The sequence below is a fragment of the Collinsella sp. AM13-34 genome (assembly GCF_003473055.1).
GTDB lineage: Bacteria > Actinomycetota > Coriobacteriia > Coriobacteriales > Coriobacteriaceae > Collinsella.
This window is the reverse complement of record NZ_QRLE01000001.1, coordinates 56,927-114,597: the sequence shown is the minus strand read 5'-3', so window position 1 is coordinate 114,597 and position 57,671 is coordinate 56,927. Positions and strand designations below refer to the sequence as shown.

48 protein-coding genes and 1 riboswitch (1 of these 49 cut by a window edge) are annotated in these 57,671 nt (G+C 58.6%); of the genes, 28 read left to right on the top strand and 20 right to left on the bottom strand.

Features of this window, described 5'->3' with window-relative positions; translation table 11 throughout:
• The 7 genes from DW151_RS00500 to DW151_RS00470 all read left to right on the top strand — a co-directional run.
• Positions 1–1,107: the 3' portion of a translation factor GTPase family protein gene (locus DW151_RS00500; RefSeq protein ID WP_118333960.1), read on the top strand. It extends 897 nt beyond the left edge of the window; 1,107 of the gene's 2,004 nt are visible here — the last part of the coding sequence; the start codon falls outside the window, past its left edge; the stop codon is at positions 1,105–1,107.
• Between the two features lie 93 nt (positions 1,108–1,200).
• A complete protein-coding gene (locus tag DW151_RS00495; protein WP_089572898.1) occupies positions 1,201–2,319 on the top strand; it encodes an AAA family ATPase in 1,119 nt (372 codons plus the stop codon).
• Between the two features lie 10 nt (positions 2,320–2,329).
• Positions 2,330–4,825, top strand: coding sequence for an excinuclease ABC subunit UvrA (locus DW151_RS00490; RefSeq protein ID WP_233543263.1), 2,496 nt, complete (start codon positions 2,330–2,332; stop codon positions 4,823–4,825).
• A gap of 262 nt (positions 4,826–5,087) precedes the next feature.
• Entirely contained in the window at positions 5,088–5,690 is a 603-nt protein-coding gene (locus DW151_RS00485; RefSeq protein ID WP_118333957.1) for a recombinase family protein, read from the top strand.
• 200 nt (positions 5,691–5,890) lie between these two features.
• A complete protein-coding gene (locus DW151_RS00480) occupies positions 5,891–6,703 on the top strand; it encodes an FxLYD domain-containing protein (protein WP_118333956.1) in 813 nt (270 codons plus the stop codon).
• Between the two features lie 144 nt (positions 6,704–6,847).
• Complete coding sequence (locus tag DW151_RS00475) at positions 6,848–7,492, top strand: DUF4230 domain-containing protein (protein WP_158563787.1); 645 nt, start codon at positions 6,848–6,850, stop codon at positions 7,490–7,492.
• A gap of 11 nt (positions 7,493–7,503) precedes the next feature.
• The gene (locus tag DW151_RS00470) at positions 7,504–8,892 is read left to right on the top strand and encodes an EcsC family protein (RefSeq protein ID WP_118333954.1); all 1,389 of its coding nucleotides are present in this window, start codon (positions 7,504–7,506) and stop codon (positions 8,890–8,892) included.
• 103 nt (positions 8,893–8,995) lie between these two features.
• Here the strand turns inward: DW151_RS00470 and DW151_RS00465 are convergent, their stop codons facing one another.
• The 4 genes from DW151_RS00465 to DW151_RS00450 all read right to left on the bottom strand — a co-directional run bounded on the left by DW151_RS00465 (position 8,996) and on the right by DW151_RS00450 (position 11,893).
• Positions 8,996–9,595, bottom strand: coding sequence for a tRNA (cytidine(34)-2'-O)-methyltransferase (locus tag DW151_RS00465; RefSeq protein ID WP_118333953.1), 600 nt, complete (start codon positions 9,593–9,595; stop codon positions 8,996–8,998).
• A 99-nt stretch (positions 9,596–9,694) separates the two neighbouring features.
• Positions 9,695–10,825: a GTP-binding protein gene (locus DW151_RS00460; protein ID WP_118333951.1), complete on the bottom strand. Its 1,131-nt coding sequence runs from the start codon at positions 10,823–10,825 to the stop codon at positions 9,695–9,697.
• Positions 10,826–10,911: 86 nt separating this feature from the next.
• Positions 10,912–11,253, bottom strand: a complete 342-nt coding sequence (locus DW151_RS00455) for an arsenate reductase family protein (RefSeq protein ID WP_118333950.1) — start codon at positions 11,251–11,253, stop codon at positions 10,912–10,914.
• A 16-nt stretch (positions 11,254–11,269) separates the two neighbouring features.
• Positions 11,270–11,893, bottom strand: a complete 624-nt coding sequence (locus DW151_RS00450; RefSeq protein WP_118333948.1) for a flavodoxin family protein — start codon at positions 11,891–11,893, stop codon at positions 11,270–11,272.
• Between the two features lie 334 nt (positions 11,894–12,227).
• Here DW151_RS00450 and DW151_RS00445 point away from each other — a divergent pair, with 334 nt between their 5' ends.
• Complete coding sequence (locus tag DW151_RS00445; RefSeq protein WP_117635527.1) at positions 12,228–12,548, top strand: DUF3784 domain-containing protein; 321 nt, start codon at positions 12,228–12,230, stop codon at positions 12,546–12,548.
• A gap of 284 nt (positions 12,549–12,832) precedes the next feature.
• On the opposite strand, the gene DW151_RS00440 is transcribed toward DW151_RS00445, so the two are convergent.
• Together DW151_RS00440 and DW151_RS00435 are read right to left on the bottom strand one after the other, a co-directional pair.
• Positions 12,833–14,362, bottom strand: a complete 1,530-nt coding sequence (locus DW151_RS00440) for a diguanylate cyclase domain-containing protein (RefSeq protein WP_118333947.1) — start codon at positions 14,360–14,362, stop codon at positions 12,833–12,835.
• Between the two features lie 127 nt (positions 14,363–14,489).
• Complete coding sequence (locus DW151_RS00435) at positions 14,490–16,727, bottom strand: EAL domain-containing protein (RefSeq protein WP_118333945.1); 2,238 nt, start codon at positions 16,725–16,727, stop codon at positions 14,490–14,492.
• A gap of 710 nt (positions 16,728–17,437) precedes the next feature.
• Here DW151_RS00435 and tet(W) point away from each other — a divergent pair.
• Positions 17,438–19,357, top strand: a complete 1,920-nt coding sequence (gene tet(W), locus DW151_RS00425; RefSeq protein ID WP_118333944.1) for a tetracycline resistance ribosomal protection protein Tet(W) — start codon at positions 17,438–17,440, stop codon at positions 19,355–19,357.
• A gap of 71 nt (positions 19,358–19,428) precedes the next feature.
• Here tet(W) and DW151_RS00420 read toward each other — a convergent pair whose 3' ends face one another.
• The gene (locus tag DW151_RS00420; protein WP_118333942.1) at positions 19,429–19,875 is read right to left on the bottom strand and encodes a GGDEF domain-containing protein; all 447 of its coding nucleotides are present in this window, start codon (positions 19,873–19,875) and stop codon (positions 19,429–19,431) included.
• A 324-nt stretch (positions 19,876–20,199) separates the two neighbouring features.
• Between DW151_RS00420 and DW151_RS00415 the strand changes: the two genes are divergently transcribed.
• Positions 20,200–21,069, top strand: a complete 870-nt coding sequence (locus DW151_RS00415) for a patatin family protein (RefSeq protein ID WP_199579863.1) — start codon at positions 20,200–20,202, stop codon at positions 21,067–21,069.
• A 101-nt stretch (positions 21,070–21,170) separates the two neighbouring features.
• Here the strand turns inward: DW151_RS00415 and DW151_RS00410 are convergent, their stop codons facing one another.
• From DW151_RS00410 to thiM, 3 genes are read right to left on the bottom strand one after another with little or no spacing between them, the layout of a single operon-like run.
• Positions 21,171–21,866 (bottom strand): thiamine phosphate synthase, encoded by a 696-nt coding sequence (locus tag DW151_RS00410; RefSeq protein ID WP_022093951.1) that lies wholly within the window; start codon positions 21,864–21,866, stop codon positions 21,171–21,173.
• A complete protein-coding gene (locus DW151_RS00405) occupies positions 21,863–22,204 on the bottom strand; it encodes a thiamine-binding protein (protein WP_225093307.1) in 342 nt (113 codons plus the stop codon). Before DW151_RS00405 ends, DW151_RS00410 begins: the two co-directional genes overlap by 4 nt.
• Positions 22,205–22,207: 3 nt before the next feature.
• Positions 22,208–23,047 (bottom strand): hydroxyethylthiazole kinase, encoded by an 840-nt coding sequence (gene thiM, locus DW151_RS00400; protein WP_233543262.1) that lies wholly within the window; start codon positions 23,045–23,047, stop codon positions 22,208–22,210.
• A 51-nt stretch (positions 23,048–23,098) separates the two neighbouring features.
• Positions 23,099–23,209, bottom strand: a riboswitch (TPP riboswitch).
• Positions 23,210–23,372: 163 nt separating this feature from the next.
• On the opposite strand from thiM, the gene DW151_RS00395 reads away from it, so the two are divergent.
• The 4 genes from DW151_RS00395 (at position 23,373) to DW151_RS00380 (ending at position 27,934) form a co-directional block, all read left to right on the top strand.
• Entirely contained in the window at positions 23,373–24,281 is a 909-nt protein-coding gene (locus tag DW151_RS00395) for an HAD-IIB family hydrolase (RefSeq protein WP_158558692.1), read from the top strand.
• 10 nt (positions 24,282–24,291) lie between these two features.
• A complete protein-coding gene (locus tag DW151_RS00390) occupies positions 24,292–25,188 on the top strand; it encodes a LysR family transcriptional regulator (RefSeq protein ID WP_117563541.1) in 897 nt (298 codons plus the stop codon).
• Positions 25,189–25,343: 155 nt separating this feature from the next.
• A complete protein-coding gene (locus DW151_RS00385; protein WP_233539875.1) occupies positions 25,344–26,477 on the top strand; it encodes a 5-methyltetrahydropteroyltriglutamate--homocysteine S-methyltransferase in 1,134 nt (377 codons plus the stop codon).
• 122 nt (positions 26,478–26,599) lie between these two features.
• Complete coding sequence (locus DW151_RS00380) at positions 26,600–27,934, top strand: uracil-xanthine permease family protein (protein ID WP_118333939.1); 1,335 nt, start codon at positions 26,600–26,602, stop codon at positions 27,932–27,934.
• A 60-nt stretch (positions 27,935–27,994) separates the two neighbouring features.
• Here the strand turns inward: DW151_RS00380 and DW151_RS00375 are convergent, their stop codons facing one another.
• The 4 genes from DW151_RS00375 to DW151_RS00360 all read right to left on the bottom strand — a co-directional run bounded on the left by DW151_RS00375 (position 27,995) and on the right by DW151_RS00360 (position 34,223).
• Positions 27,995–28,660: an alpha/beta hydrolase gene (locus DW151_RS00375; RefSeq protein ID WP_118333938.1), complete on the bottom strand. Its 666-nt coding sequence runs from the start codon at positions 28,658–28,660 to the stop codon at positions 27,995–27,997.
• 207 nt (positions 28,661–28,867) lie between these two features.
• Entirely contained in the window at positions 28,868–30,658 is a 1,791-nt protein-coding gene (locus DW151_RS00370; protein ID WP_158571630.1) for a carbohydrate-binding domain-containing protein, read from the bottom strand.
• A gap of 271 nt (positions 30,659–30,929) precedes the next feature.
• Positions 30,930–32,702 carry a carbohydrate-binding domain-containing protein gene (locus DW151_RS00365; protein ID WP_158571629.1) on the bottom strand — a complete coding sequence of 591 codons (1,773 nt, stop codon included), beginning with the start codon at positions 32,700–32,702 and terminating at the stop codon, positions 30,930–30,932.
• A 207-nt stretch (positions 32,703–32,909) separates the two neighbouring features.
• Complete coding sequence (locus DW151_RS00360) at positions 32,910–34,223, bottom strand: NCS2 family permease (protein ID WP_117582871.1); 1,314 nt, start codon at positions 34,221–34,223, stop codon at positions 32,910–32,912.
• 193 nt (positions 34,224–34,416) lie between these two features.
• Between DW151_RS00360 and DW151_RS00355 the strand changes: the two genes are divergently transcribed.
• Together DW151_RS00355 and bsh are read left to right on the top strand one after the other, a co-directional pair.
• Positions 34,417–34,836, top strand: a complete 420-nt coding sequence (locus DW151_RS00355) for a peptide deformylase (protein ID WP_118333933.1) — start codon at positions 34,417–34,419, stop codon at positions 34,834–34,836.
• A gap of 131 nt (positions 34,837–34,967) precedes the next feature.
• Entirely contained in the window at positions 34,968–35,933 is a 966-nt protein-coding gene (gene bsh, locus DW151_RS00350) for a choloylglycine hydrolase (RefSeq protein ID WP_117636874.1), read from the top strand.
• Positions 35,934–36,035: 102 nt separating this feature from the next.
• Here bsh and DW151_RS00345 read toward each other — a convergent pair whose 3' ends face one another.
• A complete protein-coding gene (locus DW151_RS00345; protein ID WP_118333932.1) occupies positions 36,036–36,947 on the bottom strand; it encodes a DMT family transporter in 912 nt (303 codons plus the stop codon).
• A gap of 118 nt (positions 36,948–37,065) precedes the next feature.
• Here DW151_RS00345 and DW151_RS00340 point away from each other — a divergent pair, with 118 nt between their 5' ends.
• The gene (locus tag DW151_RS00340; protein WP_233543261.1) at positions 37,066–37,923 is read left to right on the top strand and encodes a LysR family transcriptional regulator; all 858 of its coding nucleotides are present in this window, start codon (positions 37,066–37,068) and stop codon (positions 37,921–37,923) included.
• A 201-nt stretch (positions 37,924–38,124) separates the two neighbouring features.
• Positions 38,125–39,606: an aminotransferase class I/II-fold pyridoxal phosphate-dependent enzyme gene (locus DW151_RS00335; RefSeq protein WP_118333995.1), complete on the top strand. Its 1,482-nt coding sequence runs from the start codon at positions 38,125–38,127 to the stop codon at positions 39,604–39,606.
• 199 nt (positions 39,607–39,805) lie between these two features.
• On the opposite strand, the gene DW151_RS00330 is transcribed toward DW151_RS00335, so the two are convergent.
• Positions 39,806–40,216, bottom strand: a complete 411-nt coding sequence (locus DW151_RS00330; protein ID WP_118333928.1) for a peptide deformylase — start codon at positions 40,214–40,216, stop codon at positions 39,806–39,808.
• Between the two features lie 205 nt (positions 40,217–40,421).
• On the opposite strand from DW151_RS00330, the gene DW151_RS00325 reads away from it, so the two are divergent.
• Together DW151_RS00325 and DW151_RS00320 are read left to right on the top strand one after the other, a co-directional pair.
• Positions 40,422–41,837 (top strand): MFS transporter, encoded by a 1,416-nt coding sequence (locus DW151_RS00325; protein ID WP_118333927.1) that lies wholly within the window; start codon positions 40,422–40,424, stop codon positions 41,835–41,837.
• Between the two features lie 152 nt (positions 41,838–41,989).
• Positions 41,990–42,841, top strand: a complete 852-nt coding sequence (locus tag DW151_RS00320; RefSeq protein WP_118333925.1) for a hypothetical protein — start codon at positions 41,990–41,992, stop codon at positions 42,839–42,841.
• 284 nt (positions 42,842–43,125) lie between these two features.
• Here the strand turns inward: DW151_RS00320 and pdxT are convergent, their stop codons facing one another.
• On the bottom strand, positions 43,126–43,713 hold the full coding sequence (pdxT, locus tag DW151_RS00315; RefSeq protein WP_118333924.1) for a pyridoxal 5'-phosphate synthase glutaminase subunit PdxT: 588 nt from the start codon (positions 43,711–43,713) through the stop codon (positions 43,126–43,128).
• Positions 43,714–43,733: 20 nt separating this feature from the next.
• Positions 43,734–44,624 (bottom strand): pyridoxal 5'-phosphate synthase lyase subunit PdxS, encoded by an 891-nt coding sequence (gene pdxS / locus DW151_RS00310; protein WP_022094325.1) that lies wholly within the window; start codon positions 44,622–44,624, stop codon positions 43,734–43,736.
• Positions 44,625–44,769: 145 nt separating this feature from the next.
• Here pdxS and DW151_RS00305 point away from each other — a divergent pair, with 145 nt between their 5' ends.
• Together DW151_RS00305 and DW151_RS00300 are read left to right on the top strand one after the other, a co-directional pair.
• On the top strand, positions 44,770–46,209 hold the full coding sequence (locus tag DW151_RS00305; RefSeq protein WP_118333922.1) for a PLP-dependent aminotransferase family protein: 1,440 nt from the start codon (positions 44,770–44,772) through the stop codon (positions 46,207–46,209).
• Between the two features lie 538 nt (positions 46,210–46,747).
• The gene (locus DW151_RS00300) at positions 46,748–47,629 is read left to right on the top strand and encodes a hypothetical protein (RefSeq protein WP_118333921.1); all 882 of its coding nucleotides are present in this window, start codon (positions 46,748–46,750) and stop codon (positions 47,627–47,629) included.
• 241 nt (positions 47,630–47,870) lie between these two features.
• On the opposite strand, the gene DW151_RS00295 is transcribed toward DW151_RS00300, so the two are convergent.
• Positions 47,871–48,434, bottom strand: coding sequence for a ferritin family protein (locus DW151_RS00295; protein WP_070097113.1), 564 nt, complete (start codon positions 48,432–48,434; stop codon positions 47,871–47,873).
• A gap of 254 nt (positions 48,435–48,688) precedes the next feature.
• On the opposite strand from DW151_RS00295, the gene DW151_RS00290 reads away from it, so the two are divergent.
• The 6 genes from DW151_RS00290 to DW151_RS00265 all read left to right on the top strand — a co-directional run bounded on the left by DW151_RS00290 (position 48,689) and on the right by DW151_RS00265 (position 54,754).
• Positions 48,689–49,909: an iron-containing alcohol dehydrogenase gene (locus tag DW151_RS00290; RefSeq protein ID WP_118094212.1), complete on the top strand. Its 1,221-nt coding sequence runs from the start codon at positions 48,689–48,691 to the stop codon at positions 49,907–49,909.
• Positions 49,910–49,917: 8 nt separating this feature from the next.
• On the top strand, positions 49,918–51,297 hold the full coding sequence (locus tag DW151_RS00285) for an aldehyde dehydrogenase (RefSeq protein ID WP_117842926.1): 1,380 nt from the start codon (positions 49,918–49,920) through the stop codon (positions 51,295–51,297).
• A 422-nt stretch (positions 51,298–51,719) separates the two neighbouring features.
• Complete coding sequence (locus DW151_RS00280; RefSeq protein ID WP_117655201.1) at positions 51,720–52,046, top strand: HIRAN domain-containing protein; 327 nt, start codon at positions 51,720–51,722, stop codon at positions 52,044–52,046.
• Positions 52,047–52,064: 18 nt separating this feature from the next.
• Entirely contained in the window at positions 52,065–52,244 is a 180-nt protein-coding gene (locus DW151_RS00275) for a hypothetical protein (RefSeq protein ID WP_117655200.1), read from the top strand.
• Between the two features lie 66 nt (positions 52,245–52,310).
• A complete protein-coding gene (locus tag DW151_RS00270) occupies positions 52,311–52,856 on the top strand; it encodes a metallophosphoesterase (RefSeq protein WP_233502598.1) in 546 nt (181 codons plus the stop codon).
• A gap of 140 nt (positions 52,857–52,996) precedes the next feature.
• Entirely contained in the window at positions 52,997–54,754 is a 1,758-nt protein-coding gene (locus DW151_RS00265; protein ID WP_118333919.1) for a DUF2130 domain-containing protein, read from the top strand.
• A gap of 79 nt (positions 54,755–54,833) precedes the next feature.
• Here DW151_RS00265 and DW151_RS00260 read toward each other — a convergent pair whose 3' ends face one another.
• On the bottom strand, positions 54,834–57,515 hold the full coding sequence (locus tag DW151_RS00260; RefSeq protein ID WP_118333918.1) for an RNA helicase: 2,682 nt from the start codon (positions 57,513–57,515) through the stop codon (positions 54,834–54,836).
• Positions 57,516–57,671: the final 156 nt, after the last annotated feature.

The following is a 57,671-nucleotide window of genomic DNA, read 5'->3' as shown; positions in this document are numbered from 1 at the left end:
GGCATCTGCGCCGTGACGGGCCTCGCGCACGTTCGCCCAGGGGACGCCCTGGGCGCGGAGCCCGCGGGCGATGCGCCCGTCATCGCTCCGGTCCTCACCTATACGGTGCTGCCGGGCGAACACGACGTTCATGCGGTGTTTAAAGCGCTGAGTGAGTTGGCGGACGAAGATCCCATGCTCGGCGTAAGCTGGAATACGCATCTTGAGCAGATCCATTTGCAGTTGATGGGCGCCGTGCAGCTCGAGGTCGTGCAGCGGGTGTTGGCCGATCGCTTTGGCCTTTCGGTTGCGTTTGAGCCCGGCGGCATTCTCTATAAGGAGACTATTTCGCGGCCGGTCGAGGGCGTGGGCCACTTTGAGCCGCTGCGCCACTATGCCGAGGTGCATCTGCGCCTGGAGCCGTTGCCGGCGGGTTCGGGTGTGCAGTTTGGCACCGTGACCTCGACCGACGAGCTCGATCTTAACTGGCAGCGTTTGGCACTCACCAACGCTATGGAGCGCGACCACCTGGGCGTGCTGACGGGCTCGCCCATCACCGATGTGCGCATTACGCTCACGGGCGGCCGCGCGCATGCCAAACACACCGAGGGCGGCGATTTTCGCCAGGCCACGTATCGCGCGATTCGCCAGGGTTTGATGCAGGCGCGCGAGGTCGGCGCAGACGTGTTGCTGGAGCCGTGGTACCACTTTGAGCTCGAGGTGCCGGGGGAGTGCGTGGGCCGGGCGTTGTCAGATGCCACACGCATGGGTGCCGAGTACGAGCCGCCGACGATGGCGGGAGACCGAGCGAAGCTTGTGGGTCGCGTGCCGGCATCCGAGGTGCAGGATTACGCGCTGGAGGTGGCTGCCTACACGAGCGGGCGCGGTCATCTGTACCTGGAGTTCGCCGGTTATGCGGCTTGCCATGATGCCGAGCGCGTAATCGAGACGGCCGCCTATGAGCCCGAGGCCGATCTGCCCAACACGCCCGACTCGGTCTTTTGCTCTCACGGCGCCGGCTACACGGTCAAATGGTACGACGTACCCGCCGCGGCGCACGTAAAGATCGATCCCACCACCTTCCGCCCCTGGCGAGCAGCAGACGCCGAGTTTTTCGGCCACATGTGACAAAGGGACAGCCCCTTTGTCACATGCTATTGGTATAACTCAGTATAAGTTGGTATAACTGTTACCAGGGTTTGCCAATCCGAGGAGGCCGATATGAATCCAAATCCCTTTAAGCCCACAGCTGGTAAGCGGCCTCCGATACTCATCGGTCGCGAGTCGGTCATCGAAGATTTTGAGGAAGGGCTCGACAACGGCGCCGGAGCGCCGGGCAGGCTCATGCTCATTACGGGAAACCGCGGCTGTGGCAAAACGGTTCTCCTGCGGGAGCTGCAACGTCTAGCCAGCGAGCGCGGATGGGCGGTTGTCTCCGATTCCGCTTCGCTTGGTTTGTGCGACCGCTTGGCCGACGCGCTTCGCTCGAATAAACCCGTTGTGACGTCAATGGAGTTTGGGCCGTCGTTTGGCCGGATGTCGGTCGAGGCGGCGCGGGCAAAAGGCGAGACATTGCGAGGGCTGGTCAACGAGCGTCTCAAGAAGCTCGGTCCGGGCAAGGGCGTCTTGTTTGCGATTGACGAGGCACAATCGGTGTCTATCGAGGAACTGGCGGCTCTTGCCGTCCTCTATCAGCAGGTGCTCGGAGACCAGGATGCCACGGGCTTGCCCGATAGCGACCAGCGCGGTCTTGCGCTGGCGTTCGCCGGCTTGCCCAGTATGGTTGACGATCTGCTCGAAGAGCCGAGCGTGACGTTTTTGCGGCGTGCCCAGCAGCGTACGTTGGGGGCAATATCTTTGCCCAAAGTGCGCGATTCGTATATCCAGACGGTCAAAGACGCTGGTCTTTACGTTGACGCGGAGACGGCGGACCTTGCGGCGCGCAAGAGCATGGGGCATCCCTATATGGTTCAGCTGGTGGGCTATTACATGTGGCGGTCTGCTGTCCGGCGTGGCTCGCAGGTCATCGAAAGGCGCGATGTCGAGAATGGCCATGCGGATGCCGTCTCCGAGTTCTACGAAGCGGTTGACGCACCTCTGTATTACGGTCTGCGCAGCCCTCAGCGCCTCTTTATCGAGGCTATGGCGGTTGACGAGGACAAGCCGACGCGCACGGCGGATATCATTGAGCGCTGCGACCGTACCCAGAGCTGGGCGAGTAAATATCGCGCAAGCCTGATTCGCGAGCGCGTCATCGAGGCCGCCGGATACGGCCTTGTGCGGTTTACCGTGCCCATGCTGGGCGAGTATATCCGCGACCGCGTTTTATGGCATGAGTAGGGTGATAAAGGTGACGGAACAGAAGATGAGCCCGCAGGCTATCGAGGTGCGCGGTGCACGTGTCCACAATCTCAAGGACATCGATATCGATATTCCGCTGGGGAGGCTCGTGGGCATTGCCGGCGTGTCGGGCTCGGGCAAGAGCTCGCTGGCGCTGGGAGTTCTTTATGCCGAGGGCTCGCGCCGTTACCTGGAGGCGCTCAGCGCCTATACTCGACGTCGCCTGACGCAGGCCGAGCACGCCCAGGTGGACGAGGTATTGCACGTACCGGCGGCACTCGCGTTGCATCAGCGTCCCAGTGTGCCAGGCGTGCGCTCGACCTTTGGTACCATGACCGAGCTCAACAACAGTCTGCGTTTGCTCTTTAGCCGCTGTGCCCATCACGTGTGCCCACATTGCGGGGCGCGTGTGGAGCCGAGCCTTAACGTGGCTGCGGGCCTGTCGCTCACGTGCCCCGCATGCGGCCGCGAGTTCTACGCGCCGAGTGCCGAGGACCTTGCCTTTAACAGCGGCGGTGCGTGCCCTACCTGCGGCGGCACCGGTGTCATGCGCGAGGTGGACGAAGCGAGCCTGGTGCCCGACGAGTCAAAGACCATCAACGAAGGCGCGGTGCTTCCCTGGGGTACGCTCATGTGGGATCTGATGAAGCAGGTAGCCGGCGAGATGGGCGTGCGCACCGACGTGCCGTTTAACCAGCTCACGCCTCAAGAGCGCGGCATCGTGTTCCACGGTCCGGCGGTTAAAAAGCACATTCTCTACGTTCCCAAAAACGGCGAGGGCGCCACGCCGCTCGATTTTACCTATTACAACGCTGTCTATACCGTCGAGAATGCGCTCGCCAAGGTTAAGGACGACAAGGGCCTCAAGCGCGTGGCGCGCTTTTTGCGCGAGGGGCCATGCCGTGACTGTGGCGGCACGCGTCTCTCCGAGGCCGCACGCCATCCCCAGGTGCGCGGTATCAATCTGGCGCAGGCCGCGGCCATGACATTGGGCGAGGCGATTGAGTGGGTGCGCGGGGTGCCCGCATCCTTGCCGGCCGAGATGCAGCCCATGGCAGCGGATATCTGCGATTCGTTTTTGAGCACGGCCCGTCGCCTGGTCGACCTGGGGCTCGATTACCTCTCGCTCGACCGCGCCGGTGCTACGCTCTCCACGGGCGAGCGCCAGCGTGTACAGCTCGCCCGCGTGGTGCGCAACCGATCGACGGGCGTGCTTTATGTGTTGGACGAGCCCTCGATTGGCTTGCATCCTGCCAATGTCGACGGCTTGGTGGGCGTAATGCGCGATCTGGTGGATGACGGCAACACCGTGATTGTTGTTGATCACGATACGCGCGTTCTAGCGGAAGCTGACTATCTGGTCGAGATGGGCCCCGTTGCCGGAGCAGGCGGCGGTAATGTTATCGCTGCAGGTACGGTGGACGAGGTCGAACAATCGCAGGGCAGCCGCATCGCCCCGTTTTTGCGCTCAGAGCCCAAGCGCTTGCGGCCGCAGGTGGCTGACGACGAAATGTTCGACCAGGGCCATATCCGCATGGCGACCGATGCCATCCATACCGTCAAGCCGCTCGAAGTCGATATCCCGCGCGGTCGCTTGGTCGCGGTGACGGGCGTTTCGGGTTCGGGTAAGACGACGTTGGTGCTCGAGACGCTCATTCCGGCGCTCAAGGCGCAGGCGGCCGGCGAGCGCCTGCCAAAACATGTGCGTTGGGTCGATGCCGAAGGCATTGCCCGCGCAAACCTGATTGACGCTACGCCTATCGGCGCCAACGTGCGCTCGACGGTGGCGACTTATGCCGACATCCATGATGAGCTGCGTCGCGCCTTCGCCCGTACGCCCGAGGCCAAGGCAGCCGGCTACAAGGCGGGCGCCTTTAGCTACAACACTGGCGCTTTGCGCTGCCCTACGTGCGATGGCACGGGCTCGATATCGCTCGACGTGCAGTTTTTGCCCGACGTCGAGATCGTCTGTCCGGCATGTCGCGGCTCACGTTATGCAGACGCGGCTTTGCATATCCATCGCGAGGGCAAGGACGGGAGCTTACTGACGTTGCCGCAGCTCATGGACATGAGTGTGGACGAGGCCCTCGACGCTACGGTGGGGCTCAAGAAAGTTCAGGCGCGCTTACAGACCCTGCACGACCTGGGCTTGGGTTATCTCACGCTCGGCGAGCCCACGCCGGCGCTCTCGGGCGGCGAGGCGCAGCGTCTTAAGCTCGCGAGTGAGATGGGCCGCGTGCAGGATGATGCCGTATTCGTGTTCGACGAACCCACAATTGGCCTGCACCCGCTCGATGTTCAGGTGCTGCTGAGTGTGTTCGACGGCCTCGTCGCCAAGGGCGCCACAGTTGTCGTGATCGAACACGACCTCGACCTTATCCGCAACGCCGACTATGTGATCGACATGGGCCCGGGCGGCGGTGACGCGGGCGGGCAAATCGTCTGCGCCGGCACGCCGGGCGACATCGTGGCCTGCCCCGCAAGCATCACCGGCCGCTACCTATAACCGAATGTGACAAAGGGGCAGCCCCTTTGTCACATTGCCACATGCCGGCAAAGCCTGTCGGCATCACGGTTTTCTTTTCTAGCAATTCTAGTTAAAGGCAGCTGATTACCGTTAAAAGTCAGCATGTTGTCGGCATAGCGCTTGAACAGCTTGTGCCTGAGGACCAAAATGACCTCATCCCATTCGCGAAATTTGCACGCCCTATAGTGAGTGGGCTCTCGCTTGAGCTGATGCTGCCAAGAGGCGGCCGATAGGGGCAATTATGGACAATCGAATCTTTGGGTATGCGCGTGTCTCTTCCGCGGATCAGAACTTGGACCGCCAGTTAGACGCACTGGGAAGGTTTCCCGTTCAACAGGGTCAGATTTACGCTGACAAGGCAAGTGGTAAGAACTTTAGACGTCCCCAGTACCAGCGTCTTCTTCGCAGGTTGCGCGAGGGTGACGTTCTCGTGATCAAAAGTATCGACCGTTTGGGTCGCGATTATCGTGAAGTCCTCGATGAATGGAGACGCATCACGGTGGATAGACGCGCTGCCATCGTGGTGCTTGATATGCCGTTACTCGATACGCGCGAACAGCCCGATGGCATCACGGGAACGTTCATGGCGGACCTAGTCCTTCAAATCTTGAGTTACGTGGCGCAGCTAGAGCGTGAAAACATCAAGCAGCGCCAGGCGGAGGGCATCGCGTCGGCGCGCCTGCGTGGCGTGAGATTTGGGAGGCCGGCGCTCGAACGCCCGGATAGCTATAACGATGTCATTAAAGCATTCGAAGGAGGTGAAGTTACGAGGCGAGAGGCCGCAATGCTCCTGAACGTCAGCGCATCGACGTTCGATCGTTGGAGACGGGCGGGCACGAACTGATAAGACCGTTCGCCGTCTGTCCGTCCTCTTTAACTAGACATTTTGACGAGGGGAGTTTATTGCACAGAGCCCACTCCTTCCCTCGATGTTTATCCAGTTCACGCCCTGGAACCAAATAGTGCCACCGCGTTGCCAATTCGTCTGCTTTTTGACGAGGTGGCTAGATATCGTGTTTTGTTTTGTATTTAAAGGAGGACGAAATGAAAAGGCGTTATGGGATAGCTGCGGCGATCGCGCTATTTGCGACGGTGTTTTGTGGGGCTCTTCTGCTGAGCGGCTGCTCGCAGGCCGAGAAGAAAAACGATGAGCCTGATTATGCCGACGACCGTGCAATGGCCGTGATTGCTCAAGGCTATCAAAAGCGGTCTGATTACCTTGATTCACTGGGAGAGGATGCTGATCTAGGCTCGAATAAAGTGCGAAAAGAGGCAATTAAAACCGAGGTCGATAACGACAAAGAACTCAAAAAGGCGTCATTTAAAGACACTAAGATGCAAGAAGACGTCATCGCCTATCTCAACCTGCTTGATAATCAGCTTGATGTTGTCAAGAAGTACGCGGAATCGGATCCCAAGTACTACGACGAATGGGAAAGGGCCTACGACGCACGATCAGCACAGCTTAAGAAACTGGTTGATCGGTATGACTTGACGGTCGATGACGAGTATCGTGATGCGTTTGACGAGCTGATCAAGAACGGTAGGACCGTAGAGGAGAAGACGCATAATGATGAGGCCATCAACGGTCTGCTCTCATCGGCGACCTTTGAGAAAAGTGACGATGGCTACGGCCTCTATACGTACACCGCAATCGTCGAAAACACCTCCGACATATCGTTCGAAAACGTTTTTCTAAATGTTGCCCTTTACGATGCCGATGGTGTAAGGGCGGAAGAATGCTACGCAGATACATCCGCCTGGGCGCCTGGCGAGAAGGTGAAGTTTGAGGTAATGAGCGAGGTTGACGCTTCGAGGGTTGCACCGACAGTATCGAGTTACAGTGTCAAGGAATAATTCGCGGGAATAGGAAAGAGAGCGCGACCGTTTTCTCCGAACGGTCGCGTTTTGCATTAAGCCGTCGACAGAATGATTCGTGCAGCCATGCGCACGATGGAAGATGATGGAAAAGTCGAGCTAATAAAAGAAAGGCGAAACAGGATGGCAAAAACTAACTTGTTTACAACAATAACGCAAAAGCTTGTCTTTGGCGGTTTGCTGGCCGTTACAGCCGTGGCGACTGCCGGGTGCATCTGGATGTATTTGACGCGTAATCCCACAACGATCACCGATGATTCGATTCGTGAGGAGATTACTCCGGTCGTAAAGCTCGTGACGTACGAATATAACTTCACGCAGCTGCTCTCAATTGACGAAGCGGGGAATCCGCTTGGGTGGGAAAACCCCTTTACGTCTAAGCGATATGTCGCAACGATTGACGGCAAGGCTGACATCGGGATCAATGCCGATAAAGTGAAGACTGAAATCAAGCGGGTTGATATGAACGACAAGAGCTCAGAGGTCAAGAGCGTAAAGGTTACATTGCCTCACTCGGAAATTACCTCTTTCTCAACAGACCCCAATACACTGAAGAAATATGTTGAGGACAATGGTTTTCTGAACTGGAATCAAGTGAGTACAGACGATCTGAACGGTTTGTTGAAACAGGCTAAGAAAGAGCAGACCAAGAAGGTCAAAGAGAGCAATATGCTCAAAGAATCTGATGACAGAGCCCGTGGTCTGATCGAAAAACAGGTCAAAGCCCTATGCGGCGACGATGTCGATGTTAACGTTACGTTTAAGTAAGGGTGATTGGCGTGTCGGACAAACAGCAGCAGTTTGTTGAGGCGAAGCTCGAAAAACAGAAGAAGTCCGGTATTGGTTTTTCTTCGCTGGAGAACATAATGACTGGAGCATTTAATGGCGCTGGAAACGCCATTATGGATGTGGTCAAGGAGGCTCAAAAGAAATCGGGTGAATTGGCGGAAGCCGCTAGCCCGTTGGCGGATAATGCGCTTAAAGGTGTTTCGGACTTTGCAAACGGGATTGCTTCTGCAACCGCAGCCGCGGCGAACGAACGCTACAACGCAAAGCGACAAGAGCAACTCGGTCTGTCGTCGACGTTCATCGACGGTAATGGTAATTGGGTGTTGCCCGACCCGTTACTGACCAATCGAGAGCTTGCCGAGCTCGAGGCATTGACTGAGCAATACGAAAAGATGGTGGCGCCTTCAAAACTCAAACAGCTGACCGATAAGGCTGGGTCAAAGATACCGGAAAATCTTCGTGCTACCGTTGGAGATGCGCTCGACGGGCTTACAAGTGAGATTCAGCAACAAGAGCTGTATGCACAGGTTATGAAGCAGGTTGTCGATGGTTTCAAGGTTATCGAGGAGCAAGCTGCCAAGTACAGCGTTACTGAGGCGCAGATTGTTGAGGCCGCAAACACCACTCTTGAAAACGTTACTATCCGTTCGATTGATGAGCTATTCATGCTTCGGAGTTTTGACGTTGCGAAGATTGCGGCAGGTGAGAACGGTAAGCACCTGCTGCTTGCGGCGACCGAGGGCGCGGTGACGGGTGCTCCTGGTTTTGCCGGTCTGCCTTTCAATATCGTATTCAGCATGTTCCTCTATTATCGTGCGGTGCAGTCAGTGGCCATGATGTACGGATTTAACGTTAAAGAAGATCCGGCTGAAATGGTCATTGCGGGCGATGTGTTTTCAAACGCGATGGCTCCGTCTGCAGGTTCTGCTGATGGCATGGCTCTCGCAATCGGTAAGGTGATGCTTGTGGCCGAGATGGAGGGCGTGAAACAGACAGTCAAGAAGGGCTGGACGGCCATGGCGGCACGGGGCGGCGCGGCTATGCTTGTCACGCAGATTCGCGCTCTTGCTAATGTCGCTGCGCGTAAGGCGCTCGAGAATGCCGGTAAGAAGTCGATCGAGAGCAGTGTTTTCAAAAACGTACTCGAGCAAATTGGCAGGAATATCACTCAAAAATCCCTCGGCAAGGCTATTCCCGTATTTGGCGGCGCTGTCGGCGCCTTGTTTGATGTCTCGCAGATGAATCGTGTTTTGCAATATGCCAACATCTTCTACCACAAGCGATTCATCATTGAAAAACAGGAGCGTGTTGCAATACTAGTGGGTATGGAAACGGCCGCTGTGAACGGTGAGGTTGAGGCTTGCGATGCAGAAGGATAGCCGGCCGTGTTCTTCGATGGCGGAGAACTTTGGCGGCGTTTGGTGTAAATCGGTATAGGTAGGGGTGCGGACCTAATTGTGTGACAAAGGTACAGTCCCTTTGTCACATTCCCGGAAAGTCTGTTTGACGCAGGGCTTCGTAGAGGACGATGGCGGCGCTGTTGGAGAGGTTGAGGGCGCTGATGCGGTAGTCGTCCGGGTTGACGAAGTTGCCGCAGATGTCCTGTTGAAGGATAGCCTCGTGGCTGTCCTCGGTATGCCCGAGCGCCTCCTCGTGGGCTTCCCAGACTTCGGCATTATCGAGTGAGTCGCAATCGCGCAGCATAGGAATGCGCTCGCAGCATGTGGGCGCCGCGGCGAGCAGCTCTTCGGGAATCCCCGAGCTTTCGCTGCCAAAGACCAGATAGTCGCCGTCGCGGTAGGTGCTTTGCGCATAGGTGCGGCGCGCCTTTTTGGTCAGCAGGTGCAGGCGCTCGTCGGCGGGGGAGAGACCGTTGCGCGCAAGGAAATCCTTCCAACTGGCATATGTCGTCACGTCCAAGTTTTGCCAGTAGCCCAGGCCGGCGCGACGCACCGTCTTGTCGTCGAGCGAAAAGCCCAGCGGCTCCACCAGATGCAAGCGGGCACCGGTGACCACGCAGGTACGGCCGATGTTGCCCGTATTGGCCGGAATCTCGGGCGCATACAGCACGATATTGAACATGAATCTCCTTGGCTCAGAATGAAAAACCACCACGAAGGGGACAGGCACCTTCGTGGTGGTTTGGCGGTTACGTGGGCAGAAAACGCCCGCTTCGATAGCCTAGGCGCGGTGCCAGTCGGTCAGGCAGGCATCGAGGGCGGCGATGAGCGCATCCTTGTCCATGTGACGGCCGATGATGCACAGACTCGTCATGCGGTCGCCCGTCTCGTCGTCCCAAATCTGCATGATCTCGGGGTTCTCGTCGATGATCTTCTGCTTTTCGCCCTCGGGCGCAGAATCGACAAACAGACCGTTCTCCATCAGGCGCATCTGGTGGCCGGCCTGCTCAAACATGTAGCACATGTCCGGATCGCCGGTCTGCCACAGCGGACCTTTGACGCGAATGACTTCGTCGGGCCACTCCTGCTCAACAAAATCGGTGAACTTCTGCAGGTCAAACGGCTTGCGGCGCGAGTACACAAAGGTCTCGATGTCGTACTCGAGCACCTCGGGGTCGTCGTGCTCCTCGGGATGCTCCATGGCCTCGATCCAAGCGGCGGAGTTGTAGGCGCGCATAAAGTCGAAGCGGCCGGTGTCGAGCAGCTCCTCCATGGGGACCTCGCCGTTTTGGGCCTCGACAATCACGGCGTCCTTCTGTAGGCTACGCACGATGGCCTTGAGCTCGGCGATCTGCTCAGGGCTCACGGTATCGGTCTTGTTGAGGATCAGCGTGGAGCAAAACTCGATCTGCTGAATGAGCAGGCTCTCGATGTCGTCCTCGTCGATATCCTCGGCCAGCAGGTCGCGGCCGCCGTTGAACTCGTCGTACATGCGGGCGCAGTCGACCACGGCCACGATGTTGTCGAGCGCGAGCTTGGGCTCGCCGCCCACCTTGGCCTCGTCGCAGAAGCTCGAGATGGTGTAGGCGATGGGGATAGGCTCGCAAATGCCCGAGGCCTCGATGATGATGTAGTCGAACTTGCCCGAATCGGCGATGCCCTGCAGCTGGTTGGCAAGGTCATCCGAAAGCGTGCAGCAGATGCAGCCGTTGGTGAGCGGGATGAGGTCGTCGGTCTCGGAAAGGCCGCCATCGGCGATGAGGCTGGCGTCGACGTTGATCTCGCCGATATCGTTGACGATCACGGCGGCGCGGATGCCGCCATCGTTAGCGAGGATGTGGTTGAGCAGCGTAGTCTTGCCGGCACCGAGGTATCCGGTAAGCATGATGATCTTCACGGGTTTGTTGGGCATGTGCCCTCCTTTGTTAGACATGGCTTACAGTTGAATCATATGCCAAACGCCTGCTCTTATACCCAAGCGCTGGCAAATAACACAGGCTACTCCCAGGCTCCCCACACATCGGGGCAATAACCGACGGTGGCCTTTTTGCCGTTGCGCACGATGGGCTCGGCCAGAACCTGCTGGTTTTCGAACAACTTGTCGAAGCGCTGGCTAGGGGTGAGGTGCTGGATGAGCGCGAGCGTCTCCTCGTCCTTGGCCTTGGGGTTGAGCAGCTTGTCGATGCCGCCGACCGCCTGCATCACGCTCGTGAGCTCGCCTTTGCTCATCTCCTTTTCCTTAAGGTCAATAAACTGCACCTTAATGCGACGCTCCTTGAAATAGCGCTGTGCTTTCTTGGTATCGAACGACTTCTTAGTCCCGAAGATTTGCACGTTCATAGTATGTTCCGCCGCTCTAACGAATGAAGTTGGTCCTGGCGCGATCGGCCTTGGGGGCCTCGATGCCGGCGGCCTTTCCCGCCTCGATGCAATGCAGCAGCCAGGCCATGTTTTTGCCGATGTTTCGCATGGTGGCCAAGCCCTCGGCATCTTGGGCGGCCTCGCCCGGCATGGCGCCAAATACATTGTTCCAGTAGGTGGATGCCACCACGGGCATCTGGTTGATGGTGAAGTACTTGTTGAGCACGTCGAAGGTGGTCGACGTGCCACCGCGACGGGCAACGGCGACAGCGGCGCCCGGCTTGTGCGCAAAGGCCTTGCTGCCAGCATAGAATGCACGGTCGAGGGCAGAGAGGATACGTCCGCTGGGGTGCGCGTAGTAGACGGGCGAACCAAAGACAAAGCCGTCTGCCTGCTCGGCGACGGCAATCAACTCGTTGACCATGTCGTCGTCAAAGGTGCAGCGGCAATCGAGTTTGCCGCACTGGCCGCAACCGATGCAATCGCGAATGGGCTTAGCGCCTAGCTGAAACACCTCGGTATCGATACCCTCGGCGTTGAGCTGCTCGGCGACCTCGGCGAGTGCGCGGGCGGTGTTGCCGTTTGCCTTGGGGCTGCCATTGACCAAAAGAACCTTCATCACAAACTCCCTCTGCTGTCGGTGACTTCTGCGGAGGATTATCGCACGAGCGGGCAGATGGCGTGGGGCACGATGCCGGCCCCGAGGGCCCACGGCAGGCACGCTCACCAGGTACGAGCGGGATACGGTCCAGAGGATGTTGGAGTGCGGGGCCTCGTGCGAGCAGATTGTAAGGGGTCTGGGCGGGTCGCCCTCGATGGCGAGCTTTGAGGCCTTGGAAGGCGGGCTGCTGCGGCGGCTATGGTTTATACTAAGGCGGTTGCTATCGAGTAATTCATACTTGGTTTGATTCGATTGTGAATGCGTAACTAGGATGGAAAGCAAAGGAAACTCTATGGAAACAGAGGATGCTGTTTGCTTGATGACTTCGATTGCCTTGATTGTCCTTTCAATCCAATACCGAAGAGGAAGATGGCTCTGCTCAATTGCTGGATATGATGTCACAAAAAGGGAGAGCGAGATTGATATACGCCCTTACGCAAAGCTGATTTCTTCTGTGACGTTATGGATGGGGCTGCTGTTTTTCTTGTGGGCGGTAGAGGGCTGGGTACGCGATTGGAATACCAGCGTTTTTGAAGTTTTGGTTCTACTTCTGTTCAGCTTGGCCTCTTTGTCGTTCGTGCGGCTCGTTAGGTTTGTGTTTATGAGGCGATAGCCAGCGGAAGTGGCTGGACGACAAAATGGACCAATGCAGCCAATTGTCAATAGAATTTGATAGGCTTGGCTTAACAGATTTACTCGAGGGCATATCCGTGGCGGGGGATAGGTTCTATCTTGTTGAGCACTTATTTGCATCAGGCAAAGTAAACCAAGAGTATCGAAACGGTGCCCCCAGGCCCCGGGAGGGACTGCGGGGACGTTCGGCTAACTGCGGGTACGACCTATTTGCCCGATGTGTTCGCCCGGGATCGGAAATTAACCATCATGCGCCCCATAACGCTAGTCCAGCTTGGTGCCCGGTACCTGCGGCGCCTCTTTAATCAGCGCATTGAGCTCGTTCAAAATGGAAACGGGCTGTCGGTCGACGGCATCCAGATGAAGTGTCGCCACGCGAAGGGGCGGCTGATATTCAAATGAGCCAAGGAGCACGGGCGATCCCAAGAACCGTTCGATTTCGTCTGCAACCGCGTCGGTCTCTTCGGGATCAAGCTCGTCAAAGAGCGCCACGAACATCGGTCCGGTCGAGCGGAACAGACGACCCTTGCCGCGCGAGCAATCCATGAGGCAGGCGGCGCTTTCTGCCAAAACGCGGTCGCCTGCATCAAAGCCAAAGCGGGCATTGACCTTGGCGATGTCGTCGATTTTAATGGCGACCAAGCCCGCGTTTCGTGCCACGCGACGCATCTCGCCAATGGCGTTGACCAGGGCGTGGATGTCGCCCAGGCCGGTCACGGAATCGGTCGTATCTGCCAAGCTGCGGTTGATAATCATGCCCACGTACATGTTGGGCTCGGTATCGGTGCCGTCCAAGCGGTAGCCCGTGCAGTCGCAAAGCACGTATGCTTCGGTGGCATCCATCACGCGATACTGCATGTAGTGGAAGTGCCACGTACCGTTTATCACCATGTCGAGCTCGGCGCGTACGTTGTCGCGGTCCTCGGGGTGAACGCGGGCAAGCCACAAGTCGAGTGAGTTGTAGGGATGCTGGGAGGGCAGGTCAAAATCGCGTACGGCATTAACCGACCATTGTGATTCGCCCGTATCGAGATTGAGGATAAACGGATAGCGCGTCTCGGAGCTCATAGAGATCGCTTGGAATACGCGGTCGTTGCACGGAAGCTGCTCGGCAATTGGGTGTGGCGGCGCGTCATTGTCTTTCGGTTGCTGCACACGATGCATAAGCTTATAGCGATACATCTTGCGATCGGCATCCATCGTCATCTGGCGACGCGTGTCGCCGGCAAGTGGATTGACGCGCGAGCAGCCAAAGCTAAAGCTAGCGATCATGGGCGCCTTGCCACCTGAGCTCGCCTCGATCAGCCCGGCACGTACCTGCTCCAAGCGCTGCTCGAGTTCAGTCTCGTTTGCAGAGAGCGAGATAAGCACAAACTCGTCTCCACCGATACGGAACAGCATCTCATCGTGCTCCATGGTTTCGGAGAGCGTGCGACAGATGCTCAGAATATAGCGATTGCCTTCGGCGTGGCCAAACCTATCATTGCAATGCTTGAGATGGTCGATGTCAATATAGGCGCAGGTGAAGGGGGCGCCTTTGCGCCAGAGCTGCTCGACGTGACGGTCGAGTCCGCCACGGTTGTCCAAGTTGGTGAGCGGATCGATATAGGCGTTGCACTCAAGCAGCTGGCGCTCTTGTTGCAGGATGGCATGCGTCTTTTGCAGTTGCTCACCAACGGCGCGTAGCTCAGCAGGCAGCACGGAAACATCGAGTTCGGCGGTCGAGACACCATTCGCAAGTCGCTGAAGATAGGCAATAATCGATTGCTCGCCCAAGCGATATGACTCGTTCATGATGAATAACCTCCTTGGGCAGAACAACGGTTTGTATCATATCCCCAATTCGGTTTGAATTGGGGATATAAGTTAGCTAATGGAGACAAATGTCCCCTTCGGCGGTGGTGTTTTGCGCGCGAGCGTATCAGTTGTTTTTGCCACCATCGAGCAATGCCTCAAAATCATTCGCCGGCATGGGGCGGTAGTAGAGGAAGCCCTGAGCGTAGCGGGCGCCCATGTGGCGTAGTATGTTTGCCTGCTCATTTGTCTCGACGCCTTCGACCACGACGGGCAGATGGAGCGACTGCGCCATCTCGAGCATCGATGACACGATCTGCGCGCTGCGGCCTTGATCGCGGTCGGTGGGCACAAAGGTGCGGTCGAGCTTGATGACGTCGACGTTGACGTTCTTGAGCATCGCGAGCGTGGACTGGCCGGTGCCAAAATCGTCCATATAGGTCGAGAAGCCGCGGGTGTGCAGGTCGGCTGTCAGCCTATCCACGGCCTCGGACTCTCCCGTATAGGCTGTCTCGGTGATCTCGATGCGCATGAGCTCGGGCGGTAGGTTGTATTGGGCGGCGAGCGCCCCCATATGTTCGGCAACGTCGCAGGCAAGGATATCCACGCGCGACACATTAAGCGAGACCGGAACCACGCGAAGTCCTCGATCGATGCGCCCGCGCAGCCACGAGGCGACACCCTGCCAAATGTACTTGTCGAGCGTCACCACAAAGCCGCTTTCCTCGAGTGCGGGGATAAACGTTGCGGGCGAAATGAGAGAGCCGTCCTTGTCAATCCAGCGGGTGAGTGCTTCGGCGCCAATGATCTCGCCGGTTTCCATATCAACCTGGGGCTGCAGGTAGTAGGTGATGCGGTCGTTTGAGAGCGCATACTGGAACTCGGTGAGGGTGCGGTGAAACGCCACCTCGCGCTTGTATTCCTCGGGGCGAAAGACGGCGATGCGATCCTTAAAATCGTTTTTGGCGCGCCGATTGGTAAACATGGCCTTGGCCTGCGCGTCGATGGTGATTTCCTCGTTGGGGTCGATGGGGCAAACGCCCATGGACGGCCAGAAACCCACGCCGTCATCATGCTTGGCCACGGCGGCACGAACGCGGTTATAGATTTGATGGACGGTGTTGTGCTCAAAGGGGATGAGAATGCAAAAGTCGTCTTGGCCCCAGTATCCTGCGACGCCCATCTCGGCATTCTCGATGTCTTTGAGGACCGTGCCCACATCGGCGAGCACGCGGTCGCCCTCGGCCTGTCCGTGCCATTCGTTGAACAGTCGCATATGACCCATGTCGACGGTGGCGATACACCAAGCGCCGCCGTGCCTTGTCTTAAGAAATGCGTTGGCACGCCGCATAAACTCGCTGGGTCGATAGAGGCCCGTGAGCGAGTCGATACGTTCGGCTATGGCGCTTTTGCGCTCCGCCTCGGGTATGGGGAGGCTGTCGTTGGGAACAAGCCCGCCGGCCGTGCGAAGGCGACGGTCGAGTTCGCCTAAAACGGCGGTCGCTTGATGGGTTAAGTGCTCGTAAAAGGTCGGGACGACAAGGCAGACGGGAGTAATGGTGTCGCCTGCGATTCGAACAGGAGCGAAAACGGCCTCTTTAAGGTGGCGGGTCAGTTGCTCGAATGCCTTGTGGTCTAGGTCGTTGCTGAGCACGACGAACTGGACGCTTCGTGAACGGTAGACCCGGCTCCTGCCGCGGGTGATCGACAGCATGCGGCCTGCGTATTCGGCAAGCATGTTGTCGACAGCCTCGGCCCCGTAGAGCTCGTTGAGCTTTGTCGTGCCACGAACGCGCACCGCTATAAGCCCTGTCTCGCAACGATCGCGGCGGCAGGCGTCGATGGCGTTGGCCAGCATGCGCTGCGTTCCGAGGCCTGTGGCGGCGTCGACGGTTTCGGCAAGTGAGTGGTTGACGAGCTCACCGACATAGAGCGAGGGGACATTTCCGTCGCCGTCGATACGAAACCCGCGAGCACGGCAAAGGACGTAGTCGCCGACGGCGTTGCGCACACGATACTGCATGACGCGACGGTGCTTGGTGCCGTTGTAGACTTGGTCGATGTCGTTGATGCAGGCCTCAAGGTCGTCGGGATGGACGCGCGTTTTCCAGTAATCGCGACAGTTGTCTATGTGCTCCGAGGGAAGGCCAAGATCGCGCAAGGCACCTTGTGACCAAAGGGTGCGATGTTTGTCCAAGTTCTCGATAAAGAAATAGCGGCCCTCGTTGAGCATCGAAAAGGCGTCAAAAATACGATCGCTTATTTCGAAGTCGTCGGCGTGGACTTGCGTGATATTGCGTCGATCGAGGTGCATGGCATGACGTAGCTTGTAGTCGTACATGCGATGGTCGGCATCGAGCGTCATGCGATTGGAAGCTTCGCCCAGAGCGGGGTCGGCATGTGACACTCCGTAGCTAAATGCTCATGTACGGTAAGGAAGCAAGCAACCGAAAACAAGAGATAGACCGCCAGCACTACACTATTCCGAACCAAAGACCAAAAGATAAGCATTGTGGGAAAATCTAAACTTTTGGATTTTCCTACAATGCCAACTACGGCGGAATCCCTCCCACTCCTTATATCTTTCTGTATACATTGAATTTGTATTTAGTAAAATGCAGACAACACCACGGATCGGCTTTTGGTTGGACAATTCCAACCAAACACCACAGCAGACAGCAGAAAACATTCTGAACGCTAGGAAGCCGGTATGATTGTTACATATAAGGGGAAGAAAAAATTCTTTTAGGTACTTGCTTTCCTAAAACTGATGTGATACAATGATTTAAACCAGAAAAGGAGTAAAAAATATGCGGCAAGGTATTCTTAAATAAAACTATAATCAAATAGTGGGAACAAAGGATTATGATAGCTCCTTTTGTAGGGGCTTAGTTTTTTGTACCCAATTTAAAAATACTTTTGCCTTATCAATTTTGACATATCCCCAAAAACAGCAATCACAAACAGGTGTATGCTGTATATGTGTATGTCCGCAACTTATAATCCCCAGCGGTAAAAGTATTTTACTGCTGGGGATTTTTATGCCCTTTGGGGCTGTAAAGGGAGGACAATCACATGAAAATAATCAATATTGGAATTCTTGCCCATGTAGACGCTGGAAAGACGACCTTGACGGAGAGCCTGCTATATGCCAGCGGAGCCATTTCAGAACCGGGGAGCGTCGAAAAAGGGACAACGAGGACGGACACCATGTTTTTGGAGCGGAAGCGTGGGATTACCATTCAAGCGGCAGTCACTTCCTTCCAGTGGCACAGATGTAAAGTTAACATTGTGGATACGCCCGGCCACATGGATTTTTTGGCGGAGGTGTACCGCTCTTTGGCTGTTTTAGATGGGGCCATCTTGGTGATCTCCGCTAAAGATGGCGTGCAGGCCCAGACCCGTATTCTGTTCCATGCCCTGCGGAAAATGAACATTCCCACCGTTATCTTTATCAACAAGATCGACCAGGCTGGCGTTGATTTGCAGAGCGTGGTTCAGTCTGTTCGGGATAAGCTCTCCGCCGATATTATCATCAAGCAGACGGTGTCGCTGTCCCCGGAAATAGTCCTGGAGGAAAATACCGACATAGAAGCATGGGATGCGGTCATCGAAAATAACGATGAATTATTGGAAAAGTATATCGCAGGAGAACCAATCAGCCGGGAAAAACTTGCGCGGGAGGAACAGCAGCGGGTTCAAGACGCCTCCCTGTTCCCAGTCTATCATGGCAGCGCCAAAAATGGCCTTGGCATTCAACCGTTGATGGATGCGGTGACAGGGCTGTTCCAACCGATTGGGGAACAGGGGGGCGCCGCCCTATGCGGCAGCGTTTTCAAGGTTGAGTACACCGATTGCGGCCAGCGGCGTGTCTATCTACGGTTATACAGCGGAACGCTGCGCCTGCGGGATACGGTGGCCCTGGCCGGGAGAGAAAAGCTGAAAATCACAGAGATGCGTATTCCATCCAAAGGGGAAATTGTTCGGACAGACACCGCTTATCAGGGTGAAATTGTTATCCTTCCCAGCGACAGCGTGAGGTTAAACGATGTATTAGGGGACCAAACCCGGCTCCCTCGTAAAAGGTGGCGCGAGGACCCCCTCCCCATGCTGCGGACGGCGATTGCGCCGAAAACGGCAGCGCAAAGAGAACGGCTGCTGGACGCTCTTACGCAACTTGCGGATACTGACCCGCTTTTGCGTTGCGAAGTGGATTCCATCACCCATGAGATCATTCTTTCTTTTTTGGGCCGGGTGCAGTTGGAGGTTGTTTCCGCTTTGCTGTCGGAAAAATACAAGCTTGAAACAGTGGTAAAGGAACCCTCCGTCATTTATATGGAGCGGCCGCTCAAAGCAGCCAGCCACACCATCCATATCGAGGTGCCGCCCAACCCGTTTTGGGCATCCATAGGACTGTCTGTTACACCACTCTCGCTTGGCTCCGGTGTACAATACGAGAGCCGGGTTTCGCTGGGATACTTGAACCAGAGTTTTCAAAACGCTGTCAGGGATGGTATCCGTTACGGGCTGGAGCAGGGCTTGTTCGGCTGGAACGTAACGGACTGTAAGATTTGCTTTGAATACGGGCTTTATTACAGTCCGGTCAGCACGCCGGCGGACTTCCGCTCATTGGCCCCGATTGTATTGGAACAGGCATTGAAGGAATCGGGGACGCAGCTGCTGGAACCTTATCTCTCCTTCATCCTCTATGCGCCCCAGGAATACCTTTCCAGGGCTTATCATGATGCACCGAAATACTGTGCCACCATCGAAACGGCCCAGGTAAAAAAGGATGAAGTTGTCTTTACTGGCGAGATTCCCGCCCGCTGTATACAGGCATACCGTACTGATCTGGCCTTTTACACCAACGGGCGGAGCGTATGCCTTACAGAGCTGAAAGGATATCAGGCCGTTGTCGGTCAGCCGGTCATCCAGCCCCGCCGTCCAAACAGCCGCCTGGACAAGGTGCGCCATATGTTTCAGAAGGTAATGTAAAGATACATAATCGTCAAGACGGCAACAATCAGAAGTTATGGAGGGTAACAATGGAATATAGTAAGGAAGATTTAATGGAAGCAAAAAAGCAACGAGTGGGGCATCTCGGAATCGTTGTTTTTGAGCAGAACCGTTCGGCAGTGTTTCAGACGTTCGGCGAGGTCGTCCTCGGTTGCAATCGTAGATAGGATGGCAAACTCGTCGCCGCCTATGCGAAATGCCGCTTCGCCCACCTTTATATACAGCTTAAGATAGAGACTTACCTGCAAGATATAGCGGTTGCCCTCGTCATGCCCAAAGACGTCGTTGCAGTGCTTGAGATTATCGATATCGATGAACGCCATGGTAACGGGGGCGTCCTGCTCCCAGAGCTCCTCGAGGGAACGGGCAAAGCCGCCACGGTTGCCAAGCCCGGTAAGCTGGTCGGTAAAGGCAGTCCTGATCAGATCCTCCTGACGCTCGAGAAGGTCGCGGACGGTCTTTTCGAGCGTTTCGGTGTAATTGCTGACAGTTTCCATGTTCTAAGCGACTTTCTGAGGTCGGGGCGGATTGCGTCGGGCGAGCTCGTTGTGTACACGTGTCGTTGCTCAGCGCTTTGCATGTATCCGGGCCCCCGCCTTGCCGCGTTGTTGAGTTAATTTGCCGGCTAATGTTCGCTGTTGATAACAGCTGAGTAGTGTAAACAATAGTGCACAATTATATATGGGTGCACATGCTGTGGGCGGCTATTATTCGACAAGCGGTAGCGCGACGATGCGATGTTCGATAAAAATGCGACTGGGACGATATATGTTGACGGGTATACTTGTCCCGTTTTAAAACGCAGGAACGGAGATGGTCGCATGGCACAGTCAAATATGACGCGCACGGTGGGGCTGGCGCTCGAGGGAGGCGGCTACCGCGGTATGTATACGGCGGGCGTACTCGACGTTTGGATGGAGCACGGTTTGACCTGCGACCATATGGTGGGCGTCTCGGCGGGCGCGGCATTTGGCTACAACTTTAAATCGCGCCAGATCGGCCGCGCCATTCGCTATAACAAGGCCTATTGTGCCGACAAGCGCTACGCAAGCGTGACCAGCTGGCTGCGAACCGGCGATATGTTCAATGCCGATTTTGCCTATCACGAGGTGCCCATCGAGCGCGATCCCATCGACCTGGAGACATATCGCGCCTGCCCCATGCGGTTTACGTGCGTGTGTACCGATATCGAGACGGGCAAGGCCGTCTATCACGACCTGCCCTATGGCGATGAGCGCGATATCGAGTGGATCCGGGCGTCGTCGGCAATTCCCGTGGCGACGCGTCCTGTCGCCATTGAGGGCCGCAAGTACCTGGATGGCGGCGTGGCCGATTCTATTCCCAGTGCATGGCTGTTTGCGCAGGGGTATGACCGCAATATCGTGGTGCTCACGCAGCCGGCGGGCTTTGTGAAGCAGCCCAACAGCGTGATGCCCATGCTGCGTCGCGTGTTTCGTCACTATCCGGAGTTTGTCGCAGCGCTTGAGCATCGGCATGAGGTCTACAATGCCACGCTCGATGACTTGGCACGTCGTGAGGCCGCCGGCGATATCTTTGTGGTGCGTCCGAGCGAATCGGTGAAAGTGCCGTCGCTGTGCCGCGAACCGGATGAGCTCGAGCGCATCTACCAGATCGGTCGCCACGATGCGGAGGCGACGTTGCCCGCGCTGGAGGCCTACCTAGCGGGGTAAGGGCCGCATGCGGAAAGCGCATCCCAGAATGGACGTCCAAACTGGGATGCGCTTTCCGTTGCTGAAGATATGAGGCCGCGGAGCAGCTGCTCGGCCTATGTCTATGCCTGCTGCCAGGTGTCGACGAGCTCCTTGGCTGCGGCGTGGGGGTCGTCGGCACTGCAGACGGCGCTCACCACGAAAAAGCCGTCGACGCCGGTGGCCTTGAGCTGCGGCAAGTCGGCTGTCTTAACGCCGCCGCCCACCACGATGGGCACGGGGCTTGCCGCATGGAGGGCTGCCAGGTCCTCAAAGCTTTTGGTGATGATGGAGCCGTCGGCCGCGCGTCCGCAGTCGCGCTTGGTCTCGGTCTCGTGGAGTGGGCCGATGCCCAGGTAGTCGACCAGGCTCATGTCGGCGGTCTTGACGTACTCGAGCATCTCCTCGCAACGGGCCGAAAGGCCCACAATGGCATCGGGGCCCAGCAGCTTGCGGCAGACCTCGACGGGAATGTCGCTCTGGCCTACGTGCACGCCATCGACGGCAATGCCCTGCTCGCGCGCGGCAAGCACACAGTCCAGACGGTCATCGATCAGCAAGGCGACCTGACCGGTCTTGCCGGCCTGTGCGATTGCCTGCGCGGCGTCGCCGGTCAGCGCAATGATCTCGCGGGCGCTTGCCACCTTGGAGCGCACCTGAATGCAGGTAAAGCCGGCGTCGAGCGCCTGGGCCACCACATCGCCCACGGGGCGTCCGAGGGTGTTTTCGGGGCCGAGCACCAGATAGGCCGAGATATCAAGGTTGTCGCGGATGCTCATCGTGCTTCCTCCTGCTTTTTGATCTGCGCTTCCATGCGCTCGAGTTTGCCGGTCATGGTGTCGGTAAATCCGGGTCGAATATCGGCTTTGAGCACGACTTCGGTGCGGATGCCCTTGCTCGCCAACACAAAGGTCGCGTCGCGCACGACCTGCATGACCTCGTCCCAGTCGCCCTCGATCTCGGTGAACATCGAGGTGGTGCGGTTGGGAAGGCCGCTCTCGCGAATGACGCGCACGACCTCGGCGACCTCGGCGGACAGCTCGTCGCCGGTGCCACATGGGGCGATGGCCACGGCGACGAGCGTGTTCATGCCGGCATTGGTTGCGGGTTCGGACATGGCTTATGCCTCCTCGAGCTCGAGTCGGTTGTCGGCAATATCCTGGGCGGTTGCGCGGTAGAGCTCGTCGATAAAGGCGACCTTAAAGCTTGCCGGGGCATCGGCGACGGCGGCGGCACGCGTGCCGGCAACGTTGTAGACGGCGGTGCCGCAGACTGCTGCCGTAAACGGATCGGTAGCACAGGCGTACACGGCCAGCACGCCGCCCTGCGAGCAACCGCAGCCGGTGATCTTGGACATGAGCGGGCTGCCGCCGTGGGATTTGGCAACGGTCGTGCCGTCGGTAATCAGGTCGACTTCGCCCGAGACCACAACGGCGCCGCCGGTGTAGCGAGCGAGCGCCACGGCGGCATCGCGGGCGGCGTCGACCGTGTCGGTGGTATCGACACCACGTACGCGGCTCAGATCGGCCGACTCGCCCTCAAGACCCCACAGGCCGGAGAGTGCGATGATCTCGGAGGCGTTGCCGCGTACGATGGCGGGCTTGTACTGCTTGAGCTCGTTTACCAGCTGGGTGCGCAGGCTACCGATGCCCAGACCCACCGGATCGAGCACCCAGGGCTTGCCGGCGTCGTGTGCCGCCTTGGCCGCGCGGGGAATCGTCTGCTCGTAGATGGGGAAGAGCGTGCCCATGTTGAGATAGATGGCGCCGCCGCCGGCAACGAGCGCCTCGCCCTCGTCGGGCAGATAGACCATGGCGGCCGAACCGCCCACGGCGAGCTGCGCGTTGGCGACAAAGTCGATCGTCACCGTGTTGGTGATGGAGCCGGCCATCGGATTGGTGGCTCGAATCTCCTCTACGGCCTTGACCATATGTTGCTTAAGCTGTTCCGAATCAATCACTGCACATGCCTCCTTGGCATAGAAAAGGGGCGCTGTGCATAGACAGCGCCCCTGTAAAGGCGGCATGCTCCCTACGCCAGCATTAACTGACAGGTTCAAAGGATTGGGCCCTATGCCCTCTCAGCCTTGTGGTTTGCACCGCCGGCACTCCCGCATCGAATCTGTTGTTCCCTATACTAGCGCACCTGCCAATATGGGACAGGTTTATTTTGGCAGGTGGCAACAGGGGCGCTGCATTTTCCCAGATAAAACCTGCCAAGATAAACCTGTCCCTTATTGGCAGGTCGTTACAATAGACGGGATAGAGAATGACCGAGGGGACCTTATGATCAAACTTGTGCTGACCGATATGGACGATACGCTGATTCCTGCTGGACACGATGGCGCCAGCGACTGCGCCATCGAGGGCATTCATGCCATGCAGGCGGCGGGCCTGCATTTTGGCCCGGTTTCGGGTCGCCAGCCGTCCGCGATGAGCTGGATGTTCCGCAATCGCTCCGAGTGCTTCTCGACCGGTGCGTTTTGCAACGGCCAGGTGATGTTTGTCGATGGCGAGGCGGTTGCCTCGCGCGCAACTGATAACGATGCCCTTATGCGCCTGGCCGACTACCTGGAGCAAGAGACCGACGATACCTATTTGAAGGTCTACCGTCTGGGTGATGACTTTTGGGACAACGACGCCTATTGCGTGACAAGCGATCCCGAGCGTGTGCGTCACGCCATGGAGTCAGGCGGCAACGCGTGGCTCAAGGGCGAAGAGGCTCCCTGTCGCCCTGTCGTTGACGATGCCCCGGTATACAAGGCGAATATCTGGAGTGCCCGTTCGCGCGAGGAGCTCGCCGAGCTGCGCGAGCGTGTTGCCGCCGAGGTGCCGGAGCTCTCGCTCGTGTTTCCCAACAACCGCGTGCGCCTGTTCGACGTTCTTCCGACCGGCTGGGACAAGGGCTGTGCTGCGCTGGAGCTGGCGCGCGCTTTGGGCCTGACGCCCGACGAGGTGGCCGTATTCGGCGATTCCGATAACGATTTGCCCATGATCGATGCCGTTCCCAATTCCGTTGCAGTCGCCAATGCTAACGAGGCCGTCACGGCTGCCGCGCGCTGGCATATCGGCGCTGCGGCAGATGATGCGGTTGCCGGGGCTCTGCATCAGATTGCCGCCTGCGCCGCGACGGGGGAGATGCCGTCGTTTATGCGTCAGATGGACGCGACGGGTTTCGACGTCACGAACGTCTAGGGAGAAAGCCATGAAGCTCCAGCAGCTCAGATATGTCGTCAAAGTTGCCGAATGCGGCAGCATCACCGAGGCCTCGCGCCGGCTCTTTGTGTCGCAGCCTTCGATTACCGCGTCAATTCGCGATCTCGAAAACGAGATGGGTGTACACATCTTTGAGCGCACCAACAAGGGCGTCATTGTGTCCGAGGAAGGCGAGACCTTCTTGGGCTACGCGCGCCAGGTGCTCGACCAGGCCGACCTGCTCGAGGGCAAGTACAAAGGCACGTCCGAGCAGGTGCCGCACTTTAGTGTGAGCTGCCAGCATTATTCCTTTGCCGTTAATGCATTTGTCGATGTGATCCGCGAGTTCGATGCCGCGCGCTACGACTTTACCCTGCGCGAGGAACAGACCCACGAGATTATCGAGGACGTCGCGCATATGAAAAGCGAGCTCGGCATCCTGTATCTGTCGGAGCACAATCGCGAGGTCATCGAGCGCATGCTGGCGGCCAACGAGCTCGTATTCGAAGGACTCTTCTGCGCTACGCCGCATGTCTTTGTGTGCTCCGACCATCCGCTGGCGGGTCGCTCGAGTGTGACGCTCGAGGACTTGGAAGACTACCCGTTCCTGTCCTATGAGCAGGGCAGCTACAACTCGTTTTACTATTCCGAGGAGCTGACCTCGACCTTTGAGCGCCGCAAGAATATCCGCGTGCGCGACCGTGCGACGCTGTTCAACCTAGCTATGGGCCTTAACGGTTACACGGTGTGTTCGGGCGTGATCAGCCATGAACTTAACGGCCCCGGTATTATCTCGATTCCGCTCGATGTAGACGAGTACATGGAGATTGGCATCATCACGCGCAAGAACACGACACTTACGCGCTACGGGCAGGCCTATATCGAAGCGATTCGTCAGCACATCTAGACTGCTGCGTTCTGCGCGGGTCAAATCTCTTTATGGCAGTCCAAACTGATATAGGAAGCATCTATATCAAACTGTTATAAACATATATTTTACGATGTCCATATGAGCGCTCATACTCTGTCCCAGTAAAGCAACCAATGCAAAGGGAGATATCTATGAGCACTTCGATTCAACCGAACGCGCCGTTTCGTGCCGATATCGTCGGCAGTTTTCTTCGTCCGCAGGCTGTAAAGGACGCCCGTGCCGCCTATGTCGCGGGTAAACTCGACGCTTCCGGCCTTAAGGCCGTCGAGGACGAGGCCATCCGCGACTTAGTGGCCAAGCAGAAGGCTGCCGGCCTGCAGGTGATTACCGATGGCGAGTTCCGCCGCAGCTACTGGCACCTCGATTTTATGTGGGGCCTCAACGGCATTGAGCGCCGCGCCTCGCGCACGGGCTACATGTTCCACGATGAGGAGACTACCGCCGACACCGCCGTGGTAACCGGTCCCATTAGCGGCGAGAATCATCCGTTCGTCGAGCACTTCAAATTTATCAAGTCGCTCGAGGGAGAGGGCCAGGTCGCGCGCCAGACCATTCCGGCGCCGATCCAGACGTTCTCCGAAGTCACACTCGACCGCTGCGATGGCCAGCAGGAGAGTCTGCACGCCGTCTACAAGACCGACGAAGAGCTCGTCGATGCCATTGCCGCAGCATACCGCACCGTGATTGCTGACCTGTATGCCGCGGGCTGCCGCAACATCCAGTTTGATGACTGCACCTGGGGCATCTACTGCGATACCGATTTTGTTGCCAAAACCGGCATGAGCCCGGTCGACCTGCAAAAGGTAAGCGAGCTGGGCGTGGCGCTCAACAATGCCGCCATCGAGGGCAAGCCCGACGATCTGGTTATCAACACGCATGTATGCCGCGGCAACTACCACTCCACCTACGCTTTTGAGGGCGGCTACGACCCCATCGCGCCGTACCTGTTTGCGCATGAGGACGTTGACGCGTTCTATCTGGAGTTCGACACGCCCCGCGCCGGTGGTTTTGAGCCGCTCAAGTACGTTGCTCCCGGCAAGAAGGTCGTGCTGGGCTTGGTGACCACCAAGGCGGCAGAGCTCGAGAACGAGGATGTTATCGTCGAGCGCATCCGCGAGGCGGCAAAGTACGTGCCGCTCGAGAACCTGTATCTGTCTCCGCAGTGTGGCTTTGCCAGCTGCGAGATTGGCAATAAGCTGACCGAGGACGAGCAGTGGGCAAAGATTGCGCTGGTCAGGCGTATTGCCGAGCGCGTTTGGAAATAGCGCTAGCGTTTGCAGGTGGCGGCGCGTGCGAGGTACTGCATATCGCGTACAATGGTTCGGATCGTATCGTTCGGGCAGGTTATCCGATATGCCTGATCGCCCTTCCATTCGAAAGGACTTCCATGTCCCAGTCTTCGATGCCCGCCGTCACCGATGCCATCTACGATGCATCGTCGCTCGGCCGTCCGCGCATGTTTGTGTTGGGTTTGCAACACATGTTTGCGATGTTCGGAGCCACGGTGCTCGTGCCCGTGCTCACCGGCCTTTCCGTTTCGGCGACGCTTCTGTTCGCCGGCATCGGCACGCTGCTGTTTCATTTTCTATCGCGCGGTAAGGTGCCCGCGTTCCTGGGCTCCTCATTTGCCTTTATCGCGGGTTATGCCGCCATTGCGCCCAACGGCGAGGCCGAGCTTTTGCCCTACGCTTGCCTGGGCGTAGCTTGTGCCGGCCTGCTCTATCCGGTGCTTGCGGCCCTGTTCCGCGCCTTTGGCGCCAAGCGTGTCATGCGTTTCTTCCCGCCGGTGGTGACTGGCCCCATCGTCATTTCCATCGGCTTGATCCTGGCAAGCTCTGCCATTGCTAACTGCCAGGCCAACTGGCTTGTCGCCGTTATCGCTGTGGCCGTGATCATCATCTGCAACATCTGGGGCCGCGGCATGGTCAAGATCGTGCCGATTCTGCTGGGCGTTGTGGTGAGCTATGCCGTTGCGGCCGCGCTGGGCGAGGTCGACTTCTCTGGCGTCGCAGCCGCCCCCTGGGTTGGCTTGCCCGTCGTGTGGGACAACACCGTGTTTGCGCTCTTTGGACCGCAGTTCGATAGCGGTCTTGCCACGACTGCCATCATCACCATCATGCCGCTGGCCTTTGCAACTATGATCGAGCATATCGGCGATATCTCCGCCATTGGCTCTACCTGCGAACGCAATTACATTGCCAATCCCGGTCTGCACCGTACCCTGCTCGGCGATGGCCTGGCGACCATCTTGGCATCGCTCTTTGGCGCCCCCGCCAATACGACGTATGGCGAGAACACCGGCGTGCTTGCCTTGACGCGTGTGTTCGACCCGCGTGTGATTCGCATTGCCGCCTGCTGCGCCATTGTGCTTTCGTTCTGCCCCAAGTTTGCTGCGGTGATTGCCGCCATGCCGGCGTGCGTTATCGGCGGTGTGTCGCTCGTGCTCTACGGCATGATCAGCGCCGTTGGTGTGCGTAACCTCATCGAGAACCAGGTTGATTTCCAGAACAACCGCAACGTGCTGGTGGCGGCTCTGGTGCTCGTGCTTTCGCTCGGCATTGCCTACAGTACCGCCGGTGCCATCGTGCTGGAGCTGGGCGGCGTGACGATTTCGCTTTCGGGCCTTGCCGTGGGCTCGCTGGTGGGCATTGTGCTCAACGCCATCCTGCCAGGTAATGACTTTGAGTTCGATACTTCCGAGCTTGAGGAGACTGCTGAATAGTAGCTGCGTTCAGCCAAATTAAAAATGGCGTCCATGCGTATGTACGCGTGGACGCCATTTTTAATGCGTCAGTATCCAGTGGATGCCGCGTGCCATGCGCAGGTCAGTTTGGGTAAAGTGATTGCCGGGGTTGAGCTCCAGCGTTGTTGGAATGTCACGTTCGATAAACAGCTCTTCCATCGCGCGCGTATCGTCGAGTACGTGCCGCATCATGCGGTTGGGCGTCTTGGTTTCCTTTTTGCCGAGTGACAGATAGACGGCGTCGGGCGTAGCTGTCATCGTGCGCTCGCGCGCGTAGTCGATAAAGCCGGGGAACCACAGCGACCCCGATGCACTCGCCGCGCGCTCAAAGACATCTGTTTGCCAAAGTGCCCACAGTGCAAAAAGACCCGCCAACGAGTAGCCGGCAACGCCGCGCCAGGTGGGCGGTTGCGGGAGCGATGATTCGGCCTCTGGGATTATCTGCTTCAACAACTCGTCAAGAAAACCAGCGGCCTGTCCACCAAAGGGCTCGGCATCGCGCACGGTTCCGTCGCATCCCCAGGGGCTCAGCTCGCGATTCCAGTTGAGGCTGCCAATGCCGACAAGCGTGAAGGGCGGGCAGTTGAGCTCTCGGCAGCGTTCATAAACCTCCGTGCCGTCGCCCATGACCACGGGAAGATAGATGACTGGTGCGCTTTCGGCATGCTGTGCATGAACAGTTATCTGCTTTTGATGCGCTTCCATGACGGGCTTCTCTCGGCGTTGTGATATCGACGGCCCCCATTGTCGCACGCCGGCTCATGCAGGTTGGGCTAGACCAAAGACAATCTCGTGCATACCCTGCGGACGCATATGGAAAACGCCACCGCCGGAGGGGAGCTCGGCGGTGGCGTTGTCCAACGGTGCTGGGACTCGGGGCCTTCGCGGGAGCTGCCATGTGCGCAGAGGCGCCTAAGAGCGCTTGCGGCTCGCCATGGTGCCTGCGGCGATAGCGGCTGTTCCCGCAAGGACGGTTGCCACGATGGCCGCACTCGAGGTGTCGCCGGTTGCCGCGAGCACGCCGGTAGTCTTGGCTTTCGTGATTGAAGCCGCAACGGCCTTGGTCGGCTTTGAGCCCTCAGGCCTGGGGCTCTGCTTGGACTCCGCGGGCTTGCTTTCTGCGGGCTTGGTCTCGTCGGGCTTGGGGTCTTCCGGCTTGGCTACCTCGGGAGGTGCGATGACCATGCTCTTGGCGACAGCTTCGTTATAGGGGGAGTCGATCACAGCGTCGCCTGTGCCGATGGCTTGGCCTGCCTCGTAGATGCCGTCACGGAGCTTGCGATAGTCAATGACCTTGCCGCCTTCGGGCGTCTGGATGGCGGCGTTCTCAATCTTGATGGTGCCGATTGTCTTGCCGTCAGCGCTCATGGCACGGGCAAAGATTGCCGCTGTATCTCCTTCGGCCGTTACCTTGCTGCGGATGATCGAGATGACTGCGGGTGTGACGCCCTCGCTGGTCTGGGCGATGATGCCGATGTTCTCGCCTTGGGGCTCGGGGCTCGTCTCACCATCTTGGTTTTCGCTGTAGGGGATGGGGCCGTCGCCGTTCTCGACATAGCGGGCTATGGCCTTGACAACGGAGTCGCTGATGTAGATGTGGCCACCCTCCTCGTTGGGTCGATCGTTTCTGGTGGAGAATGCAGCCGAAACCTCGCCTTCCGCAAACGCGTCCACGGTGGAGCCGTTCTTGACGACGATATCGTCTTGGTAGGTGAAGAGGGCAATGGCGTCACCGTATCTGCCTTTACTTGCGCGGACTGTCACGTTTGCATGATCGAGTGTGATGCCCTTGTGGGCATAGACGCCATATTCAACACCGTTTGCGTTGAGGGAGGCGTTTGTGGCTGCGAGGCTGCCCTTGGCCTCGACGGCGGCGTCTTTCTCGGAGCTCGCCTTGACCTGGCTGCCGTCCGAGATATTGATGTTGCCGCCGCTCCAAATGGCCTCACCATCGGCTGAGCTTGCCTCGACTGTGCCGCCACCCTTGATGGTGAGGTTCTTGTCGGTTCCGATACCCTTGTCCTTGGTAGCCCTGGCGGTGACGGCCCCGCTGTCGTCAATCGTGATATTGCCGTTTGCCCTGATGCCATCCGATACGCCCGTGGCGTTGACGTTGCCCGAACCTTTGATAGCGAGATCGCCCTCGGCGTCGATGGCATCAAACCCAGCGCTCGTGGCGTTGACGGATCCGGCTCCGTCGATGTTGATATTACCCGTGGAGAGGATAGCGTCCTCAGTAGATGTCACGCTGAGCGTGCTGCCCGCGTCGCCTTGGATATTGAGCTCGGCGTTCTCATTCTTGCCATGAGAAGCCTTGATGCCTTCGATCCAGTCGGCAGTGACGATGTTGTTTCCCGAGTAATTCACGTTGAGCTTGCCTGCGGCCTGGATCTCGCCGCCGTTATAGTTGTTGAGCTTCAAGTCGTCGGCGCCGTCCCACGACCAGGTGCCGGTCTCGTCGCCCGCCGCAGTGCCGGCGTTGTATTTGGTTTCGCCGACCTTGACCCATTCCGCCGCGAGCGAGACGCTCGGCATGAGCAGCGAGCTCACCGTGAGCGCGCACACGGCGCCTACGACGATGCGGCGCGTCACGCGGCGCCAGCTGCCGTGCGCGAGTCCTATGCGACGGCGAACGTCGGGTTCGGCAACATGGGTTCCGGCGGTAGTGTCATTGCGTTTGGGGGTCGTGAACAAGGCTGCCATGGTTGCTCCCGTTCTCATAGGGCCTATACGGCTAGGTTCAGCGTATCTGCTGGATGTTGCCGGCGGTAGTGCCGTTTGGAGGGCAAAATGGCCAAAATGGGGGAGAAATAGGCCGCACGCCGGCGCAGGGACTGACGCTAAAAGAAAAGCGCGGGGCCGCATGGCGACTCCGCGCTTTATTGTTCAGCTTTTGCAGCCTTGCCCTTACGCTACGAAGAAGTAGACGGGGAAGGCAAGGGCTGCGATCCACCCGTCCTGTGCGAAAAAGTGTTTACGAACGTTTGCGACTCGCCAGGGCGCCTGCGGCGATGGCGGCTGTTCCCGCAAGGGCGGCTGCCACGATGGCTGTGTTCGAGGTGTCGCCGGTTGCCGCGAGCTTGCCGACGGTCTTGGCTCCCTTGGCTGCAACTGCAACGGTCTTGGTTGTCTTCGTGCCCTCGGACTTGGAACCCTCGGGCTTGGTCTTGCCGTGCTTTTCCTCGGGCTTGGTCTCCTCGGGAGGCACGATGACCGTGCTCTTGGCGACAGCGGCGTCATAGGGGGAGTCAATCGTGGCATCGCCCGTGCCAATGGTCTGCCCCGCCTCGTAGACGATGCCGTCGCTGAGCTCTTCCTTGTTGCGATAGTCAATGACTTTGCCGCCTGCAGGCGTCTGGATGATGGCGTCCTTGATTTCGATGGTGCCGATCGCCTTGCCGTCCGCGCTCATGGCAAGGGCGAAGATAGCCGCCGTGTCTCCCTCGGCCGTGACCTTGCTGCGGACGATCGAGATGGTCGCGGGCGTGATGCCCTTCTCGGTCTGCGCGAAGATGCCGATGTTCAGGCCCTCGGACTCAGGGATGATTTCGTCGTTTTGGTCTCCACTGTAGTGGTCGGGGCCGTCGCCGCCGGTCTCGGCATAGCGGGCTATGGCCTTGACAACGGAGTCGCTGATGTAGATATGGCCACCCGCTTCGTCGGAGTAGAAATTACTGGTGGAGATTGCAACCGAGAACCTGCCTTCTGCGAGCGCATCCACAGTCGAGCCGTTCTTGATGACGATGTCGTCCTCATCGGTGAAGAGTGCGCTGGCTTCCCCGCCATCTGAGCTTGCGCGGACCGTCACGGTCGCGCCATCGAGCGTGATGCCCTTGTAGACATAGATGCCATACCCAACGCCACTTGCGTTGAGGGAAGCGTTCGTGACCGTGAGGCTGTTTTTACCGTCGATGGCGGCGTCTTCCTCGGAGCTTGCCTTGACCTGGCTGCCACCCGAGATCTCGATGTTGCCGTCGGCCCAAATCGCATTGTCTTTGATAGAGCTTGCCTCTACCTTGCCGCCGCCCTTTATGATGAGGTTCTCGTTAGCATCGATACCCTGATCCTCGGTGGCCTTGGCGGTGACGGTTCCGCTGTTGTCGATCGTGATGTTGCCGTCGGCCCTGATGCCATCCGAATCGCCCGTGGCGTTAACGTTTCCCGAGCCCTTGATGGTGACATCGCCCCCGGCATCGATGGCATCGTGCTCGGTGCTCGTGGCGTTGACAGTGCCAGCGCCGTCGATGTTGATGTTGCCGACGGAAGTGATGGCGTCACGAGAAGATGTCACGTTGAGCGTGCTGGACGCGTCGCCCTGAATATTAAGCTCGGCGTTCTCGTTCGCGCCATCCTTAACCTTGATGCCGCGGCCGTTGTCGTTAGTGACGGTGTTGTTGCCCTCGTAGCTCATGTTGAGCTTGCCCGCTGCCTCGATCGCGCCGCCGTTATAGCCGTTGAGCTTCATGTCGTTGGCGCCGTCCCAGCTCCAGGTGCCGGCGGCGTCGCCCGCCGCGGTGCCGGCGTTGTATTGGGTGCCGCCGACGTCCACCCACTCGGCCGCGAGCGAGACGCTCGGCATGAGCAGCGAACTTACCGTGAGCGCGCATACGGCGCCTACAACGATGCGGCGTGTCACGCGGCGCCAGCTGCCGTGTGCGAGCAGCGTGCGACGGCGCACGTCGGGCTCGACAAAATGGGCTCCAGAGGTTTTGTCATTGCGCTTGGGGGTCGTGAACAAGGCGGCCATGGTTACTCCCATCCTCATAGGGCCTATGCGATTACGCCCAGCATATCTGCAGGATGTAGCCGGCGGTAGTGCCGTTTGGAGAGCAAAACGTCCAAAACTTGCGAAGCAATACATCGCGCGTCCGTGTGGCGCCTGGCTTTAAAAGCAAAGCGCGGAGCCGCTCGATGCGACTCCGCGCTTTGCTGTTTGGTATTGCAAATCTTGCGCCTACGCTACAAAGAAGTAGACGAGGAAGGCAAGGGCTGCGATCCACATGAGCGGCTTAATCTTGGAAGCCTCGCCCTTAAAGAGCGCGACGATCACGTAGGCGATAAAGCCCAGGCCAATGCCGGCAGAGATGGAGTAAGTGAAGGGCACGCCGGCGACAATCATGAACGCCGGGAAACCCTGCGACACGTCGGACCAGTCGATCTCGGAGGCCTCGCTCATCATGAGGTAACCGACGTAGACCAGAGCACCGCAGGTGGCGGCGCTGGAAACGATGGTGACGATGGGGGAGAAGAACGCGGCGAGAATGAACAGCACGCCGGTGGTGACAGAGGTGAGGCCCGTGCGGCCACCGTCGGCAGCGCCAGAGGTGGACTCGACGAAGGTGGTGATGGAGGAGACGCCCATAAAGCCACCGGCAGCAGCGGCCACGGAGTCGACGACCAGGATGGGACGGATGTCCTCGACATTGCCGTCCTCGGTCAAGAACTCGCCCTGCTTGGCGACGGCCATCGCGGTGCCCATGGTGTCGAAGAAGTCACTCATGAGCAGCGAGAAGGCAACGACGAGCAGCATCGGGTCGGTCAGAACCTTCACGATGGCCATGTTGCCATCGGCGGTGCTGGCAAACGGGGCGCCAAAGGTCGAGAAGTCGAGCGGTGCGATGAGGCCCTCGGGCGCATGGGTGACGCCCAGCGGAATACCGGCGATAACGGCAACGATGATGCCGATGAGCAGCGAGCCCGGCACGTTGCGGGAAGCCAGGGCAACCGTCACGACGATGGAGATGATGCCGACGATAAAGGTGGGGGAGGTGATGTCGCCCAAGCCGACGAGCGTACCGGCGCCAGCGGTGATGATGCCGGCGTCGCACAGGCCGATCATGGCGATAAACAGGCCCAGACCCACCGAGATGGCGTGGCGCAGGACCACGGGGATGGCGTCCATGATGGCCTCGCGCAGGCCGCAAAGGACGAGCAGCAAGATGACGATGCCCTCGAGGAAGATAACGCTCATGGCCACGTGCCAGTCACCGCCGCACATGGTGGTGGTGATGCCCGCAATCATGGCGTTGATGCCCAGGCCCGACGCGCAGGCGAGCGGACGGTTGGCGAAGATGCCCATGCAGATGGTCATGATGCCGGCGCCCAGGCAAGTGGCGCAGGCGAGCGCTCCCGCATCGATGCCGGCGCCCGAGAGCACTGCGGGGTTGACGGCGATGATGTAGGCCATCGCCAGGAATGTTGTCAGTCCAGCGCGAAGTTCGGTCCCGATTGTGGACTTGCGCTCGCTGACGTGAAATAGTTCGTCCATGCATACCCTTTCCTTGTTCGGCCCCGAGTTTAGGCCGATTGACACGAACCCACCCACTATATCGCCTTTGTGAAGTTGGTGTTCCTCACATGTTGATGTTCGGCGGTTTGTAACGGACGGGCGGTATCTTTCGCATGAAATTGTGTAGGTACCGTATACTTAAGCGGTTACAACGACCCCTATGGAGGAACGTATGATTAAAGGGCTTTGCCACGACGAGGCTATCCTGTCCCAGCGTTGCGAGGTTGCGACCGTCGAGGACGAGTCGGTTGCTCAGGACCTGATCGATACCATCAAGTCGCTCGACGATGCCGGCTGCCTTGCCGCTAACCAGATTGGCGTTACCAAGAAGGTTTGCGTCTACCTGGACGACGCCGGCGAGCCCCACGTGCTCTACAACCCCCGTCTGGTGTTTGGCCTGGGTGCCAGCAAGATGGAGGAGAGCTGCCTGACGCACGAGGAGGTCACCAAGTCCACGCGCTATATCAAGTGCAAGGTTGCCTTTGACCAGATCGTCGACGGCAAGATGAAGGAGTGCCGCCGCGATTACGCAGGCTTTGAGGCGCAAATGATCCAGCACATGATTGATCACTGTCTTGGAAAGTTGGTCTAAGGGGACCAAAGCACCGCACCTCGTCGTTTTTAGTCCGGGTATGACATTGTTGTCATGTCCGGACTTTTTTGTTTAGCGCTCCTTTGTTTGGTGACAATGACCTTAGTAAGAACATTGAGCTAGGAGGCGCTATGTGCACGAGCATTCGATTTACCGATAATTCCGGCCACATGTATCTGGGCCGCAACCTCGACTGGAGCTTTGGATACGGCGAGCAGGTTCGCGTGGTGCCCCGCGGGTTCCACATCCCGTACTCGTTTATCGACGATGCGACGGCGGCGCATGCGGTAATCGGTATGTGTATCGATTACAAGAACTATCCCATGTTTTTCGATTGCGGCAACGATGCGGGCCTGGCTGTGGCGGGGCTCAACTTTCCCGGCTATGCCGAGTATGCCGAGGGGCCGGTTGATGGCAAGACCAATATCGCGGCCTACGAGTTTCCCCTGTGGGTGGCGGCGACGTTCTCGACGGTCGACGAGGCCGAGGCTGCACTGCGCGATACGGTGATTGTCGCCAAATCTGCCGGCGAGGGCCTGGGCGTGTCGCTGCTCCATTGGATTATCGGCGACAGCCAGCGCAGTATCGTGGTCGAGATGATGGCCGACGGCCTGCATGTATACGACGACCCGGTCGATACCCTTGCCAACCAGCCGACTTTCCCGTGGCATATGGAAAACCTGCGCACCTATATCACCGCCACCAGCGATTTTCCGCAGACGGCGACATGGCGCGCCGCCGAGCTCAAGCCTTATGGCGCTGGTGCCGGCATGCGCGGTATTCCGGGCGACTGCTATTCGCCGAGCCGTTTTGTAAAGGCGGCCTACCTCAATGCCAATTACCCGCAAAAGGGCAGCGAGGCCGAAAACGTCGTCCGCATGTTCCGTTCGCTCGAGGGCGTGGCGATGATCGAGGGAGCGTCCAAGATGGGCGACGGCAAGTTCGAGAAGACCATCTACACCGGATGCTTTAGCGCGCGTACGGGCAATTATTACTACGCGACCTACGATGACCCATCGATTCGCTACGTGAGCCTGATGGATGCCGAGGGCGCGAGCCCCGATAGGCTCGTGGTTCCCGAGCCGCGTCGTTCGTAGCCCATAGCTTTACTGCAATGCAAAATGGCCCTGCATCTCCCGTGAGGTGCAGGGCCACTGCGACCTGGGCTTTATCCCGCATGCGCCCCGAGAAAATGTCCCTTAAGCGCGCGCTGCCTGGGCGATGCCGGCCTTGGCGTTTGCGCGTTTGCCGGCGAGTTCGCAAAAAATCGCGCCGCCGATGATAAGTGCGGCGCCCATCAGGCGGACCGGTGTTATGGCTTCGCCTAAAAGGACGGCGGAGAACACGACGGCCGAAAGCGGCTCGAGGTAGCCAACGACCGCGACGGTCTGGACGGGCAGCTTGGCGACGGCACTAAAGTAGAGTAGGCAACCGATGCCGGTGTTGACGACGCCGAGCATGACGACGGCGCGCCAATCAATATTGGCGGCGACGCCGGCGGACAGGAATGAGGGGGAGCCCTGCGTGATGAGCGTGAGGGCCAGCGCGGTCACAAAGGCGGCGCTCACCTGGAGCGTGGAGTTCTCGAGTCCTTCGATGTGTGGCGCGCCCTTGCTAGCGATGACCATCAGCGCATAGCAAAATGCCGAGGCGATGCCGCAGGCGATACCCGCAATGGGCATATTGCCGCCTAGACCTTGCGCTGCAATGAGAAAAGCACCGCAAGCAACGGCGATAAAGCCGGCGATTTTGCCGCCGGTCAGCTTTTCGCCAAAGATGAGTGGGGAGAGCGCCATAACGATGATGGGGCCGCAGTAGTACAGCAGCGAGGATACGCCGACGCCTATCGTCTGGTAGGCGCGGAACAGAAAAATCCAGCTGGCGCCCAGCGCGGCTCCCGAGAGGAGGAGGGCTGCGGCTTCGCGGGGGCGAGATGGCGCCTGCAACTTATGGCGTTGGGTGATGGCGAGGATGGCGGCAAGCGAGAGTGCGCCCAAAAACGTGCGTAGTAGCACGATATCGGAGCTCGGCAGTGCGATGGCGGCGGCGATGATGCCGTTGGAGCCAAACAATAGCAATGCTGCTAAGTACGTAAACAGTCCGTTGTTCATGCGCTGACATCCCCTCTATATCCGAGCATGTTCACTATGGGTGAACTGCCTTTAGAAGAAAAGCGAATATAATGCATGGATAACATGACAAAGACTCATGCAAAGGTGGAGGGGTGCCGTGGAGACGAATATTCAAAAGATGCAGGTGCTGCTCGAGACCGTGCGCGCCGGCAGTTTTACGCGCGCCGCCGAGCGGCTGAGCTATTCGCAGTCGGGCGTGAGCCGTATGGTGGCCGATCTCGAGGCCGACTGGGGCTTTAAAGTGCTCGATAGAAGCCGCGAGGGCGTAGTGCTTTCTGCCGATGGGCGGCAGGTCATGCCGGCAGTCGAGGCGTTATGCGAAGAGTTTGGCCGCCTGCAGCGACGGGTGGACGAGATGCGTGGACTCATGCGCGGCAAAATTTGCATCGGTACGTTTTCGAGTGTGGCGACCCACGTGCTGCCGCCGGTGATTGCGCGCTTTCGCGCCGATCACCCGGACGTCGATTATGAGTTGCTGATGGGCGATTACTCAGAGATTGAACAATGGGTGGCTGAGGGTCGTTGTGACCTGGGCTTTATCCCGCGTGAGCCGCGAGAAAACGGCATGGCATCGCGGTTTTTAGTGCACGACGAGTTGATGGCGGTAGTGCCGGCAGATTCTTTGCTTGCCACCGCGGAGGTCGTTCCCCTTGCCGATTTGGCAAACGAGCAGTTTATTCTGCTGGAACGCGGTAGCGACGACGAGATTACGCCGCTGTTTCGCCGCGCGGGTCTGGCGGTGCGTTCTAAGCTGTCGACCTGGGATGACTATGCGATTATGGCTATGGTCGAGGACGGCCTGGGCGTGAGCATTCTTCCGGCGCTCATCTTGCGGCGCTGTCAGTTCGATGTCGCCGTGCGCCCGCTCGAGGGACGTCCTCATCGGCAAATCAACGCCATATACCGCACCGCTGACGTTTCGCTTGCGGCGGCTCGTTTCCTTGAATATCTCTAAAAGCGCGTACCTGTTGTCCACTTTGGGACGATTCTCGGGGTTCGGTACATTTTCTTGTGAAATTGAACTTCCGGATAATGCGCCGCGCTATACTGCTGCCTAAATTGAACTCAGGTTCAATTCGTGTTCTATAAATTGAACTTTGCCAGCAAGGAGGTTCTAGTGGCCCAAGAGACGTTTAGCGATCGCCTGCGACAGGCTATGTCCGATCGCGACGTTCGCCAGTCGGATGTAATCCGCGCATCGGAGATGCTCGGCAAAAAACTCGGCAAGAGTCAGATGAGCCAATATGTGAGCGGCAAGACGATCCCGCGGCGCGATGTGGCAGAGCTGCTCGCCCGCGTTTTGGAGGTCGATGTTACCTGGCTGCTTGCCGGTGGCGCCGATCAAGGCGAGGCATCATCGCCCAACAACGTTTCCAAGCCCGAACCCCATCCCTCAGCTCAAATTCCAAGGAGCACCACCATGCGTACTTTTTCTAAATCCACCAAGCTCGAGAACGTCCTGTATGACGTGCGCGGTCCCGTCGTCGACGAGGCCGCCCGTATGGAGGACGAGGGCGAGCGCATCCTCAAGCTCAACATCGGTAATCCGGCACCCTTTGGTTTCCGCACGCCCGATGAGGTTATTAAGGACATGCGCCAGCAGCTGCCCGACTGCGAAGGCTATTCCAACTCGCGCGGTCTGTTCTCTGCGCGCAAGGCGATTATGCAGTACTCGCAGATCAAGGGCCTGCCCAATGTTCAGATGGAGCACATCTACACGGGCAACGGCGTGTCCGAACTCATTCAGCTTTCGATGAACGCGCTGCTCGACAATGGCGACGAGATTCTGATCCCCAGCCCCGACTATCCGCTCTGGACGGCGTGCGCAACCCTTGCCGGCGGTCATCCCGTGCACTATCTGTGCGATGAGCAGGCGGATTGGTATCCCGACCTGGAGGATATGGAGTCCAAGATCACGAGCGCGACCAAGGCCCTCGTCATCATCAACCCCAACAACCCCACGGGATCGGTCTACCCGCGCGAGGTGCTTGAGGGCATCGTCGAGGTTGCGCGCAGGCATCAGCTCATGATTTTTGCCGACGAGATCTACGACCGCCTGTGCATGGACGGCTACGAGCACGTCTCCATTGCATCGCTCGCCCCCGACCTGCCATGCATTACGTTTAGCGGCCTGTCCAAGTCGCATATGATCGCGGGCTATCGCATTGGCTGGATGGTGCTTTCGGGCAACCAGCGCTGCATGAGCGACTTTATCATGGGCATCAACATGCTCTCTAACATGCGCCTGTGCTCCAACGTGCCGGCTCAGTCGATCGTCCAGACGGCGCTCGGCGGCCATCAGTCGGTTAACGACTACATCCGACCCGGCGGTCGTGTCTACGAGCAGCGCAACTTTGTGTATGAGGCACTCAGCAAGATCGATGGCATCTCGGTGGTCAAGCCGCGCGCGGCGTTCTACATCTTCCCCAAGATGGATGTTAAAAAGTTCAACATCACCGATGACGAGCAGTTTGCTCTCGACCTGCTGCACGAGAAGAAGATCCTGATCACCCGCGGCGGCGGCTTTAACTGGGCCGAGCCCGACCACTTCCGCATCGTGTACCTGCCGCGCATGGAAGTGCTCAAAGAGTCGCTCGAAGACTTGGCTGACTTCTTCGATCACTATCGCCAGTCGTAGGGGATTAGATATGTGCCGCCGCGAGAACTGAAGCGTCGCAGGATAGGCAAACGACAGCGAGCGAGCCGCATTTGCGCCAAGGTGACGTGAAGCGAAAGGGCGCTGACCTTTTGGTCGCGCCCTTGAAGCTGAACGTCAGATTGGTGTGAATGCGGCTCGCGCAGCGTCAAGCGGTCCGCCGTTCGGTAGAACGGCGGAACTATACAACGATTCCGCAACAGTGGTCGATTTCGTGTTGGATGATCTCGGCGGTGTACCCCGAGAAGTTTTTGATGCAGTGGACGAAGTTCTCGTCCAAATACTCCACCTTAATGCGACGATAGCGGGTACAGGGACGCTCTCCAGCCAGCGAAAGGCATCCTTCGCTCGTCTGATAGGAATTGACCTGCTCAAGAATTTGCGGGTTGTACATCAGGAGCGCCTTGCTGCCGTCCTTTACGCAGATGATGCGTTTGCGCACGCCGATCATGTTGGCGGCGAGGCCCACGCACTCGTGCTCATGCTCGTGGAGCGTATCTAGGAGGTCCTGCCCGGTCGCGGCGTCGTCGGGTCCCGCGTCTTCGGAAGGTAGGCGCAAAAAGAACTCGGATTTCATGATGGGCTTAATCATGGCGGGCTCCTCATGTCTTATGCTTTCGTGGACTTTTAATAATAGCGCGGAAGGAAAGCTGTGCGTCCGCGTTACAATCTTTCGACGTTGGACCATGTTGTCAGGCTCGTCGCGTACGGCGTCTGGCGTAAGTCTAGGGCTCATTTTTCGCCCTGGACTGTTCCTCTGGGGCGATGCGACTGTCGTTTCAAGAGGAAGGAAATGCATGGGGAGCAAATCTCAGCAACAAGTTCAAGTAACGTCATCGGCCACTGCGGCAATTCTCGTCGTTATGTATATCGCAGCCTTTGTTGCCGCCTTTAACGAGAACATCATTAATGTGGCGTTGCACGACATCATGGCGGCCTTTTCGGTGAGTGCCACCACGGCGCAGTGGCTTGTTTCGGGCTACATGATCGTGACGGCGATCTTTACGGCCATCATGGCCTTTCTTTCCGGTCGCTTCTCGACGCGCAAGCTGCTGTTTTTCGCATGTGGATGCCTGGTCGCCGGCGAAGTCCTGTGCCTGTTCGCCCCGTCGTTTGCCGTTTTGCTGCCAAGTCGCATTTTGCAGGCTGCGGGATCGGGCATCTTGTTCCCGCTCATGATGAACGTGGTGCTGTCTTGCGCTCCGCGCGAGAAGCTCGGTCTGTATCTGAGCCTGGGCGGTGCCTGCATTACGCTAGGGCCGGCGTTTGGGCCCGTGATTAGTGGTCTTATGTGCACGTTGTTTGGCTGGAGGGCGGTGTTCGTAGTGCCGCTGGTGGGCGGCATTTCGGTCGCTGCGGCGGGCGTTAAGCATGTCCAGAATGCCGGAGAGCGCTCGAACACCACGCTTGATATTCCGTCGGTTGTTTTGCTCGCCGCCGGTATTACGGCATTTGTGTATTCTGTAGGCGAGTTCTCGACCAATCTGATTGCCGGTATCGTGGCGCTTTTCGCCGCCATTGTGCTGCTCGGCCTGTTTGCGGCCCGTCAGCTCAAGCTCGTGCATCCGGTGCTTAACGTGCGTCCCATGGCGAGCGTTCGTTTTTGGCCTGCGTGTTTGCTTGTGGTGGTGTCGATGATGACAACGTTCTCGATGAGCGTTTTGTTGCCGCTCTATTTTGAGGGCGCATACGGCATGACCGCACTTGTTGCGGGCCTGCTCATTTTGCCGGCGATTGCCTGCAACGCCGTGACCTCGATTGTGGGCGGACGCGTGATGGACGCCCGTGGCGCATGGCCGCTGCTGCCGGTCGGCTTTGCCCTGATTGCTGTGGGACAGGCTGCAATTTCGATGACCGCGGCAAGCATGAACATTGGTATTGTCGTGGCGCTGACTGTTGTGGTGTATGCCGGTGTCGGTTTGGTGCTGAGCCCCTCGCAGACGGCCGGCCTGGAGACGTTGCCCGCCGCTGAGCATCCTCACGGAACGGCATTGCTCAACACGTGGAACATGATTGCCGCATCGTTTGGCCCGTCGCTGTTTATCGGCCTGCTCTCGAGTTCTGCGGCGACTGCCGGCGCGGCTGGCGCTGCGACCGACGTTGCCCAGGCGATTGGATTTGCAGCTGCCGTGCGTGTGGCGGCTGTGATTGCCGTGGTCGGGTTCGCGACGTCGCTGGTGTACGCTCGTCGCGAGTCGCACATGTCGCATTAATGTGTGCACATAGATTCTGCAGCTAGATTGGATGGCGACACCATAAACTAATGGACGTTTTGCCGAGAGGCATGAATGTTTAAAGCGCAAAGAGTGCGCGACGGGCCCCGCGAATGGGGCGATGATGCCCGAGAGGGCCAAGAAGGAGTCTCATGTCCGAGAACGAAGAGATCATGAACGAGACCGAGAACGAGACCATGACTGCCGAGGTCGAGGCAGTCGAGACCGTGGAGACCGAAGCTGCTGAGGTTGAGGCTGCTGACGAGGTTTCCGCCGAGGAGGAGGCCGAGGTTGTCGAGGCCGCCGTTGATTACGATGACGAAGAGCTGATGGACAAGATGCAGAAGGCCGCCCGCCTGCTGCGTAGCCGTCGCTTTGCTATTTCCAAGGAGGAGGAGGCCAAGGCCGAGCGCATGGCGAACATCGAGCGCGCCATCAAGCTTCTTGACCTCAAGCCCAGGATGGAGCAGAAGGAAATGTCCGACCTGCTGGGCATGCGCCTTCGTGAGCTCGATGGCCTGATGGCCGAGGCCGAGGCTGCCGATCTGGTCGGCCGCATCGACGACGCTGAGGGCGATATGCGCAAGATCGTCGTCTTCGCTGCCGAGGATGCCGCCGAGGGCCTGGTCGAGCTTGCCAACAAGAAGGAGAAGCTCCTGCCCGAGCTTTCTTACGAGGAGGCCACCGAGCTGATGGCCGCTCTCGATAAGGTTATTGCTCCGCTCGTCGCCATGGGCCTGGACGAGGACCGCGGTCCTCGCGGCGGTCGTGACGATCGCGGTGGCCGTGGCGGCGACCGTGGCGGTCGCGGCGGCTTTGGCGATCGCGGTGGTCGTGGCGGCGACCGCGGCGGTCGCGGCGGCTTTGGCGGCAACCGTGGTGGCTATGGCGATCGCGGTGGCAACCGTGGCGGCTTCGGCGGCAACCGCGGTAACGACCGCGGCGGTCGCGGTGGCGATCGTGGCGGCCGCAACGGCGGCGGCTTCCGCGGCAACCGCTTCTAGGGGTTACGCGGTTCTACGAACCGCGTAACTAGTTGACGCTGCGCGCCCACCAGAGCGACAACTTGTCATTCAAAGAGGACGGCATGACCAGAAGGTCTATGCCGTCTTCTTTTCATGTCAATTTGTTCGCTCTGGTGGGCGCTCGCTGTCGGTACCAAAACATCGGCATCCCCAAGGGATCATTTGCACCAAAGAATGAGAGTGGATAATCTCCCGGTATGAGCCCATATTCATGCTCAAGGTGGGAGATTATCCACTCTCGTTTCGTTTGTTGATTTCGATGCCTACATTTGTAGGAACAGTTCGTGGAGGCGGGTGTCTTCATCGAGTTCGGGGTGGAAGGTTACGCCGAGCTGGTTGCCTTGGCGGGCGGCGACGATACGGCCGTCGACTTTCGCTAAGGCCTTGGCATTGCCGTGCACTTCGACGATGCGAGGCGCGCGGATAAACGTCAGCGGCACTTCACCGTCGATGCCGGCTACCTGCCCCTTGGTTCGAAAACTGCCGAGCTGTCTGCCATAAGCGTTGCGCTCAACGAGTACGTTCATGGTTGCTAGGTGCGGCGTTCCCTTATCGTCGTGTGCGGCAAGGTCGCGCGCCAGCAGAATCAAGCCGGCGCAGGTGCCAAGGACGGGCATGCCTTCAACAATGTGGGTGCGAAGCTCCTCGAGCATGCCCAGCTCATCAAGCAGCTTCCCTTGAACGGTAGACTCGCCGCCGGGAAGTACCAGACGGTCAAAGTCCTGCTTCAAATCAGCCGCCTGCCTCAGCTCAATACAACGTGCGCCCAGCTCGGATAGTCTTGTCTCGTGCTCGGCAAAAGCGCCTTGGACCGCCAACACGGCGACCGTCTGGTCTGCATAATCGCTCATGTGCGATCCCTTCTGCTGGACTAGCGCCCGCGTTCCTCCATGATGATCTCGATTTCGTCGGCGTTGATGCCCACCATGGCCTCGCCCAGGTCTTCCGAAAGCTCGGCGATGAGTTTGGCATCGGTGAAGTTTGCCACGGCCTTGACGATGGCGGCTGCGCGCTTGGCGGGGTCGCCGCTTTTAAAGATGCCCGAGCCGACAAAGACGCCTTCGGCGCCCAGCTGCATCATCAGCGCGGCGTCGGCGGGGGTCGCTACGCCGCCGGCGGCAAAGTTCACGACGGGAAGCTTACCCGTGGCATGGACCTCGCGCACCAGCTCGACCGGAACCTGCAGTTGCTTGGCTGCCTCAAAGAGCTCGTCGTCGCGCAGGGCAACAACGTCGCGGATCTGCTTTTGGATCTTGCGCATGTGACGCACGGCCTGAACGACGTCGCCCGTACCCGGCTCACCCTTGGTGCGAATCATCGTGGCGCCTTCGGCAACACGGCGCAGCGCCTCGCCCAGATCGCGGGCGCCGCAGACAAACGGCACGTCAAACTGGGTCTTGTCGATGTGATAGACGTCATCGGCAGGGGAGAGAACCTCGGACTCGTCGATGTAATCGATCTCGATGGCCTGCAGGACCTGCGCCTCGACAATGTGACCGATGCGGCACTTGGCCATAACAGGGATGGAGACGGCCTCCTGGATGCCCTTGATCATCTTGGGGTCGCTCATGCGCGAGACGCCGCCTGCGGCGCGGATGTCGGCCGGGATGCGCTCGAGAGCCATGACGGCGCAGGCGCCTGCCTCCTCGGCGATGCGTGCCTGCTCGGGCGTGGTGACGTCCATGATGACGCCGCCCTTGAGCATCTGCGCGAGCTCGCGATTGAGTTTGACGCGATCGGCCTTGCTGGTCTGTTCTGCCATGGTTGCTCCCTTGATTGGCATGTGCATTGCTTGACGGAACATCCTATCGGGGAGCTGGGTATGGCGAAATACTCAGTTTTCGAGATAATAACAAGGTCAGACTAATACCAGATTGAACGGTTCGATATGGTCAGGTGATAGACTCATGCTTGACTACAATTTGGAAAAACGCGGCGAAGCATCGCTTTATGAGTATGTTTACCAGCAAATTCGAGATGATATTGTTGCTGGACGTATTGCGGCGGGGGAGCATCTGCCGTCTAAGCGCGCCTTTGCCAGTCATCTGGGAATCAGCGTCATTACCATCGAGAACGCATATAGCCAGCTACTTGCCGAGGGCTATATTTGCTCAATGCCGCGTCGTGGCTACTACGCTTGCGAGCTTCCGGATGCACCGGTCTTGGCTTTGGCTGCGGAGGGCATCGACCGAGATGCCGTCTCTGTGGGCCCCAGTGCGCGTGATGTCAACGGACAGGTCGAGCGATTCGATGCGCTTTCTCCTTCCACTTTGGAGGCGGCGCGGCTTTGGCAAAGCGCACTGCGGGCGACGCTGGCATCTGAAGATGAACGCGAAATCTTTTCGACTGCGCCGGCACAGGGCACCGCTCGGCTACGACGCGCAATCGCTCGCCATCTGCGCGGGACACGGGGCATGAATGTTAATCCCGACAACATCGTCATCGGTGCGGGCGCCCAGCTGCTCGATACCATGTTGGTTCAGTTGCTTGGAGCCGACAAGGTGTATGCCGTTGAAGATCCGGGCTATTTGCGCCTGACGCGCATCTATCAGGCTATGGGCTGCGAAGTTCGACATATCCCGTTGGATGATGAGGGCGTGGACTTGAGCGTTCTGCAGAAAGCCGGGGCCGATGTCCTTCACCTGATGCCGTCCCATCAGTATCCGACCGGCCTTGTGACGAGCATTGCGCGTCGCTATGCGCTGCTGAGCTGGGCCGCCGAGCGACCAGGTCGGTATCTCATCGAAGATGACTTTGATTGTGAGTTTCGCCTTGCCGGCAAGCCGATTCCCGCGCTCGCGTCGATCGATGCCGCCCAGTCGGTTATCTACACCAACACGTTTTCGAAGAGCCTGTCATCGGCGTTGCGTCTAGCGTACATGGTGTTGCCCGATGAGCTAATGGAGCAGTTTAGGCACAACCTTGGTTTTTACGCCTCGTCGGTGAGCTCTGTTGACCAGGTCGCTTTGGCTCGTTTGCTGGAATCGGGTGATTACGAGCGACATGTGAACCGCGTGCGTGTTCGTGCTCGCGAGGCGCGTGATGGCCTGGCGGCGCTTGTGCGGAAGACATTTCCGACGGGGGAGGTCTCGATCGAACATGCGGATGCGGGTCTTTACTGCATCGTGGTTGCGGAGCGTGGCGCGGGCGGAAGCTCTTTTACGCTGGCCCTCACGTGCTCGAGTATCCCTTTTATCGATATCAGTGACTGCTTTTGGTGTGCCGATGGCGCATCTGTCCCTGAAAGCTCGACTCGAATCCTTGTCCAGTATGACGACTTGAGTTCAAATGCGCTTAATACCCTGGAATCGCAGTTAATGGGGGTGCCCTCTAGCCTAAGTGAGTAGACCTTTAGCTCTTTGGCGACCAAGCAGTTTTGCAACAAGCTATCTACCTGCGGTTTTGAAAAGCAGGATGACCGGCCTGCTCGGGAGTTTCCAAAAAGCCTACTCACTTGCTGTGCAAAGCTTCCGCATGAGAGAAATAGCGGGTTTTCAACAGGACTCCGTCCAGTTCTTGGCAAGCTTTTGGCCAGTTGGGGAAGGCTGTTGAAAACTTAACAGTCCGTTCGGCGCCCTTTTCGGTACGTTCGCGCCAATGCGGGAGTACCCGGGTTGAAATCCGTGTTTTCCTGTGCCTATGAAGGATCTACTTTGTGACATATCGGCTTTTAGGTACTGGCGTTTGCCCCCTCAAGCCCTCGCTATGTGTCCGCCGCTTCCTCGACCAGAAGAAGATCGGCGGCGATATGACCTCGCCCGTAACCCGATGGCCGCGGTCGTGCTAGGCTTGCCGTTGCATACATTGGTTCGGACGAGAAACAAGCGGACTTGTCCTGCCAGCGTTAGGCAACGGCTGTTCCTTGGTGAGCTTCCTAGGGAATCCGTGCTGGAAACGGAACATGGGTTTTTGGTTACGTCTCCTCTGCTGACGGCATTCATCATGTCGCGGCATCTGACGGATCTCCAACTTCTTTTGGTATTGGCGGAGATGTGCGGCTTGTTTGCGGTTTGTGCCTTGCCGGCAGCACTCGAGGCGGAGCTTTCGCGTGCAATTGAGTCAGGCGCGATTCCGGCAACCTTTGGTTGGGCACGTTGCCCGTCCGAGGACGGTGCCGCCTCAAATTTGTGGCGGCGCGACGCTTTGGTTTTGGGCGGAGATCTTGACCGTTTTTGCTCAGATGTTTGTGGGATGCGTTACGGCAAGCGATTTGTCGCGGTATCGCATCTCGTTCCACTGGGTGCCGCATCGCCTTTTGAGGTTGAGACGTATTTGTTGCTTGGGTTGCCACGATCATTGGGAGGCGAAGGTTTTTGCGGCATTGAGCTCAATGTCGAAGTGGCGCTAAGCGCAAGTGCTCGGGCGATTGTAGGCAAGTCCCGCGTATACATTGACCTACTTCTGTCTTCGCCGGACGGAGAGCGACAGGTGGCCATTGAATGCCAAGGAAAGGGCTCACACGGGCGAGCCGGGGATGGCTTGCGTGACGCCGACCGCATGACGGCGCTTCAGGCCATGGGCTACGATGTATTTCTCCTGACACACGGACAGATATCCGATGAGGATAGATTCCACGCGATTGTTAAGGCCGTGTGCAGGTTGCTCGATGTTGAATATCGCGATAAAAGCTTGGAGGAGCAAGGGGCCGAGGCATTACTTCGGTCTGAGCTATTCGTTGACTGGTCAAAACTGGGAGAAATCGACAAAAAGATGCCCGTTAGACACAAAAAGGCCCGATCATGGACGGTTGCAAATCTAAGTGAGTAGACTTTTAGCGTGATGGCGACCAGATTGTTTTGCGGCAAGCTATCTACCTGCGGTTTTATAAATCAATACGGATGGTCTGCTCGACAAGTTCCCAAAAGGCTACTCACTTAGTTTTTGACGCGAAGCCGATGCCGAAGGTGGTCCTATTTCAGGGAGTTAACAAGTTCGTGAGTCACGAAAAAGGCCCGAACCATGCGGTCCGGGCCTCATCGAGCTAGAGATTATCTCTCAGGCGGCTGGCTTAGCCAAAGTAGCGCTTGAGCAGGCCAGCGAAAGCCTTGCCGTGGCGAGCTTCGTCGCGAGCCATCTCGTGCACGGTGTCGTGGATGGCATCGAGACCAGCGGCCTTGGCACGCTTGGCAAGATCGGTCTTGCCGGCGGTGGCGCCATTCTCGGCTTCAACGCGCATCTCGAGGTTCTTCTTGGTGGAGTCGGTCACAACCTCGCCCAGGAGCTCGGCGAACTTGGCGGCGTGCTCGGCCTCCTCGTGGGCAGCCTTCTCCCAGTACAGGCCGATCTCGGGATAACCCTCGCGATGAGCAACGCGAGCCATGGCCAGGTACATACCGACCTCGGAGCACTCGCCCTCAAAGTTGGCGCGCAGGTCAGCAACGATGTCCTCGGAGACGCCCTCCATCTTGGCGACGCCCACGACGTGCTCGGCAGCCCACTCGAGCTGACCCTCCTCCTGCTTCAGGAAGCGAGAGCCGGGAACGCCGCACTGGGGGCACTTGAAATCCTCGGGCAGCTGGTCGCCGTCGAACTCTTCCACATAACCGCAAACGGGGCAAACAAACTTCATGATTCGATCCTTTCGATCGATGGCGATGGTGCGCTCGTCCGGTCCCGTAAGGGCCCTCTCCGGACGTGCGTCTTGACGAGTTCTATTATCCATAAATGCGACCGAATGTGAAGCCTATTAGGAATGATTTTTAATAAAACAATTTTCGGCATGTGAAGATGTTGATTGATTAACGATTTGCAAGCCATATGCGGACGCCGATGAGTACAATCGGTCGAACAAATGTTGACCTATCAACAAATGAAGGAGTTTCCTTTATGCATCTAGCCCGCCGCGCCTGGTGCCGAACATATCAGACGGTTTTTCGCATCGCATTGCCGATCCTGCCCTATACCGAGCCGCGCATTTTGGAGCATGCCGAGGATGTGCCCGCAGTGCTTCAAAAGCGCTCGATCCAGAAGGTCCTTATCGTGACAGACCCTGGTATTGCTCGTTTGGGACTCACGGCATCACTCGAGCGTGCGCTTACGGCTCAGGGGATTGGCGTTACGGTCTATGCCGAAACGCGTGCGAATCCCACGGTCTCAAACGTGGAGGAAGCGGCGTCCCTGTATCGCGAGAGCGCCTGCCAGGCCATTATCGGCTTTGGTGGCGGTTCGGCCATGGACTGCGCCAAGGGTGTGGGCGCACGCATCGCACAGCCAAATAAGCCCATCAACAAGATGCGTGGCCTGTTGCGCGTCCACCGTCTCCTGCCGCTGCTTATTGCGGTTCCCACTACCGCCGGTACGGGAAGCGAAGTCACACTCGCGGCGGTTATCACCGATGACGAGACGCACTACAAGTACCCCATTAACGACTTTGTGCTTATCCCGCGCTTTGCGGTGCACGACCCCGAGTTTACACGCGGCCTGCCCGCCTCCATTACGGGGCAGACGGGCATGGATGCCCTGACGCATGCCGTCGAGGCCTTTATCGGCCGTAGCACCACGCCCTACACGCGCAAGATGGCGCGTCAGGCGGTCCAGCTCATCCACGACAATTTGCCCGAGGCTTATGAGCATGGCGACGACATGCGCGCTCGTCGCAATATGCTTTCGGCGGCGTATAAAGCGGGTGTTGCATTTACCCGCTCCTATGTCGGATACGTGCATGCCATCGCGCACAGTCTGGGCGGCCGATACGGAATTCCGCACGGTTTGGCCAACGCGATCATCCTGCCGCACATGCTTCGCGCTTATGGTGACGCCGCCGCCCCCAAGCTTGCCGATCTTGCTCGCATGGCCGGTATCGCGCCGGCTAACGCGCAGGACAGTCTTGCGGCCGAGGCCTTTATCGATTGGGTCGACCGCATGAATGCCGCCTTGGGCATTCCCAAATATGTGACGGGCATTCGCCGCTCCGATATTCCGCAAATGGCGGCCCATGCCGATGCCGAGGCCAATCCGCTATACCCCGTTCCACTTTTGATGGACCGTTTGGAGCTCGAGCGTATGTACGAGGTCGTCGCGGGTGGTATGTTTGAGGATGAGAACTAGGAGGGCCCATGAACACCGAGGAAATCGCGCGCATTGTCGGCGAACAGCGCGCCTACTTTAAGACGCGCGCCACGTTTGATGTCGATGCTCGACGTCGCGCCCTCGTGCGCCTGCGCGAGGCGGTGCGGGCACACGAGACCGATATTGCCCATGCGCTCAAGACCGATTTGGGAAAGTCGCATGACGAGGCCTATATGTGTGAGATCGGCACCTCGCTTTCCGAGATTCGTCATCAGATTGCGCATGTGGCTCGATGGAGCCGTCCGCGCCTGCGTCCGTGTGACCTCGCCAACGCCGTGAGTGTGTGCAAAACGCAAGCCGTGCCCTATGGCGTCACGCTCATTATGGCGCCCTGGAACTACCCGTTTTTGCTAACGCTCGAGCCGCTTGCCGGCGCCCTTGCCGCGGGCAATACCGTGGTCATCAAGCCGAGTGCCTATGCTCCGGCATCGAGCGCGGTGCTCAGGCAGATTTGCGAGGAAGCATTTGATCCGCGCCTGGTGACGGTCGTCGAAGGCGGCCGTGCCGAGAATGAGGCGCTGCTCGACGAGAGCTGGGACAAGATTTTCTTTACCGGTAGCGTTCCGGTCGGCAAGTTCGTCATGGAGCGCGCAAGTAAAAACCTGACGCCCGTGACGCTTGAGCTGGGCGGAAAGAGCCCCTGCATTGTGGATGCCACGGCAAACTTAAAAGTCGCGGCACGGCGCATCGCCTTTGGTAAATGGCTCAACGTGGGGCAGACCTGCGTGGCGCCCGACTACCTGCTGGTCGATACGCGCGTACACGATGAGCTGTTGGGCCTCATCAGGGAGGAGACCCGTCGCATGTTTGGCGAGCATCCGCTCGACAACGAGGATTACGGTCATATCGTCAACGCCAAGCATTTTGCGCGCGTGCGCGGGCTGATCGACCCCGACAAGGTTGTGCTGGGAGGCACGGCGCGCGAGTCGTCGCTCAAGATTGAGCCGACGATCCTAGACGGCGTGGCGCCTGAGGACGCCGTGATGCAGGAAGAGATTTTCGGTCCCATCTTGCCGGTGCTGACGTTTGAGAGCCTGGATGAGGCCGAGGCGTTTATTGCAGATCGTCCGACGCCGCTGGCCCTGTATATCTTTAGCCAGGATCGCGCAGTTCAGGAGCGCTTTGTGCGCTACGTGCCCTTTGGCGGCGGCTGCGTTAACGACACGATCATGCACTTGGCTACGAGTCATATGGGCTTCGGCGGCATGGGTGCGAGCGGTATGGGCCAGTACCATGGCCGCGAGAGCTTCGATACGTTTAGCCACAAGAAGAGCATCGTGAACAAGGCAACGTGGCTGGACGTGCCGTTCCGCTACGCCCCTTATGAGAGCTGGAAGCACAAGTTCGTGCGCATATTCGTGCATTAGAAAATGGCAGGTAATACGAACAAATGTTCCTATTACCTGCCATTTACGTTAGACTACTGCTATGGGGTACGGATGGGCCAACTCCCTTTAGAAGGGAATTGGTATGAACGTAAGCGATGTTATTTCGTTACTGGCGTTGTTAATCGCGGCTATCGAACTCGGCCTGTTTATCGGCCGAATGAAATAGCCGCCCCCGCGTAAGCGAAGACGGCCACTTCTCACGATGTAAACGTGCACTGGAGTTGGCAAGACCCGCTGCAACGGGTGCCATCCGTGCCTCTATCTTATCTGCAAGCGCTCTGTCTCGCAAGCGTTGCGGCAAATGGGCGAAAGGTGCGAGCGGGTGAAATTTTGTCCGCACGGGCCCGTAAGCTTCTCAGTAAGGTTAAGTGCCGGTTTATTCGGTCGTTAGAGGAGTTGCCATGTACGAGCCTTCACGTGTTCTTTTGTCGTTTCATATTGCAGGATTTCAGTATGCCGATGGCGCCTTGGTCTTGGGCGATCTTAAAGCGGGCGATAAACTGACGCTGTGTGCCGAGCGCGATAACCCCCATGATCCCGAGGCGGTTGCGATCTACTACGGCAACACCAAGCTTGGGTATGTTCCGGGAAACGAGGTCGGCCCGCTGTCCTTGATGATGTATTACGGCCACGAGGACGTATTTGAGGCTCGCGTGCAACAGGTTGCTCCCGAGCGCAGCCCGTGGCATCAGGTGCGCGTTGGTCTCTATGTGGTGGATGCTCGCTAATCGGCAATGGAGGCGGTCATGTTTGATGACGATGACCTGTTCGATCTGACGGACGACCCGTTTGAGTGGGATATGCTGATCGACGATGATGAGCTGGAGCAGGACCGGAAGAAGCGGCAGGACAAGAACGCCCAGGGCGACGCTTCGAAAAAGCAAGACAAGCGCCGCCGCGGACTGTTCGGCGGGCTCTTTGGATAACCGCTGCATCGCTGCGTCTGTATACTTAGCACGAGTTGAACACGTTGCGAAATGAGGACAGAGACGATGATGTGGTTTACCGCCGACCTGCACCTGGGCGATACGAATATCTTGCACGATATGGATCGGCCGTTTGATTCGGTCGAGGAGATGAACCGCAAGGTCATCGATGCCGTCAATGAGTGCGTGGCGGCGGACGACCGTCTCTATATCTTGGGAGACTTTACCTATCGTTTGCCCCTGGCGGAGGCGATGCGCCTGCGCGAGCGTATCGAATGTCAGAACGTGACGCTCATCCGTGGTAACCATGACGGCGACTGGGAAGATCCCGACGTACCGCAGATTTGGGAAGACGTGCGCGATTACCTGGAGATTGCTCCCGGCTATGCCAAGGGCCATCGCCTGGTGTTGAGCCATTACCCCATGCTCAGCTGGAATGGCAAGGCGCGCGGCGCCATCATGCTGCACGGGCACATCCACAGCAGGGGAGACCGTACCAATGCACGCAACCGCGATCGCGAGCGCCCTATCTTTCGCTACGATGTCGGTCTCGATGCCAACGAGTACAAGCCCGTAAGCCGTGACCAGATTCTTAGCTTCTTTGGGTTATAGGGCGCCAGAGCCACCACAAAGGGGGCAGGCACCTTTGTGGTGGTTCTGGCGTCGTCGCCGGCATTATGGCGGAGTCTTTTTTGTCCGTGCGGCGCGGTAGAGTGTAGGCGGTTGAAATTTGCGTCCATCGAGGAGCTGCCATGAACGAGATCAAGTGCCCGCATTGCGGCGAAGTTTTTAAGGTCGATGCGTCCGGTTATGCGGATATCGTCAAGCAGGTGCGCGACGCCGAGTTCTCGCGCGACCTGGACGAGCGCGTGAAGGCTGCTCAGCGCGAGGGCGAGCAGGCGCTGGAGCTTGAGCGCTCGCGCTCGACGGCTGCCTTGCAAAAGGCAGAGTCTCAGCGCGACGCTCAGCTTGTCGAGCAGAAGAACGCTGCAGCCCAGCAGCTGGCGCAAGAACTCGCCAAGCGCGACGCTGAGCTTGCCGAGCTGCGCGCCAAGCTCGAGGGCGCTGCCGCAGAGCGCGAGAGTGCAAGCCAGCGTGCGGCGGTTGAGGCCCGCGCCGATGCTCAAAAGGAGAATGCCGAACTGCAGCGCGAGATCGACAACCTGCGTGCGCAGTTGGGGCGCAAAGATGATGAAGCCAGGCTTGCCGAGGCAGCGGCACGCAATGCTGCTCAAAACGACCTGTCCGCACGTGATGCCCAGATTGCCGAGCTGCAAGCCAGGCTCGCCGCGGCGGACAAGGCCCAGGAGATGGCGCTTGCTGCTGCTGCGGCCGAGTCGCAGCGTGAGCTCGAGGCCGCTCGCAGCGAGGCCGAACGTACGCTTGCTGACTATCGCGCGAAGGTTCAGGAGAAGTTTTCCGTCGCAAAGGCTCAGTCCGAGCAGGAGGCCGAGGGTCTGCGTGCTCAGCTGCGCGAACAGGAACTGACGGCCAAGATGAACCTATCGGAGGCGGTCGCCGCGGCGGAGCGTGAGCGTGACGAGGCCCGCGCCAAGCTCACGAGTGAGCTGGCGGTGCGCGATTCACGCGAGGAGCAGGCCAAGGCGGCACACGAGCTCGAACTTGCGCAGACCAAGCGCGCGAACGAGGAACTGATTCGCTACAAGGATGAAGAGATTGAGCGCCTTAAGGACATGAAGGTCCGCCTGTCCACCAAGATGGTGGGCGAGTCGCTCGAGCAGCACTGCGAGACCGAGTTTAACCGCCTGCGCATGACGGCGTTTCCCAACGCGTATTTCGAGAAGGATAACGATGCATCCGAGGGTACCAAGGGCGACTTTATCTTCCGCGAGTGTGACGAGAGCGGCAACGAGATCATTTCGATCATGTTCGAGATGAAAAACGAGAACGACGAGACCGCGACCAAACACAAGAACGAGGATTTCTTTAAGAAACTCGATCACGATCGCCGCCAGAAAGGCTGCGAGTATGCGGTGCTCTGCACCCTGCTGGAGCCCGAGAGTGACCTCTATAACGCGGGTATCGTCGACGTGAGTTACCGCTATGAGAAGATGTACGTGATCCGCCCGCAGTTCTTCATCCCCATGATTACGCTCCTTCGCAACGCCGCTATGGGTTCGCTTCGCTATAAGCAGGAACTGGCGGAGTACAAACAGCAGAATATCGATGTCACGAACTTCGAAGCCAAGATGGAGAAGTTCAAGGATGGCTTCTCGCGCAACTATAACCTGGCGAGTAAGCAATTCGAGTCGGCGATCAAGGAAATCGATGCCGCCATCAAGCAGCTCGAGAAGACCAAGGACGATTTGCGCCGCAGCACCGAGAATCTGCGCCTGGCCCACAACAAGGCTGATGAGCTCACCATTCGCAAGCTCACTTGGGGCAACAAGACCATGAAGGCAGCGTTTGATGAGGCACGCGAGACCGCGTCGGAGACAGGCGATGAGCCCGCCGAGGCGGATTCGTATGAGGTCGAGGATGCCGAGTAAGGCATAGCGGATAGTGAAAAAGCGGGGCTGCTGGCGATGTTGCCAACAGCCCCGCTTCGTTTCGTCCCAATATGCTTGGCTAATCCTCGAGCAAATCCTCGATAAAACCGACGCGGTAGTTCTTGAAGATGACCTCGCCACCGTCTTGCGTGGCGTCCAGATCGACATCGCCCATGATGCCAAAGTCGTGGTCGCCGTCCTCGTCGGCAAAAATCTGGTGCACGTGCCACACGTGGAGCGCCTTCTCGTCGGACTCGTCGATCGAGAACATAGCAGAGGAGCGCGCGTCGCCGTCGGTGAGAATCTCCTCGTGCTGCTCGTGGTAAGCGTCGAGTGCTTTTTGCCAGCGGATCTCGCTCATGCCCCAGTCGTCGTCGAGCTCGCCCAGGTCGCGAACGTGCTCGCGGGCGGCAAGGGTCACGCGGCGGAAGAGCGCGTTGCGCACCAACAACGTGCAGCCGCGGCGGTCCGCCACGACCTCGTCGATGCCCTGCGGCGGCGTGGCGTCGAGGGCTGCCGGGTTGCCAACGTTTTCCCACTCGTCTACCAAGCTCGAGTCGACCGAGCGCACCACAAAGCCCAGCCACGAGATAATGTCGCGCAGGCGCTCGTCGCGCTTCTCGATGGGTACGGTGCGGTCGAGCGAACGGTAAGCCTCTGCCAGGTAGCGCAGCAAAATGCCCTCGGAGCGGGCGATGCCGAGCTTTTGAATGTAGCCCTTAAAATCGCTCGCGCTTTCCAGCATATCGCGCAGGACGCTCTTGGGAGAGAGCTGGTAGTCGTTTGCCCAGGGTACTTCCTGGCAGTACTTGTCAAAAGCGGCGTCGAGCAAATCCTCGAGCGGCTTTTCGTACGTGACGTCTTGAATGCGCTCCAGACGCTCCTCATACTCGATGCCGTCGGCCTTCATCTCGGCCATAGCTCGATCGCGTGCGGCACGCTCCTGCGCACGCAGCACTTGCTTGGGATCTTCGAGCGTCGCCTCGACCATTGAGATTAAATCCATGGTATAGGTCTCGCTCTCGGGATCGAGCAGCTCCAGCGCGGCGAGCAAGAACGGCGAGAGCGGCTGATCGAGCGCAAAGTCCTCGGGCAGGTCGACCGTCAGCGCGTAGTCGATGTCCGGCGCGGCGTCAGCCGGAGCGTCGGGTGCGGGCGGCACCTCGGTGCGAACGACGACACCGGAATCGATGAGCGTGGCGAAGATTTCGTCGGCGCGAACCTCGAGCTTTGCCTTTTCCTCGGGCGTTTGCAGGCTCGTCTCGATGAGGTCGTGCACGCGGGCACGGGCGTCGCCGCCCTGTTCGACCACGCTAATCACCATGGAGTGTGTGATGCGAAGGCGCGGCTTGAGCGTTTCGGGCTGCGTCTCGATCAGGCGCTCAAAGGTCTGCTTGTTCCAGGTGACAAAGCCCTCGGGGGCCTTCTTCTTTTTAATCTTGCGGAGCTTCTTGGGGTCGTCGCCCGCCTTGGCCATGAGCTTGGCATTCTCGATCTCGTGCTCGGGTGCCTCGGCAATCACCGTGCCCTCGGTATCGAAGCCCGAGCGGCCGGCGCGACCGGCAATCTGATGAAACTCGCGGGCGCGCAGACGACGCATCTTGTAGCCGTCGAACTTGGTGAGCGCGGTGAGCACCACGGTATGGATGGGCACGTTGATGCCGACGCCGAGCGTATCGGTGCCACAGATGACGGGCAACAGGCCCTGTTGTGCCAAGCGCTCGACCAGCAGACGATAGCGCGGCAACATGCCAGCATGGTGCACGCCGACGCCGCATCCGAGCAAGCGCTTAAGAATCTTGCCAAAGGCCGTCGAGAAGCTCGTGCCCTTGGCCGCCTCCTTGATGGCCCCACGCTGCTCCTTGCTGGCAATACCAAAGTTGGCGAGGGATTGCGCCGTCGCAAGTGCGGCGTCCTGGCTAAAGTGCACGATGTAGAGCGGGGCCTCGCCGCGGCGCATTGCGAGCTCGACCGTGCCCTCGAGGGAGGTCGTCACATAGTCATAACTCAGCGGAACCGGACGCGGGGCGTCGACAACCAAGTCGCAGGTTGCGCCGGTGTGCTCCTCAAGTGAGGCGGCGATGGCAGTGACATCGCCGAGTGTGGCGCTCATGAGCATGAATTGCGTGTGAGGCAGGGTGAGCAGCGGCACCTGCCAGGCCCAACCGCGATCGGGGTCGGCAAAGTAGTGGAACTCGTCCATGGCGACGCAGCCAACATCGGCATCTTCGCCCTCGCGCAGTGCGTCGTTGGCAAGGATCTCTGCCGTGCAGCAGATGACGGGTGCCTTGGTGTTGATATGCGTGTCGCCGGTGATCATACCGACGTTATCGCGGCCGAGCACCTGTACCAGATCGAAGAACTTTTCGCTGACCAGGGCCTTGATAGGGGCCGTGTAATAGCAACGTTTGCCCTGCGCCATGCCCATAAAGAGCATGCCCAGCGCGACGAGCGATTTGCCCGATCCGGTCGGCGTGCCCAAAATGACGTGATCGCCGGCGGCCAGGTCCATGAGGGCCTCTTCTTGGTGATCCCACAGCTCAATGCCGCGGCCGCTCGTCCATTCAAAGAAGCGCTCGAAGGCCTGATCGGGCGTGAGCCACGGTTCGGGCTCGCTGCCGTCCTCGGGCTCCCACCAAGTGGGGGAGAGCGCGCCGAGCGAGCCGAACTCGGCCTCGGTTCCCGTGCCGCCCGAGAATGAGCTGGCGGCTCCGGCGCCGGAGACGGTGCTGGCGGCGATATCTGTCGTGGTCTGTGCCATGTGTTTGCTTTCTCTCGCGATTGTCCGCCAACTATTATGGCGTAGCGTCGCATCGATGCGTTCGCAGGCAAGAAAATGCAGGAAATGGGCGTTCTGCCCAGCCGTTTAGTGTAGTCGCTAGCCAAGTGAGTAGACTTTTTGCGATATTGCGAGCAC

Coding starts and splice junctions, on each gene's coding strand:
- DW151_RS00495 (WP_089572898.1), top strand. CDS start 1,201: ATGAATCCAAATCCCTTTAAGCCCACAGCTGGTAAGCGGCCTCCGATA.
- DW151_RS00485 (WP_118333957.1), top strand. CDS start 5,088: ATGGACAATCGAATCTTTGGGTATGCGCGTGTCTCTTCCGCGGATCAG.
- DW151_RS00480 (WP_118333956.1), top strand. CDS start 5,891: ATGAAAAGGCGTTATGGGATAGCTGCGGCGATCGCGCTATTTGCGACG.
- DW151_RS00475 (WP_158563787.1), top strand. CDS start 6,848: ATGGCAAAAACTAACTTGTTTACAACAATAACGCAAAAGCTTGTCTTT.
- DW151_RS00465 (WP_118333953.1), bottom strand. CDS start 9,595: ATGTTCAATATCGTGCTGTATGCGCCCGAGATTCCGGCCAATACGGGC.
- DW151_RS00460 (WP_118333951.1), bottom strand. CDS start 10,825: ATGCCCAACAAACCCGTGAAGATCATCATGCTTACCGGATACCTCGGT.
- DW151_RS00455 (WP_118333950.1), bottom strand. CDS start 11,253: ATGAACGTGCAAATCTTCGGGACTAAGAAGTCGTTCGATACCAAGAAA.
- DW151_RS00450 (WP_118333948.1), bottom strand. CDS start 11,893: ATGAAGGTTCTTTTGGTCAATGGCAGCCCCAAGGCAAACGGCAACACC.
- DW151_RS00445 (WP_117635527.1), top strand. CDS start 12,228: ATGGAAACAGAGGATGCTGTTTGCTTGATGACTTCGATTGCCTTGATT.
- DW151_RS00440 (WP_118333947.1), bottom strand. CDS start 14,362: ATGAACGAGTCATATCGCTTGGGCGAGCAATCGATTATTGCCTATCTT.
- DW151_RS00435 (WP_118333945.1), bottom strand. CDS start 16,727: ATGACGCTCGATGCCGACCATCGCATGTACGACTACAAGCTACGTCAT.
- DW151_RS00420 (WP_118333942.1), bottom strand. CDS start 19,875: ATGGAAACTGTCAGCAATTACACCGAAACGCTCGAAAAGACCGTCCGC.
- DW151_RS00415 (WP_199579863.1), top strand. CDS start 20,200: ATGGCACAGTCAAATATGACGCGCACGGTGGGGCTGGCGCTCGAGGGA.
- DW151_RS00410 (WP_022093951.1), bottom strand. CDS start 21,866: ATGAGCATCCGCGACAACCTTGATATCTCGGCCTATCTGGTGCTCGGC.
- DW151_RS00405 (WP_225093307.1), bottom strand. CDS start 22,204: ATGTCCGAACCCGCAACCAATGCCGGCATGAACACGCTCGTCGCCGTG.
- DW151_RS00395 (WP_158558692.1), top strand. CDS start 23,373: ATGATCAAACTTGTGCTGACCGATATGGACGATACGCTGATTCCTGCT.
- DW151_RS00390 (WP_117563541.1), top strand. CDS start 24,292: ATGAAGCTCCAGCAGCTCAGATATGTCGTCAAAGTTGCCGAATGCGGC.
- DW151_RS00385 (WP_233539875.1), top strand. CDS start 25,344: ATGAGCACTTCGATTCAACCGAACGCGCCGTTTCGTGCCGATATCGTC.
- DW151_RS00380 (WP_118333939.1), top strand. CDS start 26,600: ATGTCCCAGTCTTCGATGCCCGCCGTCACCGATGCCATCTACGATGCA.
- DW151_RS00375 (WP_118333938.1), bottom strand. CDS start 28,660: ATGGAAGCGCATCAAAAGCAGATAACTGTTCATGCACAGCATGCCGAA.
- DW151_RS00370 (WP_158571630.1), bottom strand. CDS start 30,658: ATGGCAGCCTTGTTCACGACCCCCAAACGCAATGACACTACCGCCGGA.
- DW151_RS00365 (WP_158571629.1), bottom strand. CDS start 32,702: ATGGCCGCCTTGTTCACGACCCCCAAGCGCAATGACAAAACCTCTGGA.
- DW151_RS00360 (WP_117582871.1), bottom strand. CDS start 34,223: ATGGACGAACTATTTCACGTCAGCGAGCGCAAGTCCACAATCGGGACC.
- DW151_RS00355 (WP_118333933.1), top strand. CDS start 34,417: ATGATTAAAGGGCTTTGCCACGACGAGGCTATCCTGTCCCAGCGTTGC.
- bsh (WP_117636874.1), top strand. CDS start 34,968: ATGTGCACGAGCATTCGATTTACCGATAATTCCGGCCACATGTATCTG.
- DW151_RS00345 (WP_118333932.1), bottom strand. CDS start 36,947: ATGAACAACGGACTGTTTACGTACTTAGCAGCATTGCTATTGTTTGGC.
- DW151_RS00335 (WP_118333995.1), top strand. CDS start 38,125: ATGTCCGATCGCGACGTTCGCCAGTCGGATGTAATCCGCGCATCGGAG.
- DW151_RS00330 (WP_118333928.1), bottom strand. CDS start 40,216: ATGATTAAGCCCATCATGAAATCCGAGTTCTTTTTGCGCCTACCTTCC.
- DW151_RS00325 (WP_118333927.1), top strand. CDS start 40,422: ATGGGGAGCAAATCTCAGCAACAAGTTCAAGTAACGTCATCGGCCACT.
- DW151_RS00320 (WP_118333925.1), top strand. CDS start 41,990: ATGTCCGAGAACGAAGAGATCATGAACGAGACCGAGAACGAGACCATG.
- pdxT (WP_118333924.1), bottom strand. CDS start 43,713: ATGAGCGATTATGCAGACCAGACGGTCGCCGTGTTGGCGGTCCAAGGC.
- pdxS (WP_022094325.1), bottom strand. CDS start 44,624: ATGGCAGAACAGACCAGCAAGGCCGATCGCGTCAAACTCAATCGCGAG.
- DW151_RS00305 (WP_118333922.1), top strand. CDS start 44,770: ATGCTTGACTACAATTTGGAAAAACGCGGCGAAGCATCGCTTTATGAG.
- DW151_RS00290 (WP_118094212.1), top strand. CDS start 48,689: ATGCATCTAGCCCGCCGCGCCTGGTGCCGAACATATCAGACGGTTTTT.
- DW151_RS00285 (WP_117842926.1), top strand. CDS start 49,918: ATGAACACCGAGGAAATCGCGCGCATTGTCGGCGAACAGCGCGCCTAC.
- DW151_RS00280 (WP_117655201.1), top strand. CDS start 51,720: ATGTACGAGCCTTCACGTGTTCTTTTGTCGTTTCATATTGCAGGATTT.
- DW151_RS00275 (WP_117655200.1), top strand. CDS start 52,065: ATGTTTGATGACGATGACCTGTTCGATCTGACGGACGACCCGTTTGAG.
- DW151_RS00270 (WP_233502598.1), top strand. CDS start 52,311: ATGATGTGGTTTACCGCCGACCTGCACCTGGGCGATACGAATATCTTG.
- DW151_RS00265 (WP_118333919.1), top strand. CDS start 52,997: ATGAACGAGATCAAGTGCCCGCATTGCGGCGAAGTTTTTAAGGTCGAT.
- DW151_RS00260 (WP_118333918.1), bottom strand. CDS start 57,515: ATGGCACAGACCACGACAGATATCGCCGCCAGCACCGTCTCCGGCGCC.